This is a genomic window from Streptomyces sp. T028 (assembly GCF_048159505.1).
In the GTDB taxonomy this organism is placed as follows: Bacteria; Actinomycetota; Actinomycetes; order Streptomycetales; family Streptomycetaceae; genus Streptomyces.
In genome coordinates this window covers 231,053-288,351 of sequence record NZ_JBLRVZ010000026.1, presented here as the reverse complement: position 1 = coordinate 288,351, position 57,299 = coordinate 231,053, and the positions used below count along the sequence as shown (strand labels likewise).

General features: G+C 72.4%; 54 protein-coding genes (1 of these 54 cut by a window edge). 41 read left to right on the top strand and 13 right to left on the bottom strand.

The annotated features are described in order from the left end of the window. Positions 1–278: the 5' end (the start) of an acyltransferase family protein gene (locus ACLZN2_RS25230; RefSeq protein WP_416981288.1), read on the bottom strand. 1,834 nt of this gene lie to the left of the window's left edge; 278 of the gene's 2,112 nt are visible here — the first part of the coding sequence; its start codon is at positions 276–278; the stop codon falls past the left edge of the window. Between the two features lie 203 nt (positions 279–481). On the opposite strand from ACLZN2_RS25230, the gene ACLZN2_RS25225 reads away from it, so the two are divergent. The 6 genes from ACLZN2_RS25225 to ACLZN2_RS25200 all read left to right on the top strand — a co-directional run bounded on the left by ACLZN2_RS25225 (position 482) and on the right by ACLZN2_RS25200 (position 6,534). Further along, a complete protein-coding gene (locus ACLZN2_RS25225) occupies positions 482–1,093 on the top strand; it encodes an NIPSNAP family protein (RefSeq protein ID WP_416981287.1) in 612 nt (203 codons plus the stop codon). 55 nt (positions 1,094–1,148) lie between these two features. After that, positions 1,149–1,727 (top strand): maltokinase N-terminal cap-like domain-containing protein, encoded by a 579-nt coding sequence (locus ACLZN2_RS25220; protein ID WP_416981286.1) that lies wholly within the window; start codon positions 1,149–1,151, stop codon positions 1,725–1,727. Between the two features lie 127 nt (positions 1,728–1,854). Next, complete coding sequence (locus ACLZN2_RS25215) at positions 1,855–3,054, top strand: AAA family ATPase (protein ID WP_416981285.1); 1,200 nt, start codon at positions 1,855–1,857, stop codon at positions 3,052–3,054. A 282-nt stretch (positions 3,055–3,336) separates the two neighbouring features. Then, positions 3,337–4,956 (top strand): VWA domain-containing protein, encoded by a 1,620-nt coding sequence (locus ACLZN2_RS25210; RefSeq protein ID WP_416981284.1) that lies wholly within the window; start codon positions 3,337–3,339, stop codon positions 4,954–4,956. A 14-nt stretch (positions 4,957–4,970) separates the two neighbouring features. After that, positions 4,971–5,168 carry a hypothetical protein gene (locus ACLZN2_RS25205; protein WP_416981283.1) on the top strand — a complete coding sequence of 66 codons (198 nt, stop codon included), beginning with the start codon at positions 4,971–4,973 and terminating at the stop codon, positions 5,166–5,168. Between the two features lie 13 nt (positions 5,169–5,181). After that, complete coding sequence (locus tag ACLZN2_RS25200; protein ID WP_416981380.1) at positions 5,182–6,534, top strand: cation:proton antiporter; 1,353 nt, start codon at positions 5,182–5,184, stop codon at positions 6,532–6,534. Between the two features lie 67 nt (positions 6,535–6,601). Here ACLZN2_RS25200 and ACLZN2_RS25195 read toward each other — a convergent pair whose 3' ends face one another. After that, a complete protein-coding gene (locus ACLZN2_RS25195; protein ID WP_416981282.1) occupies positions 6,602–7,060 on the bottom strand; it encodes an SRPBCC family protein in 459 nt (152 codons plus the stop codon). A gap of 317 nt (positions 7,061–7,377) precedes the next feature. Between ACLZN2_RS25195 and ACLZN2_RS25190 the strand changes: the two genes are divergently transcribed. The 18 genes from ACLZN2_RS25190 (at position 7,378) to ACLZN2_RS25105 (ending at position 29,666) form a co-directional block, all read left to right on the top strand. After that, entirely contained in the window at positions 7,378–7,593 is a 216-nt protein-coding gene (locus tag ACLZN2_RS25190) for a DUF4177 domain-containing protein (protein ID WP_416981281.1), read from the top strand. A 188-nt stretch (positions 7,594–7,781) separates the two neighbouring features. Continuing rightward, complete coding sequence (locus ACLZN2_RS25185; RefSeq protein ID WP_416981280.1) at positions 7,782–8,060, top strand: hypothetical protein; 279 nt, start codon at positions 7,782–7,784, stop codon at positions 8,058–8,060. 232 nt (positions 8,061–8,292) lie between these two features. Beyond that, on the top strand, positions 8,293–9,555 hold the full coding sequence (locus ACLZN2_RS25180) for a tryptophan 2,3-dioxygenase (protein WP_416981279.1): 1,263 nt from the start codon (positions 8,293–8,295) through the stop codon (positions 9,553–9,555). A 46-nt stretch (positions 9,556–9,601) separates the two neighbouring features. Further along, entirely contained in the window at positions 9,602–10,474 is an 873-nt protein-coding gene (locus ACLZN2_RS25175; RefSeq protein WP_416981278.1) for a hypothetical protein, read from the top strand. 63 nt (positions 10,475–10,537) lie between these two features. Beyond that, positions 10,538–10,792, top strand: coding sequence for an acyl carrier protein (locus ACLZN2_RS25170; protein ID WP_416981277.1), 255 nt, complete (start codon positions 10,538–10,540; stop codon positions 10,790–10,792). Beyond that, complete coding sequence (locus tag ACLZN2_RS25165; RefSeq protein WP_416981276.1) at positions 10,789–15,303, top strand: amino acid adenylation domain-containing protein; 4,515 nt, start codon at positions 10,789–10,791, stop codon at positions 15,301–15,303. Before ACLZN2_RS25170 ends, ACLZN2_RS25165 begins: the two co-directional genes overlap by 4 nt. Before the next feature lie 54 nt (positions 15,304–15,357). Continuing rightward, on the top strand, positions 15,358–16,686 hold the full coding sequence (locus tag ACLZN2_RS25160; protein ID WP_416981275.1) for a hypothetical protein: 1,329 nt from the start codon (positions 15,358–15,360) through the stop codon (positions 16,684–16,686). Continuing rightward, positions 16,683–17,747 (top strand): methyltransferase, encoded by a 1,065-nt coding sequence (locus ACLZN2_RS25155; protein WP_416981274.1) that lies wholly within the window; start codon positions 16,683–16,685, stop codon positions 17,745–17,747. The genes ACLZN2_RS25160 and ACLZN2_RS25155 overlap by 4 nt, the downstream gene beginning before the upstream one ends. Continuing rightward, positions 17,744–19,063, top strand: a complete 1,320-nt coding sequence (locus ACLZN2_RS25150) for an MFS transporter (RefSeq protein WP_416981273.1) — start codon at positions 17,744–17,746, stop codon at positions 19,061–19,063. The genes ACLZN2_RS25155 and ACLZN2_RS25150 overlap by 4 nt, the downstream gene beginning before the upstream one ends. Before the next feature lie 13 nt (positions 19,064–19,076). Next, on the top strand, positions 19,077–19,802 hold the full coding sequence (locus ACLZN2_RS25145; protein WP_416981272.1) for a GNAT family N-acetyltransferase: 726 nt from the start codon (positions 19,077–19,079) through the stop codon (positions 19,800–19,802). Between the two features lie 11 nt (positions 19,803–19,813). After that, complete coding sequence (locus ACLZN2_RS25140; protein WP_416981271.1) at positions 19,814–21,109, top strand: ATP-grasp domain-containing protein; 1,296 nt, start codon at positions 19,814–19,816, stop codon at positions 21,107–21,109. Positions 21,110–21,120: 11 nt separating this feature from the next. Next, positions 21,121–21,546, top strand: coding sequence for a cupin domain-containing protein (locus tag ACLZN2_RS25135; RefSeq protein WP_416981270.1), 426 nt, complete (start codon positions 21,121–21,123; stop codon positions 21,544–21,546). Next, positions 21,543–22,604: a pyridoxal phosphate-dependent aminotransferase gene (locus ACLZN2_RS25130; RefSeq protein WP_416981269.1), complete on the top strand. Its 1,062-nt coding sequence runs from the start codon at positions 21,543–21,545 to the stop codon at positions 22,602–22,604. The genes ACLZN2_RS25135 and ACLZN2_RS25130 overlap by 4 nt, the downstream gene beginning before the upstream one ends. After that, positions 22,601–23,032, top strand: a complete 432-nt coding sequence (locus ACLZN2_RS25125; RefSeq protein ID WP_416981268.1) for a GNAT family N-acetyltransferase — start codon at positions 22,601–22,603, stop codon at positions 23,030–23,032. The genes ACLZN2_RS25130 and ACLZN2_RS25125 overlap by 4 nt, the downstream gene beginning before the upstream one ends. A gap of 184 nt (positions 23,033–23,216) precedes the next feature. Continuing rightward, complete coding sequence (locus tag ACLZN2_RS25120) at positions 23,217–24,620, top strand: KamA family radical SAM protein (protein WP_416981267.1); 1,404 nt, start codon at positions 23,217–23,219, stop codon at positions 24,618–24,620. Continuing rightward, positions 24,617–27,319 carry a lysine 5,6-aminomutase subunit alpha TIM-barrel domain-containing protein gene (locus ACLZN2_RS25115; RefSeq protein ID WP_416981266.1) on the top strand — a complete coding sequence of 901 codons (2,703 nt, stop codon included), beginning with the start codon at positions 24,617–24,619 and terminating at the stop codon, positions 27,317–27,319. Before ACLZN2_RS25120 ends, ACLZN2_RS25115 begins: the two co-directional genes overlap by 4 nt. Then, entirely contained in the window at positions 27,316–28,098 is a 783-nt protein-coding gene (locus tag ACLZN2_RS25110; protein ID WP_416981265.1) for an OAM dimerization domain-containing protein, read from the top strand. The genes ACLZN2_RS25115 and ACLZN2_RS25110 overlap by 4 nt, the downstream gene beginning before the upstream one ends. After that, a complete protein-coding gene (locus tag ACLZN2_RS25105) occupies positions 28,095–29,666 on the top strand; it encodes an amino acid adenylation domain-containing protein (RefSeq protein WP_416981264.1) in 1,572 nt (523 codons plus the stop codon). Before ACLZN2_RS25110 ends, ACLZN2_RS25105 begins: the two co-directional genes overlap by 4 nt. Positions 29,667–29,743: 77 nt before the next feature. Here ACLZN2_RS25105 and ACLZN2_RS25100 read toward each other — a convergent pair whose 3' ends face one another. Beyond that, on the bottom strand, positions 29,744–29,986 hold the full coding sequence (locus tag ACLZN2_RS25100; protein ID WP_416981263.1) for a response regulator transcription factor: 243 nt from the start codon (positions 29,984–29,986) through the stop codon (positions 29,744–29,746). A 243-nt stretch (positions 29,987–30,229) separates the two neighbouring features. Then, positions 30,230–30,475 (bottom strand): hypothetical protein, encoded by a 246-nt coding sequence (locus tag ACLZN2_RS25095; RefSeq protein ID WP_416981262.1) that lies wholly within the window; start codon positions 30,473–30,475, stop codon positions 30,230–30,232. Positions 30,476–30,705: 230 nt separating this feature from the next. On the opposite strand from ACLZN2_RS25095, the gene ACLZN2_RS25090 reads away from it, so the two are divergent. Together ACLZN2_RS25090 and ACLZN2_RS25085 are read left to right on the top strand one after the other, a co-directional pair. After that, positions 30,706–31,662, top strand: a complete 957-nt coding sequence (locus ACLZN2_RS25090) for a helix-turn-helix transcriptional regulator (protein WP_416981261.1) — start codon at positions 30,706–30,708, stop codon at positions 31,660–31,662. Positions 31,663–31,949: 287 nt separating this feature from the next. Next, complete coding sequence (locus ACLZN2_RS25085) at positions 31,950–32,474, top strand: hypothetical protein (RefSeq protein WP_416981260.1); 525 nt, start codon at positions 31,950–31,952, stop codon at positions 32,472–32,474. 13 nt (positions 32,475–32,487) lie between these two features. On the opposite strand, the gene ACLZN2_RS25080 is transcribed toward ACLZN2_RS25085, so the two are convergent. Continuing rightward, positions 32,488–32,715 carry an MbtH family protein gene (locus ACLZN2_RS25080; protein ID WP_416981259.1) on the bottom strand — a complete coding sequence of 76 codons (228 nt, stop codon included), beginning with the start codon at positions 32,713–32,715 and terminating at the stop codon, positions 32,488–32,490. 202 nt (positions 32,716–32,917) lie between these two features. Between ACLZN2_RS25080 and ACLZN2_RS25075 the strand changes: the two genes are divergently transcribed. Continuing rightward, positions 32,918–33,916 carry an ATP-binding cassette domain-containing protein gene (locus ACLZN2_RS25075; RefSeq protein ID WP_416981258.1) on the top strand — a complete coding sequence of 333 codons (999 nt, stop codon included), beginning with the start codon at positions 32,918–32,920 and terminating at the stop codon, positions 33,914–33,916. Next, complete coding sequence (locus ACLZN2_RS25070) at positions 33,913–34,698, top strand: ABC transporter permease (protein WP_416981257.1); 786 nt, start codon at positions 33,913–33,915, stop codon at positions 34,696–34,698. Before ACLZN2_RS25075 ends, ACLZN2_RS25070 begins: the two co-directional genes overlap by 4 nt. Before the next feature lie 37 nt (positions 34,699–34,735). Here ACLZN2_RS25070 and ACLZN2_RS25065 read toward each other — a convergent pair whose 3' ends face one another. After that, positions 34,736–35,479 carry a TetR/AcrR family transcriptional regulator gene (locus tag ACLZN2_RS25065; protein WP_416981256.1) on the bottom strand — a complete coding sequence of 248 codons (744 nt, stop codon included), beginning with the start codon at positions 35,477–35,479 and terminating at the stop codon, positions 34,736–34,738. Positions 35,480–35,713: 234 nt separating this feature from the next. On the opposite strand from ACLZN2_RS25065, the gene rox reads away from it, so the two are divergent. Beyond that, positions 35,714–37,150: a rifampin monooxygenase gene (gene rox, locus ACLZN2_RS25060; protein ID WP_416981255.1), complete on the top strand. Its 1,437-nt coding sequence runs from the start codon at positions 35,714–35,716 to the stop codon at positions 37,148–37,150. Positions 37,151–37,291: 141 nt separating this feature from the next. Here the strand turns inward: rox and ACLZN2_RS25055 are convergent, their stop codons facing one another. After that, the gene (locus ACLZN2_RS25055; RefSeq protein WP_416981254.1) at positions 37,292–38,002 is read right to left on the bottom strand and encodes a carbon-nitrogen hydrolase family protein; all 711 of its coding nucleotides are present in this window, start codon (positions 38,000–38,002) and stop codon (positions 37,292–37,294) included. 107 nt (positions 38,003–38,109) lie between these two features. Further along, on the bottom strand, positions 38,110–39,339 hold the full coding sequence (locus tag ACLZN2_RS25050) for a GNAT family N-acetyltransferase (RefSeq protein ID WP_416981253.1): 1,230 nt from the start codon (positions 39,337–39,339) through the stop codon (positions 38,110–38,112). Positions 39,340–39,626: 287 nt separating this feature from the next. Between ACLZN2_RS25050 and ACLZN2_RS25045 the strand changes: the two genes are divergently transcribed. The 5 genes from ACLZN2_RS25045 to ACLZN2_RS25025 all read left to right on the top strand — a co-directional run bounded on the left by ACLZN2_RS25045 (position 39,627) and on the right by ACLZN2_RS25025 (position 47,243). Continuing rightward, positions 39,627–40,505 (top strand): ribosome-inactivating family protein, encoded by an 879-nt coding sequence (locus tag ACLZN2_RS25045; protein WP_416981252.1) that lies wholly within the window; start codon positions 39,627–39,629, stop codon positions 40,503–40,505. Between the two features lie 519 nt (positions 40,506–41,024). Further along, positions 41,025–42,599, top strand: a complete 1,575-nt coding sequence (locus tag ACLZN2_RS25040) for a class I adenylate-forming enzyme family protein (RefSeq protein ID WP_416981251.1) — start codon at positions 41,025–41,027, stop codon at positions 42,597–42,599. A 137-nt stretch (positions 42,600–42,736) separates the two neighbouring features. Beyond that, positions 42,737–43,966 (top strand): 5-aminolevulinate synthase, encoded by a 1,230-nt coding sequence (hemA, locus tag ACLZN2_RS25035; RefSeq protein ID WP_416981250.1) that lies wholly within the window; start codon positions 42,737–42,739, stop codon positions 43,964–43,966. Positions 43,967–44,057: 91 nt separating this feature from the next. After that, positions 44,058–45,599: a long-chain-fatty-acid--CoA ligase gene (locus tag ACLZN2_RS25030; protein ID WP_416981249.1), complete on the top strand. Its 1,542-nt coding sequence runs from the start codon at positions 44,058–44,060 to the stop codon at positions 45,597–45,599. 123 nt (positions 45,600–45,722) lie between these two features. Further along, positions 45,723–47,243 carry a DHA2 family efflux MFS transporter permease subunit gene (locus tag ACLZN2_RS25025; RefSeq protein WP_416981248.1) on the top strand — a complete coding sequence of 507 codons (1,521 nt, stop codon included), beginning with the start codon at positions 45,723–45,725 and terminating at the stop codon, positions 47,241–47,243. Positions 47,244–47,296: 53 nt separating this feature from the next. On the opposite strand, the gene ACLZN2_RS25020 is transcribed toward ACLZN2_RS25025, so the two are convergent. The 5 genes from ACLZN2_RS25020 to ACLZN2_RS25000 all read right to left on the bottom strand — a co-directional run bounded on the left by ACLZN2_RS25020 (position 47,297) and on the right by ACLZN2_RS25000 (position 51,098). Next, positions 47,297–47,599, bottom strand: coding sequence for a chorismate mutase (locus tag ACLZN2_RS25020; RefSeq protein ID WP_416981247.1), 303 nt, complete (start codon positions 47,597–47,599; stop codon positions 47,297–47,299). Beyond that, positions 47,596–48,027, bottom strand: a complete 432-nt coding sequence (locus ACLZN2_RS25015) for a MaoC/PaaZ C-terminal domain-containing protein (RefSeq protein WP_416981246.1) — start codon at positions 48,025–48,027, stop codon at positions 47,596–47,598. The genes ACLZN2_RS25020 and ACLZN2_RS25015 overlap by 4 nt, the downstream gene beginning before the upstream one ends. Then, a complete protein-coding gene (locus ACLZN2_RS25010; RefSeq protein WP_416981245.1) occupies positions 48,024–48,482 on the bottom strand; it encodes a MaoC family dehydratase N-terminal domain-containing protein in 459 nt (152 codons plus the stop codon). The genes ACLZN2_RS25015 and ACLZN2_RS25010 overlap by 4 nt, the downstream gene beginning before the upstream one ends. Further along, positions 48,479–49,891 carry a class I adenylate-forming enzyme family protein gene (locus tag ACLZN2_RS25005; protein WP_416981244.1) on the bottom strand — a complete coding sequence of 471 codons (1,413 nt, stop codon included), beginning with the start codon at positions 49,889–49,891 and terminating at the stop codon, positions 48,479–48,481. Before ACLZN2_RS25005 ends, ACLZN2_RS25010 begins: the two co-directional genes overlap by 4 nt. Positions 49,892–49,979: 88 nt before the next feature. Continuing rightward, a complete protein-coding gene (locus ACLZN2_RS25000) occupies positions 49,980–51,098 on the bottom strand; it encodes a 3-dehydroquinate synthase II family protein (protein ID WP_416981243.1) in 1,119 nt (372 codons plus the stop codon). Between the two features lie 261 nt (positions 51,099–51,359). On the opposite strand from ACLZN2_RS25000, the gene ACLZN2_RS24995 reads away from it, so the two are divergent. The 7 genes from ACLZN2_RS24995 to ACLZN2_RS24965 are packed head-to-tail and all read left to right on the top strand — an operon-like array spanning position 51,360 to position 57,256. After that, positions 51,360–52,172, top strand: a complete 813-nt coding sequence (locus tag ACLZN2_RS24995; protein ID WP_416981242.1) for a 2-amino-3,7-dideoxy-D-threo-hept-6-ulosonate synthase — start codon at positions 51,360–51,362, stop codon at positions 52,170–52,172. A 56-nt stretch (positions 52,173–52,228) separates the two neighbouring features. Further along, positions 52,229–52,507: an acyl carrier protein gene (locus ACLZN2_RS24990; RefSeq protein ID WP_416981241.1), complete on the top strand. Its 279-nt coding sequence runs from the start codon at positions 52,229–52,231 to the stop codon at positions 52,505–52,507. Beyond that, complete coding sequence (locus ACLZN2_RS24985) at positions 52,504–52,749, top strand: hypothetical protein (protein ID WP_416981240.1); 246 nt, start codon at positions 52,504–52,506, stop codon at positions 52,747–52,749. Before ACLZN2_RS24990 ends, ACLZN2_RS24985 begins: the two co-directional genes overlap by 4 nt. Then, complete coding sequence (locus tag ACLZN2_RS24980) at positions 52,739–53,932, top strand: beta-ketoacyl-[acyl-carrier-protein] synthase family protein (RefSeq protein ID WP_416981239.1); 1,194 nt, start codon at positions 52,739–52,741, stop codon at positions 53,930–53,932. The genes ACLZN2_RS24985 and ACLZN2_RS24980 overlap by 11 nt, the downstream gene beginning before the upstream one ends. Next, on the top strand, positions 53,929–54,810 hold the full coding sequence (locus ACLZN2_RS24975; protein ID WP_416981238.1) for a beta-ketoacyl synthase chain length factor: 882 nt from the start codon (positions 53,929–53,931) through the stop codon (positions 54,808–54,810). Before ACLZN2_RS24980 ends, ACLZN2_RS24975 begins: the two co-directional genes overlap by 4 nt. A 60-nt stretch (positions 54,811–54,870) precedes the next feature. After that, positions 54,871–56,082: an FAD-dependent oxidoreductase gene (locus ACLZN2_RS24970; RefSeq protein ID WP_416981237.1), complete on the top strand. Its 1,212-nt coding sequence runs from the start codon at positions 54,871–54,873 to the stop codon at positions 56,080–56,082. 22 nt (positions 56,083–56,104) lie between these two features. After that, positions 56,105–57,256 (top strand): LLM class flavin-dependent oxidoreductase, encoded by a 1,152-nt coding sequence (locus ACLZN2_RS24965; protein ID WP_416981236.1) that lies wholly within the window; start codon positions 56,105–56,107, stop codon positions 57,254–57,256. Positions 57,257–57,299 lie beyond the last annotated feature (43 nt).

Sequence of the window (57,299 nt, the reverse complement as noted above, 5' to 3'; positions counted from 1 at the left end):
GCCCGGCGGGCGTAGAAGGAACGGACCGACCCCCGGCCGGTGGTGGCGAGTTCGCGCAGCAGCAGCGAGGTGATGAGGAAGCCGGACATCACGAAGAAGACGTCGACCCCGACGTAACCGCCGCTGACCTCGGACACGCCGGCGTGGGAGAGCACCACCAGCGTGACGGCCACCGCGCGCAGCCCCTGGATGTCGAGCCGCAGAGCGTGGCCTTGGGACGGTGCGGATCCGCCGCTCGCCGGGTCGTCGCGTAGCTCGGTGGACGTGATGCTCGGCATCAGGGGGTGGCTCCTCGGGGCGGCTGACATGCTTCGGCCAGGAAGACCCCTCCGGCCGCCGTACGAGGTTCCGCTGTCGCCGCCCCGACTTCGCCTCGCGGCGAAGGTTCAACCGCGCGAAACCATCGCTTCACCCCCATTCAGCCCGGTGACAAGAATCCACTGACAGGAGATGTCAGGGGACTGTCCCTAGCCTGCGGCGCATGGACGACTTCGACTTCCGGCATGGGCCTACGCACCGAGCGGGTCACCGCATGAGCATCGTCGAACTCCGGCAGTACACCCTGCATCCCGGCGCCAGGGAAACGCTGATCGAGCTGTTCGAGCGGGAGTTCGTCATCGGCCAGCAGGCGGTCGGCATCACCGTCGGCGGCCGATTCCGCGATCTCGACGACCCGGACCGCTTCGTCTGGCTGCGCGCGTTCCCCGACATGGCGCACCGCCGGCGCGCACTGGAGGCGTTCTACACCGGACCGCTGTGGCGGAAGTACCGCGACGCGGCCAACGCCACCATGGTCGACAGCGACGACGTCCTGCTGCTGCGTGGCCCGTGCTTCGTCCCGGCGCGGGGTACCCGCGAGGTGGTCGTGACGATCTGCCGGCCGCCCGACGCCGCTGCCTTCGACGCGTACGCCGCCCGACATCTGGGCTCGGGCCATGCGCTGCACCGCACCGAGCACGCCGAGAACGACTACCCCCTCCTGCCCGTCCGCACCGGGGAGGACGTCCGGGTCTGGTTCGGCCCGTCCGAGCAGCCTCCCTGGCCGGTCCGGCGGCTGCGGCTGGAACCCGTGACGCACGGCCGTGTCCTATAGGTTCGATCACATCCCGTCGGAGGACGGGTTCGAACCTACGCGTGAGGGAGCTCGCATGGCCTCCATCCACCACACGACCATGACACCCACCAAGCTGGAGCTGCTCAGTGAGTGGCTGCCGAAGCAGAGCTGGTACGTGGGGGACGCGGAAACGCCGGAACTGGTCAAGGCCGGGGGGTTCCGTCTGGACGATCCAAAGGGCGAGGTCGGGATCGAGTTCATGGTCGTGGTGGACGCCACCGCGCAGGAGCCGGTGGCGTATCTGGTGCCGATGGGCTACCGCGGTGAAGCGCCGGAGGCAATCCCGGGTGAGGCACTGATCGGCACCTCCGAGCACGGGGTGCTCGGCACCCGGTGGATCTACGACGGCGTCCACGACCCGGTGGTGATGACGCAGTTGCGCGCGCTCCTGCGGGGCGTGGCGACGCCGCAGCACCAGAGCAGGAGCGACACCCCCGACCCGACCGTCACCGTGCACGGCACTGTCCCTGACGACGGGATCGACGTCCACGTCCACCGCGTCCTGCGGTCGGCGGAGGCCGCACGGACGTCGTCCGGGCACCTCGTCGCCGGCTGGACCTGGCCGGACGGAACGGCTGCACGGGGCGTACTCGCGGCCGTGGCGCCACGGTAAGAGATCGCGGAGGGGGACCGCGGCGTTCGGTCGGAGCCCCCGGGGAGCTACCTTGTCACTTCGTCGCAGCCGCGGCGGGAGAGCCGTCCCCTCAGCCCAACAGGGCGTCGTGGGCAAGGAGTTGAACTTGGCGTTACAGGACGCGCAGGACACGGCCAAGAGGCTGCGGGCGATCGGCGACGAGCTGTCGGACCGCTTCTACGAGCGGGCCGACGTGGTGCGGACGCTGGTGGTGACGCTGCTGGCCGGGCAGCATTCGCTGATGCTCGGCCCGCCCGGAACGGCGAAGTCCGAGATGGCCCGGGAGCTCACGGGCCGGATCGAGGGGGCGGCCTACTGGGAGATCCTCCTGTCGAAGTTCACCGCGCCGACGAAGATGTTCGGTCCCATCGACGTCGCCGCGCTGGCCCGGGGTGAGTACCGCCAGGTCTACAACGGCCGCGCCACGACCGCGCACGTCGCGTTCATCGACGAGATCTTCAAGTGCTCCACGGCGGCGCTGAACGAGACGCTGGGCTACCTCAACGAGCGGATCTACCACCCCGAGAGCGGCGGCGAGCCGATCCGCTGCCCCCTGATCGGCGCCATCACGGCGAGCAACGAACTACCCGGCGGGGAGGATTCGGCCGCGATCTACGACCGGCTGCTGGTGCGGATCGAGGTCGGGTACCTCGAAGACCCCTCGAACTTCGCCGCGTTGGTCCGCTCGGCCGTCAGCCGCCCGGCGCCGTCGTCACGGACCACCATCGAACTGGCCGCGTTGCAGTACGCCGTGGCCGAAGCCGTCCCGGCCGTGGACGTCCCCGACGCGATCGTGGACGCGGTGTGCACGCTGCGGGCCGCCCTGCGCCGCAGGGAACTCGTCGCCTCCGACCGCCGCTGGCGGCAGGCCGTGGGCCTGCTCCAGGCGTCCGCGTACCTCGACGGCCGCCCGGCGGTCGCCGAGAGCGACCTGTCGGTGCTGACCCACGTGCTGTGGGACTCGCCCGCCGAACGCCCGACCGTCGAGCGCGAGGTGCTGCACCTGGTCAACCCCGACGCCAAGGAGGCGCTCGACCTGGCCGACGCCATCGAGGAACTGGAGGCCCAGCTCGACGCCATGGCCGGACAGTCCCGCGAGGCGCTCAGCGAGTGGGTCATCAAGAAGGCCCACAACCAGCTCGCCACAGCGGGGAAGCGGCTGGAGAAGCTGCGCCAGGAGGCGGCGAGCGCCGGCCGCTCCACGGCTGCCATCGACCGGGTCACCGGCCGCCAGCGCGCCGTCCGCGCCCGCGTTCTCACCGAGGCCCTCGGCGTCGACGCGAGCATGGTGCAGGCCCAGCTCTGAGAGCCTGTGTCATATTCCCGGTCGGATCAGCGCGCGGCGTCATGGGGGCCCCTCCCGCGCGAGCGAAGCCGAGAGTGGGGGAGCGTGCGATCGCAAGGCGCCGGAGCGCCCTCGATGGGGGAGGAGCCACGTGGGCGTTTCGGCAACGCGGCTGGGGGTCCCCCCTCTGGGGGTGGGGGTGCCCCCTCTGGGGGTGGGGGTCCCCCCTCTGGGGGAGTGCCAGGCGTCGCGCGCCCGGCCGGGGATATGACACAGGCTCTGAACACCCGGGGGACCAGGACCATGGGCAGGACGGACAAGGCACCGCGCAGGCTCGACGAGCCGGCGAGCCGGGCCGGGCAGTGGCCGGACCGGTCCGCCGCCGCTCCCGGGCGGCACACCGCGGTCGTGGTCGCGGACCGGTTCGACCGGATGACATGGCGCGACACCTACGAGCAGTCGGCCGGACTGCGCGATCTGGCCGAGGAGTTCGACAAACGCCACGACGACAGCACCGACCTCCTGACCGACGTGTTCCTCGCCGCCTACAAGGTCGGACCGCGGTTGCGCGAGCGCGAGGAAATGGATCCCTCCCGGCTGGTCAACCACCAGGTCATCACCTCGCTGGTGGAGTCACCGGAGTTCGCCGAGCTGCGCCGGGACACGGCCGGCGACCCCTACGCCGCCGCCATGGCCGTACTCGCCCAGGCTGCCGCGCTGCGCGGGATGCTGGAGCGCTCCCGGGATGCCCGGGAGCGGGCCGAGCAGGCGAAGAAGGCACAGCAGACCGCCGAAGGCGCGGCGAGTGCCGTGAGCGAGGCGCTCCAGCAGGCCGCCGACGCCGCCGACGAGAGCGGCACCGTGCCGGCCCAGGCCGCCGACGCCGTACAACAGGCGATCGAGGCCGCCGAGGCCGCTGCGCGGCAGGCCGCACAGGACGCCGCGCGGGCCCTCGCGGCGGCGGTCCCCGGTGTCCGTGCCGCCGCCCGGAACGCGGCCGCGAAGGCCGCCGAGGCCGTGCGGCAGGAAGCCGCGCTGATGCGGGCGTGGGGCGTCGGTCCCGGCGAGCTGGAGCGGATGCCGTTCGACCAGCGTGCCCGCCTCGCCGAGCGGCTGCGCACCGGCCGTCTCGCACAGTGGGCCGAACTGATCGGCCGCTTCAGGCAGATGGCCGGCGGTGAGCGCGCCCGAAAGGTGGAGAACACCGCCGGGGAACTGGTCGGCGTCACGCTGGGCGACGACCTCTCCCGCGTCATCCCCTCCGAGCTGGCGGGCCTCGGCCTGCCCGAGCTGCGCGCGGTGTTCGCCGTGCGCTACGCCGCCGGGGAGCTGATGCTCTACGACAGCCAGGGCGAGCAGGCCACCGGCCAGGGCGCCGTCATCGCGTGCGTGGACACCTCGCACTCCATGTACGAGGCAGGGCCCGGCGGAGTCACCCGGGAGGCGTGGGCCAAGGCGTGTGCCCTGGCACTGCTGGATCAGGCCCGCCACGCGGGGCGTGACTTCGTCGGCATCCTGTTCTCCGCCGCCGACAAGATCCGGGTCTTCCGCTTCCCGGCCGGCCGGCCCGCCGACCTCGCCCAGGTGCTCGACTTCGCGGAGACCTTCCTCGGCGGCGGAACCAGCTACCAGAGGCCGCTGTCGGCGGCCGGAGAACTGCTGGAGGAGGAGTTCAACGACACCGCCCGCGCGCGCGGCGACATCGTGATGCTCACCGACGACGACTGCGGCGTCACCGAGACATGGATGCGCGGCTGGAACGACGCCAAGCACCGGCTGGGCTTCCGGGTCTTCGGCGTGGCCATCGGCGCCCCGCGCGTCGCCGAGGCCGACTCGGTCCTTCGGGCCCTGTGCGACAACCTCCGCTCCATCGAGGACCTCACCGACGTCCACGCCGCCGCCGACCTCTTCCGCGTGATCTGATCCACGTCCTGAAAGTGATCAAGCGCCGCGGCCAGGACGGCGGCCTGTACCGCTGCGACGCCGTCGTCGACAATGCCACCGTGGCCATCGCCTTCAGCGCCATCGGTTTGCCGCAGCACCCCGCCTTCCCCCCGGCCGTCCGATCGACCCCGGACCGCCCTCACCGCCTGACTGCCCGTCGGGCCGGACCGCGCGTCACCACACAGGAGTGAGCCCGTGGAAAACATGCTCGCGGCAGTACATCCGGCGCAGGCGATCACCGGACAGGTGCTGCTCGCCCTCGCGGTCATCGTCACCGCCGCCGGGCTCGGCGCCCGGTTGGCCGCGAAGGCGCGCCAGCCCGCCGTGGTCGGGGAGATCGTGGCGGGGATCGCCCTCGGGCCGAGCCTGCTCGGGCTTCTGCCCGGACACGTCACGGACCACTTGATACCCGAAGCCACGAGACCCCATCTGCAGGTGCTCGCCCAACTCGGGTTGGCGCTGTTCATGTTCGGCGTCGGCCACCACCTCGACCTGTCCCATCTGCGGGGCGCCGGACGACTGGTCACCTCGGTCTCCCTGGCCTCCGTCGCCGTTCCGTTCGGCCTGGGCGCAGGCCTGGCCGCTGTTCTGTTCCCATGGATGGACCGCACACAGATCGTCGCCGATGGCCGGCTCGGGCCCACGCTCTTCCTGGGGGCGGCGATGTCCATCACCGCGTTCCCCGTCCTGGCACGCATCCTCTACGACAAGGGGCTGCACCACGACCGCATCGGAGCCCTGGCTCTGGCAAGCGCAGCGCTGCAGGACGTCCTTGCCTGGTGCCTTCTTGCCGCGATCACCGTCAGCGTCCATGCCGGCAGCCTGTGGACACTGGCGCGCATGCTGATCGCTCTCACCGCACTGGTCCTGGCCCTGGCCTGCCTCGTACGGCCGGCCCTGGCGCGACTGCTCGTCCCCGGGCGGCGGTGGCTCACCCAGCCCCCGGGGCCCGTGGCCCTGCTGATCGCCGGCACGCTGCTGTGCGCCTGGCTCTCGGACTCCATCGGCCTGCACCCGGTCTTCGGCGCATTCGCCTTCGGGGCCGCTGTCCCACGAAAGCAGCTGGCGGCAACGGCTCCGGAGGCCGGCCGGCAGATCGAGCACATCAGCCTTGTGCTGTTACCGGTGTTCTTCACCGTCACCGGACTGTCCGTGCGGTTCGACGAGTTGGACGGTCGGGGACTCGTGATGGTCGCAGCCGTGCTCGTCGCCGCCTGTGCCGGGAAGTTCGCCGGCGGAGCAGGGGCGGCACGACTGGCCGGCGCCCCCGCCCGGCAGGCGTTGACCCTGGGCGTTCTCCTCAACGCGCGAGGCCTCACCGAGCTGATCATTCTCGATGTCGGGCTCGGCCTGCGGCTCATCGACACCCAGCTGTTCACGGCGATGGTCCTGATGGCGCTCGTGACCACCCTGATGACGGGCCCGCTTCTGGACCGTCTCCACCCGGCCCGTCCCTACGACGCCGCAGTTTCCGCGAGTCGTTCCGCTCCCGGGACCGCTGAATCGCAGACGGCCACGTCGCCGTCCGGCGTCGGGGTGAAACCGCCCCCCGAATGATCGCGGGCCGCACTGTCCCGAGCGGTGTGCGGCCCGCAGGGCGGCGATGCCGGCCTGGGGAGGGACGTCAGCGAGGAGCGATCGCCGCCTCGGCCGCGGCCTTGATCCGCCGGCCGAACGCCTCGGCGTCCCTGCGAGCCGCGGCGAGCGCCAGGCCGACGAGGAGCTTGCCCAGCCCGTGGCCCTCCAGGACGTTGTGGATACGGACCCGCGTCCCGCCGTCGGGCAACGGCTCCAGGTCGTAGCCGCCTTCGCGTGCCGTCACGGTGTTCTTCGAGACCTCGGCCCACCGGAGCCGCACGGGGGCTTCGAGAGAGGTGATGCGGAACTCGCGCGCGGTCTTCATGCCGGCGTCCTTGACCGTGCTCCGGAAGACCGTGCCCACGGAAGTCGGGGCGTCCGGGACGCGCTCGATCCTCAGGACCCGGGGGCTGAACTGGGGGTCGTTGCGGCCGTCGGCCAGGTAGGCGAACACCTCCGCGACGGGCCGGTCCACCTCGACCGTCGCTTCGAACTGTCCTGACATGGGCACTCCTCGTCGCTCGGACACGTGCGAAGGAACGCTGGGGACACACCGCACCGCAGGTCCTGCGCGGCGGCACTGCGACCCTACGGGACCTGAGGCCTTTCCGCGCGGTGTACGCCAGGACGGGCGACTGCTCCCTCGCCGGTGGGCCGTCATCCACCCGAGCAGAGACGGCTTTCCAGCGTCCGTGGCAGCGGACACACGCGCTCTGCGGGGAACAGCCGCGCGTATGCCTGGTGGACCACGATCGTGTCGGCACCGTAGTCTGCGCGAATCTGCTACCGGGGTGCCATGCAGCGCACCAGGAGGACCCAGCCATGAGCGGCGCTCACGTCTACGAATACAAGGTCGTCACGTTCCGGGAATCGCTGATCGGCGACGCCCTGGACAGCGACAAACTGGAGAAAGTCCTGAACAAGCACGCCGAGGACGGCTGGGGCCTCAAGGCCATCACCTCCGCCGACGTCAAGGGCCGCATAGGACCCGGAGCCGTCGAGGGCCTGCTGCTGACCTTCGAGCGCCCGCGCGGCTGACCCGGACCGCACCGGAACGCTCCGCAGCACCTCCCCACGGTCTCAGGCATCCCGCAACCGCCGAGCCGTACCGCCGACGACGAGTGCGCCCGCTGCCCGCAGGGCGAGTACGCAGAGGCCCGTCCATGGTCCGCACGGTGGCGCCGTCCGTGAGGGAGAGTGCGGCGGCCTTGGCGGCCAGGACGGTCGTGCGCCGCAGTACCGCCGCGAGCGCGGTGCGGATCAGGCCGGTGGTCAAGCCCTGCCACGTCCCCGAACTCGTGCTCCGGCTGCGGTCACCCGTGCGCCGACGCCCGTACGACCGCGCCCGCGCCCTCCGCGCCGCGGGTGTCGAAGTCGACCCCGCGCACCGCACGGTCCCCCGTGACGGGCGCCGCCTCGACCTCTCGGGCAAGGAGTTCGAGCTCCCGTCCGCCCTGGCGCCGTGCCCAGGTGTGTCACGTGACCGCGGGACCGCTCGCGCGTGACCGGAGTGGCGTGACCGGAATTCGGTGACTTCAGAGTCCGGGGCGCAGGGCGGAGGATCCTTCCGGAAAGTGATCGCGTCCGGCGCTGAATTCGACGGTCCATTCACCTCGGGGTCTCGCGGTCACCCTTCGTCCCGAGCAAAGGACACCCCTCCATGGTCGCTCGAAAATCCCGCCCCGCAGTGAGGAACGCATTAGGGCGCTGCGGTACGCCGACGCTCCGGAACCACGCATGACGTCCGCGACGTCCGCGGCCGGCATCGTCGAGGAACTGCGAGCCCGGACGGTGAACGGCGGGGCCGAGGAATTCCCCTACACCCTGCTTCTCGGGCATCTGCGGTCGGTGGGCAAGCACTTCCTGGACGCCGGACTTCTCCGCCTGCTCGACGAGATACGCGGTTCGCTGCCCCAGCCCGAGGGCCGCGACGGACCGTCCTTCCTGCACAGGTTCCTCGACGTCGTCCTCGACAAGCACGACGACCGCTACGACTACCCCAGTTACACCGCTCTGTCCCTGCTGACCCGGCCCGTCCCGGCCGACTGGCGCGAGGCGCTGCGGTCGCGCGACGAGACGGTGCTGCTCCTGCTCGCCGATCTCATACGGTTCGAGGAACGGTCGGCGACGGACACCCCGGACGCCCCGCACGGCATGCCCCCCTCGCCCGAACTGGTCGCCAAGCGCGCCCGGTTGGCCGTACGGGTGATGGAGCCCGCGGCCCTGCGCACGCTGCCGCCGGGGGGAGCCGTGGACCCCGTGGCCGTCGCCGCGGTCCCGGGCCGTACCCCGGGTGGCCCGCTGGCCGCGGAGATCCTGCGCACCGCCGGCCCGGAGGAGGACCTGGCGCTGGTCGGCAGCGTGCAGCCGGTGTACGTCCTGCACGACGAATACCTCTTTCTGCGCACCCTTCAGTCGTTCGAGACCACGTTCACCTTCATGTCGTCCGCCCTGGCCACGGCCGTACGACGGCTCGACGGGGACCGGCCGGGGGAGGCCGCCGACCTCGTCGGCACCGTGGCCGACGTCCTCAAGGAGTCCCTGCCCCTGTTCTCGCTGCTGGCGACCATGCGGCCGGAGGCCTTCCAGACCTTCAGGACGTTCACCGAGGGCGCGAGCGCCATCCAATCGGCCGGCTACAAGACCTTCGAGTCCCTGTGCTCCACGCCCAGCCACGGACGGCTCGCCTCCCCGGCCTACACCTCCGTGCCGCAGGTGCACGCCTGGGTGACGAACGGGCAGGCCACCGTCCAGGACACCTGGCACGGCCTGATCGCCGCACACCGGCTGGACCCCGCGGACGACGCGGCGCTCAGGGCGGCCGCCGACCGGCTGGAATCGGTGCACCAGCGGTGGAAGCAGACCCACTACCGCCTGGCCGTACGGATGATCGGCGAACGCTCCGGCACCGGATACACCGAGGGCGTGCCCTACCTCGCGGCGGTCCTCGACAACCGGCTGTTCCCGGCCCGGGACCGGCACGGCGCCCTCGTCGGCTGAGCCCGCCCCCACGCCCACGCACACCCGCCCGGAGGCGTTCGCAGCGATGAGCAGACAAGCACAGCCCGGCAGGCCCGGCACGGCCCGCCGGATCATGAACCCCGCGGAGAGCAACCGCCTCTTCGTGTACGAGTACGACCGGGGCAGCAACTACGAGGAGGACACCCGGCTCACCGCCGCTCTGTCGGCGCTGCTGCCGGAGAACGAACTGGTCCACCCGGACCAGCGGCTGTTCCAGACGGTGCACCTGATCACCGAGTACGCGTGGTGCGAGATGCACTACGAGATGCGCCGTGCGGCGCAGGGCCTGGGGGAGCGCGACTACCTTCTCGCCGCCCGGCTCCTGGAACGCGCCGCCGCGATGGGAGACGTCGCGGTCCGGGCCGTGTGCGCGCTGCTGGACTTCCTCCCGCAGGAGAGCCTGCTGCTGATGCGCGAGACCTTCCCGGAGAACACCACGGGTCTCGACTCGCCCGGCGCCCGCAACCTGCGCCGCGCGGCCGGCGCGCTGTGGCAGGCGACGGAGGCCGCCCTCGTCCGCGAGGGGATCGGTATGCGTGACGTCATCGCCGCGCAGGGCCGTGCCGCAGCGCCGGCCCGCGAGGACCGGGCCCCCGACCTCGCCCTCGTACGGCAGGCGCTGCTCAGGCTCGACGGCGCGGTCGCCGCCTGGAAGCACCACCACCTGCGCCTGGTGTGGTCCCAGCTCGGCGGCCACCCCGAGACCGCTCCGTCCGCCGGCCCGTCCGCCGGCCCGTCCGCCGGCCCGGACACCCGCGACGACCTGCCCAAGAGCCTGCGCGGCCAGTCCACGGCGGGCGTCCGCGCCATGGCCGAGCGGAGCCTCTTCCCCCGGCTGTGGGACTCCGTGGACGACACCTACCGGGCGTTCGTGCCCGACGAGCAGACACCCGCCTGAGCGGACGAGCGCCGATCCCGCACGGGCGGCGGCCGAGACCATGTACGGAAGGACACGACTGCCGTGACGGCGACCGAACCCGAGACCCGCGGCACCGCCGAGCTCACCGAACTGGTGCGCAAGGCCTGGGCCGAGGCGCTCGGGCACGACGAATTTACCGACGAGGACCACTTCTTCCACGTCGGCGGCCACTCCCTGGGCGCGCTGCACGTCGTCAGGGACCTGGGCGCGGAGCTGGGCCGGAAGATCCCGGTGCGGGTCCTCTTCGGCAACCCCACGGTGCGCGGGCTGGCCGAGAAGCTGGCGGCCGACGCGTGAGCGGCCCCACGACCGGGCTGCCGGTCTCGGCCGCCCAGACGGAGATCTGGCTCGCCGACCGCAGCGAGCCGGAGTCGGGCCGCTACAACGTACCGCTGGCCCTGGAGTTCCTCGGCGACCTCGATGTGACGGCCCTGCGGTCGGCCCTCGCCGGCCTGCTCGTCCGCCGGCCCGCGCTGGCCGGCCGCTTCGACACCGACGACGGGGAGCTCCGGTTCCGCCCGGAGCCGACGGCACCGCTTCCCCTGAGTGTCGTACGGCGGTCCGGCTCGTGCCGCTCCGAAGGCGCGCGGGAGGAGGCGGTCCGGGCGGCGCAGCGTCCCCTGGACCTGAGCGGCGCGCCCCTGCTGCGGGCCGAGGCACTGCTCCACGACGACGGCGCCCTGGTAGTCCTGACGGTGCATCACATCGTCGCCGACGGACGCACCTTGGACGTCCTCGCGGCCGACGTGCTCGCCGCCTACCGTGCCCACGCGGGCGGCCCCGGACCCGACACCGCGGACGTCGTCGCGGCCACGGAAGCGGTGGAGCCCGGCCCCACCGAGCACGCGCCCTCCGCCCACTGGCGGGACCTCCTCGCCGACGACCCCGTCACCCTCGGCCCGCTGCCCGACCTGGTCCGGTCCGAGGAGCGGCTGCGGGGCACGGCCGGCTGGGTCAAGCGCACCCTGTCCCCGGCGCGCCTCACCGCCGTACGGGACGTTGCCGTCCGTCACTCCGTGTCCCCGGCCGTCGTGCTGCTGGCCGCGTGGAGCCTGCTGCTGCACGCCTGGTCCGGCGAGGCGGACGGTGTCCTGGGCATGCCCTTCGCGGGCCGTGACGAGCCGGGCACCGAAGACGCGGTGGGGCTGTTCACCCGGGTGCTCCCGGTCCGCAGCCGTATGGCCGCCGACGACGAGTTCGGCGCGTACGCACAGCGGTTGGGCGAACAGGTCCTGGACTCCATGGAGGCGCTCGCCACCGACGGACCCCCGCCCCCGGCGACGACTCCGCCGTACCGCGCGGTGTTCCTGCACCAACCGCACACCGGCGGCACCCACGAAGTGCCCGGAGCCACCGTGCGCGTGGTGCACCTGGACACCGCCTCGGCCAAGTACGACCTCGCCCTGGCCGCCCTGGAACACTCCGACCGGCTGGAACTGCGCATCGACTACGACACCGGCCTGTACACCGGGACCTCCGCCGCGTTGATGGCCGGTCAGCTCGACAGGCTGCTGTCGGCCGCCGAGCACCCGGGCGCTTGCTGCGGGGAACTGCTCGCCGCGCTCGCCGGATCACCGGAAGGCGACGCCCGCGCCCCGCACGCCGACGACCCCGCCCCGCGAACCGGAGTGCCCGAACTGGTCCTGCGGGAGGCCCACCGCGCGCCCGACGCCGTCGCCGTCGTGCACGGCGAGGACACCCTCACCTACCGTGCCCTCACCGAGAACGCGGCCCGCGCCGCGCACTGGCTCCGCTCCGAGGCCGGCGTCCGGGACGGTGACTTCGTCGCGCTGCTGCTGCGGCCCGGTGCGTACACGATCACCGCGATGCTGGCCGTCGCCATGGCCGGGGCCGCGTATCTGCCCCTCGACCCCGACCACCCCGACGCCCGCCTGCGGCTCGTCCTGGACGACGCCCGCCCCCGGCTGCTCATCGCCGAGACCGCCGACACCGGCGGGGCGCCCGACGGCCTGCCCGTCCACACCCCACAGGGCATCGCCCGCGCGGCCGCCGCCCTGCCCAGCACGCCGCCCGACGTCGACATCCGACCCGAGAGCGTGCTCAACGTCCTCTACACCTCCGGCTCCACCGGTCGTCCCAAGGGCGTCCTGCTGCACCACGGCGGTGTGGTGCGCCTGATGCACCGGCCCGGCTTCCTGCCGCTCGGACCCGACGACACCGTCTCCCACCTCTCCCCGCTCAACTTCGACGGCGCGACCTACGAGATCTGGGGTGCCCTCACCCACGGTGCCCGGCTGGCCGTCCTCGACAAGGAACTCGTCCTCGACCCGCCCGCCCTGCGCACCGCCGTCCGCGCCCTGGGCGTGACCACCCTGCTGGTCACCACGCCACTGCTCAACCGCCTCATCGAGGACGCGCCCGACCTGCTCCAGACGCTGCGCCGGGTGTACTTCGGCGGCGAGCTGGTCTCCGTACCGCATCTGCGCAAGGCGCTGCGCTGGGCCCGCCCCGGCACGCTGCTGCACAGCTACGGCCCCACGGAGAACTCCTTCACCTCCACCTGGTGCCCCGTCGACGAGGTGCCCGAGGCGGCCCGCACCCTGTCCATCGGCTCCCCGGTGCCCGGCACCCGCGCCCACGTCGTCTTCGAGGGCACCCTCGTCCCCGCGCCGCCGTACATGCCCGGCGAGCTCGTCCTCGGCGGCGACGGTGTGGCCCTCGGCTACCTCGGCGATCCCGCCCGCACCGCCGAGCGGTTCTGGGCCGACCCGTTCGGCGCCGAGCCGGGCGGCAGGCTCTACCGCACCGGTGACCGGGTGCGGTGGACCGCCGACGGCCGTCTGGAGTTCATCGGGCGGGCCGACAACCAGATCAAGATCAGGAGTCAGCGGGTCGAGCTGGGCGAGGTCGAGTCCGCCCTGCGTGCCCACCCGGACGTCACCGCGGCCTTCGTCACCAGCCGCCGCAACGACCGCGACGAGAAGGAGATCGTCGGCTACGCGGTGCTCGCCCGGCCCGGCGACCGGCCGGAGGTCATGCGACACCTGAGGGCGAGCCTGCCGGCGTTCGCCGTCCCCTCCCACCTGATCGTCCTCGACGAACTCCCGCTCACCCCCAACGGCAAGATCGACCGGCGGCGCCTGCCCCGTCCCGGGGACACCCCGGCGCCGCCGCGGACCGAGACCCGCGCCGCCACCGCCGCCGGTACCGCCATCGCCACCGGTACCGCCCCGGCACCGGGCCTCCGGCAGGCCGTGTACGACGCCTGGCGGGAACTGCTGGGCGGGCGCGACGTCGGCCCCGACGACAACTTCTTCGACGTGGGCGGACACTCGCTCCTCCTGGTCCGGCTCCAGGCGGCCCTCCACCGCGCGAGCGGGACCAGGCCCTCCATCGGCGACCTGCTGCGCCACACCACCGTCCGGTCGCAGACCCGGCTGCTCGGCGGCGACGAGAGCGACACCCCCCGCACGACCGCCGCGCGCTTCACGGGCTTCGCCACGTCCTCCGGGGTCTCCGCGTCCTCCACGTCCTCCGCCTCATCCCGGCCATCCGGCCCCTCCGGCCCCGACGACGCCGTCGCCGTCATCGGCATGGGCGCGCGCTTCGCCGGCGCCGCCGACCTGGCCGCCTTCTGGGACAACCTGCGCACCGGACGGGACTGCTTCACCGAGGGACCCGGACCGCTGATCACCGAACTGCCCGGCGGACAGCGGCGGGTGGCGCGCTGGGGCATGGCCGCAGAGGGCGCACGCTACGACGCCGACCTTCTCGGGTTCGGCGAGGAGGACCTGCGCCACGGCGACCCCCAGCAGGGAGTGCTGCACGAGGTGCTGTGGTCGGCCGTGGAGGACGCCTCCCTGCGCCTGTCGGACATCGCCTCCCGCACCAGCCTCTACGCCGGCTGCCCCAAGGTCCTCGACACCGACCCCGAGGCCCGGGTGGACGACGTCGTCAACGCCGACCCCACCTTCGTCGCCTCACGCTTCGCCTACCTGCACGACCTGTGGGGCGAGGCCCTGCTGCTCGACACCGCCTGCTCCACGGGCCTGTACGCGGTCCACCTCGCCTGCCGCAGCCTGCTCACGGGCAGCAGCGACTACGCCCTCGCCGGAGCGGTCTCCCTCGACCCGGCCTCCGACGGCAGCTACCGCTACCGTCCCGGTTTCCTCTACGCCGACGACGGCATGTGCCGGCCCTTCGACCGGCGCGCGTCCGGAACCGTGGGCGGGTTCGGCGCCGGAGCGGTGCTGCTGCGCCGCCTCGCCGACGCCGAACGCGACGGGGACCCGGTGTACGCGGTGATCCGGGGGAGCGCGGTCAACAACGACGGCAGGGCCCGCATCGGCTACTCCGCACCCGGAGTGGAGGGCCAGTCCCGGGTCATTCGCGACGCCCTGGCCGCCGCCGGGGTCGGCGGCTCGGACATCGGCTACGTCGAGGCCCACGGCACCGGGACCCGCCTCGGCGACGCCATCGAGATCACAGCCCTGGCCGACGCGCTCGGGCGGACGGGCCCGCCGGTCGCCGTCGGCGCCGTCAAGGCCTCGATCGGGCACTGCAACACCGCCGCCGGGATCGCCGGACTCATCAAGACCGTGCTCGCCGTCCACCACGGGCATCTGCCCGCCACTCCCAACGTCGCCGAACCCATCGACGAACTCGCCGCGGGCAGCCGTCTGTCCCTGCTGAGCGAGGGCCGTGCCTGGACCGAGCGGACGGACCGGCCGCGCACGGCGGGCGTCAGCTCCTTCGGCGTGGGCGGCACCAACGCCCATGTGGTGGTGCAGCAGCACCGGACGGCCGCGCCGGGCGCGGCCCTCCTCCCGCAGCCGGAAAGGGTGTGACCCGCCGTGAACCGACCCATGACCCCGGACCGACCCATGACCCCGGACCGACCCATGACCCCGAAGCGACCCATGCCCCCGACGGACGTCCCCCGCGTGCTGGCCGTGTCGGCCCGGGACCCCGAGTCCCTGGCCGCCACATGTGCCCGCCTGGCCGCGTGGCTCAAGGACACACCGGACGCCGACCTCGACGACGTCGCCCTGACCCTCCAGACCGGCCGCGAACGCTTCCCCTGCCGGTACGCCGTCACCGGCGGCTCCGCCGCCGAGGCCGCCGCACTGCTCGCGGCCCCCGGCACCGTCCCCGGCCCCCCGCCCCCGCGGGCACCGGGCGACGGGCCCGTCCTGCGGCTCGACGGCGCCCCGCTCACCACGGCACCCCTGGATCTCCCCGAAGTGGCCGACGCCCTGCGGATCGCCCAGGAGCACGCCGTCGACTGCGCGGCGGCCCGTACCGTCGCCGTCCTCTACGGTCTGGCAGCCTGGCTGCGGGCCCGCCGCGTGATCCCGCGCGCCGTACGCGGAACGGGACTTGGCGCCCTCGCCGCCGCCGCGGCACGCGGCGACCTCCCCCTGGCCGACGCCCTGCTGGCCGCCGCCGAGGGCGCCCCGGCGGACGACGAGACCCTCCCCGAGGAGGACGACGGAACACCCGTCGTCCTGATCGGCGTACCCCGGCCGGACGCGGTCGACGCGGTCGTCCTCGATCCGGCCGACGCCACGTCCCGCGCGCGGCTGCTCGCCGAACTGTGGCGGCTGGGCTACGACGTCGACACCTCACTCGGCCGACCCGGACGCCGGGTCAGGCTGCCCGGCCATCCGTTCCGGCGCCGCGCAGCCGGCGGCCCCGCCACGGACGACACCTCCGCCACCCGCCCCCTCACCCCGTACGAACAGCGCTGGCTCTTCTATGACCTGGTCCGGCACGGCTCCTCCGGCGACCACATCACGGCCGTCGCGACCGTCGTTCCGGGACCTTCCCCCACGCCCGACGCCCTGAGCGCCGCCTTCGCCGAACTCCAGCGCCGGCACCCGGCGCTGCGCACCATCTTCAGTGAACCGGGAGGACGCTGGCGGGCCCGCACCCCGCCCACCCCACAGGCGGAGCCGGTCCACCTCACCCCCGACCCCGACGACGGGCCGGAAGTCCTGCACGTGGCGGTCCTGGACGCGGCACGGCAGCCGCTCCCGCTGCGCGACACACCGCTGGTGCGCTGCTGCCTGCGCGCCGGACCCGCCCACTGGGCGCTGGCGCTCGCCGTCTACGAACCGCTCACCGCCACGCTCGCCCCCCGGCGGCTGCTCGACGAACTCATCGGCCTCGCCACCGCCGACGCCTCGCCGGGACTCCGACTCGTCCGACACGGAACGGAATCACCATGACGCTCCTGCACACCCCGCCGCACACTCTGCCCGCCGACTGGTACGGCGCGGCGCCCGCCCCGATCGGCGTCGACCAGGCCTTCAACGGCTATGTCGCCGCGACCGTGGTGCACACCCTCGACCGGCTCGGCGTCTGGGACCGGCTGGCCGCCGAACCCCGCCTGGACATCCCCGGTTTCGTGCGCTCCGCCGGGCCCGCCGTCCGTGAACGCGTCGTCCGCGAGGTCCTGCGCGCCGCGGCCGTCTGCGGCTGGCTGCGGCTGGAGGACGGCGGCGACACGGCCGTCCTCACCGACGCCGGACACGAGACGCTCCGGATGCGCGGCTACTTCACCTGGGCGGTCGGCGGCTACAGCGACGTGTTCTCCGGGGCGGCCCGACTGGCCACCGGCGAGGCCACCTTCGGCGAGACCCTGCTGCGCGACGAGGCGATGGTCGCCCTCGGCTCCGGCCAGAACGACCGCTCCTTCATGTCCAGCACCCTCGACGAGGTCCTCGACGGCATCGACTTCCGCACCCTCGCCGACCTCGGCAGCGGCATCTCCGCCCGGGTCAGCCGGGTCGTCGGCGCCCGGCCCGGCACCCGCGGCCTGGGCCTCGACATCAGCGGCCCCGCCACCGAACTCGGCCACCGCACCATCGCCGAGGCCGGCCTGGAGGACCGGGTCCGGGCGATCCGTGCCGACGTGCTCGACGTGTGCCACCGCGAGGCCCACCGCGACGCCATCGCCGAGGTGGACACCGTGATGAGCTTCTTCCTGCTGCACGACCTGCTCGCCGACCCCGACACGCGCCCCCACCTGTTCACCCGGCTGCGCGAGGCGTTCCCGGCCGCCCGGACCTTCGTCCTCGCCGACACCACGCTCCGCCCAGACGCCGAGGGCTCCACCACCCTGCCGGTGTTCTCCCTCGGCTACGAACTCGCCCACGCGCTCATGGGCGTACCGCTGCACACCAAGGAGACCTACGAGGAACTGTTCGCGGCCGCCGGTCTGCACCCGGTCCGCACGGTCCCCTTCGGCACCCCGCACTCCTGGCTGTACGTCCTGGAGGCGCGGTGAGCGCCAACCCCCTCGCGGTCTGGCGGGACTTCTCCCCGCGCACCCGGGCCGTGCTGGCCGTCAACGCGGTCAACTCCTTCGGCGGCGGCCTGGTCCTGCCGTTCCTGTGGATCTACCTGGACCAGGTCCGCGGCCTCGCGTCCTGGGTCCCCGCCGCCACCCTCGCCGTACAGGCGGCCACCTCTGTCGTCGGCGGCCTCGCCTGGGGCGCGGTCCTGGACCGCCTCGCGCCGCGCCCCGTCGTCACCCTGGTGATGTGCGTCGCCGGCCTGGGCACCGGCCTGTACGCCTTCGCCACCTCGGCGCCGGCCGCGCTCACCGCCGCCGTCGTGTACGGGCTCGGCATCAGCGGGGTGGGCACGGTCCTGCGCTACCTGTACGCCGGTGCCGCCACGGCCCGGGAGCGCGGGCTCGCGTTCTCCGCCGACTACGCCGTGTTCAACGCGATGACCGGGCTCGGCGTCCTCGTGGGCGGGCTGGTCGCCGCCTCGGGACCGGGGTCCCGCGCGGGCCGCTTCGCGGCGCTCTACGTCGCCGACGGCCTCACCTTCGTGGCCGCCGGCGCCGCCTTCTTCCTGCTGCTGCCGCGCATCGAGCGCGGCGACGGGCGAAAGGCGGAGGCAAAGGCGGAGGCAAGGGGACCGGCCGGCTACCGCGAGGTGCTGGGACAGCGGTCTCTCGCGGTGCTGCTGGCCACGGTCACGCTGTGCTCGCTGGTGTCGTACGGGCAGCTCAGGTCGGGTCTGCCGGGCTATCTCACGGCCGACGGCGCGGTGGGGCCGGAGGGACTGTCCGGCACCTTCGCCGTGAACATCGTCGTCGCCGTGCTCACCCAGGTCGTCCTCGGCGAACGCGTGCAACGGGTGCGCCGCAGCACCGTGCTGTCCGTGACCGGCGTCCTGTGGGCGGCGGCCTGGGCCCTCGTCCTGGTCGCGGGCCGCCAGCACGGCACCCCCGCGACCGCCACGGCCATGGCCGGGGTGCTGCTGCTGTCGGTGGGCGAGGCACTGGTCTTCCCCGTGGTCACCGGCCTGCTCAACGACCTCGCCGGGGAACGCGTCCGGGGCCGGGCCAACGCCATGCTGTCCGTGGCCGTCTCCACCGGCTCGGTGGCCGGACCCCTCCTCGCCGGAGCCACGCTTCCGCTCGCCGACGGCCTGCCCATGGTCGTCGCCCTCATCGCGGTCTGCGCCGCCGTCGCCCTCGTGGGACCGCTGCTGCGCCGCACCCTGCCGGCCGACGCCGACCTGCCCGACCCGGCATCCGACGCCGAGCACACGGCCGCCGCCCCCGCCACCGCCGCCAGCGGCTCCTAGGAGGTACCCCGACATGCAGCACTGGCCGCTGAGCGGCATCACCGTACGCACCCCGCTCGTCGAGCTGCGCTGGCCGACCCCGCGGGACCTCGACGCGCTCGCCGCCCTCGGCGCCGAGGGCGTGCACGCGCCCGGGTTCATGCCCTTCTTCTCCCAGTGGACGGACGGCGATCCGGCCACCGTCGCCCGCCGGGTCCTCCAGCGCCACTGGAAGGCCATGGCGGACTGGAGCGCCGAGGACTGGACCCTGTACCTGGTGGTGGTGCACGACGGCGAGGTGGTGGGCTCCCAGTCGCTCGGCGCGCGCGACTTCGCGGTGACCCGAGAGGTGCTCCTGACGTCCTGGCTGGGCCTGCGCCACCAGGGCCTGGGCCTCGGCGGTCATGCCCGCGCCGCCGTTCTCGAACTGGCCTTCGGCGGACTGGGTGCCGAGGACGCGTTCTCCGTCGTACGGCGGGGGAACACCGCCTCGCAGGCGGTGTGCCGCAAGTTCGGCTTCACCCAGGACGGTACCCAGGTCAACGCCGTACGTGGGGTGCGCGCCGTCAGCGACCGCTACCGGCTGCGCCGCGCGGACTGGGCGGCGTCCCGCGCCGTCCCCGCGGAGATCGACGGCCTGGAGCCCGCGCTCGGCATGTTCGGCGCCGAGCCCACGACGGCCGAGCCCGCGGCGACCGCGCTGGCCGCCACTCTCTCCGGCGTGCGGTACGCGCCCGACCCCGACCACGTCGACGCCTGAGGACACCGGCCATGCCACGCCCCGTCATCGCCGTCGTCTACGACTTCGGCTCCGTCGCCCCCGCGGACATCGTGGACCGCCTCGCACCGCTCGGCGAGGTCGTCCTCGCCGTGTGCCGCTCCGCCCACACCGAGCAACTCGCCCTGCTGCTGGCCGACCTGGCGCCGGTGGTGCCGGTCGACGAGGACCTCGAAGAGGCCGCCGCGCGCCTTCGGGAACACCGCCCCGACGCCCTGCTCACCTTCAGCGAGCGCCGACTCGGGACGACCGCGGAACTGGCCGCGCGGCTCGGGCTGCCGTACCACGACACGGACACCGTACGACTGCTGACGGACAAGTACGAGCAGCGGCGCAGGCTCCGCGAGCGGGGCGTGGACCCGGTGCGGACCTGGCTGCTGCGCACCCCGCACGACTGGGCGCCCGCGCTCGCCGCGGTGGGACTGCCGGCGGTTCTCAAGCCGGCCAGGGGCGAGGGCAGCCGCAGCACCCACCTGGTGCGGGACGCGGACACCGGCGCCGCGCTCACCGCCGACCTGCTGGCCGGCCCGGACGGGGAGCCGGCCCTCGTGCTGGAGGAGTATCTGGCGGGCGTCGACCGCTCCCCGTACGGCGACCACGTCTCCGTGGAGAGCGCGGTGGGGCGCGGCCGGGTCACGCACTGGGCGGTGACCGGCAAGTTCCCGCTGGCCCCGCCGTTCCGCGAGGTCGGCCACTACTGGCCGGCGCCGCTCGCCGACGCCGAACGGGCGGCGGTGCTCGACCTCGCGGGCCGCGCGGTCGAGGCACTCGGACTGCGCACCGGCATCACCCACACCGAGATCAAACTGACCGCCCGGGGCCCCCGGCTGATCGAGGTCAACGGAAGGCTGGGCGGCTTCCAGAGCGGACTGGGCCGCCTCGCGGGCGGACTCGACCCGGTGGCACTGGCGGGGCACCTCGCCCTGGGCGGGCCGGCTCCCGGGATCCGGGCGCCGCAGGAGCGGGTGGTGTACGCCCGCGCCGTGCCGACCCCCGTCGAGGGCGGCCTGCTCACCGGCGTGCACGGGCTCGCGGACGCGCTCGCCCTGCCCGGCGTCGACGGCTACGAGACCCGCGTGCAGCCCGGCACCCAGGTACAACCGGGCGTCGGCACGGGGGAGTTGGCCGTGCTGTGGGGGACCGCCGACGACCACCGCGCGATGGTCGCCGTACTCGACCAGGCCCTCGACATGCTCACCTACACCTTCGCCGACGGCCGTACCCTGCGCGCCCGCGACCTGGCCGCCTCCACTGCCCTCCCCACCGCCCTCACACCTCTCGACCGATGAAAGGCCCCCGCATGCCCACCGAGACGCCGACTCCCGCCCCCAACACGGCGGTTGCGGCCCCCCGTACGGCGAGCGCCGAAGTCCGCACGGACATCCCGCGGTTCCTGCCGGTGGCCGGGCACCACGAACCGGCGCCCTTCTACCTGACCGCCGACATGTTCGGCGGCGTCCCCGTCGAGCTCGCCGGCGGCCCCATCGACCACCTCGTCGGCAGACCGGTGGCCGATCCGCACCGGCACGAGGTCGACGAGATCTACTTCCTGGTCTCGCCCCACCCGGGCGGCGCGCGCATCGAGGTCCTCGTCGACGGCGACCGGCACGAGCTGACCTCGCCCGCCCTGCTGCGGGTCCCCGCCGGGGCCGAGCACCGCTTCCTCACCCTGGAGGCCGAGCCCGGCAGTTACTGCTTCGGCCTCCTGCTCGGCGGTGAGCGGTGAGCGCCCCCGCCGTCCCGCGCACCCCGACGGGGGCGCCCGTGCGCCTGCACCTCAGCGAGAGCCCGTACGGCCCCAGTCCACACGCCCTGCGCGCCGCCCACGAGGCCGTCGACGCCACCGGCACCTATCCCGACCCCGCCCGCACCGCGCCCGCACAGGCCGTCGCCGAGCTGCTGGGCGTGCGCCCGGACCAGGTCGCCGTCGCCAACGGCAGTGACGAACTGGTCCTGCTCACCGCGCTGTGCCTGGGCGACCTGCAGCGCCCCGGGGTCACCACCGCGGGCACCTTCCCCGGGTACCGGATCTGTCTGGAGAACGTCCGGCGCGGCTGCCGAGAAGTACCCGTGGGCGACCTCGCCGCCCTGGCCGACGCCTTCGACGGCGCGGGTGTGGTGTACGTGTGCAACCCGCACAACCCGACCGGGGACGCCCTCGACCGCGCCGGGTTCGACCTCCTCGTCGAGCGGGCGGCCGCCACCGGCACCCCCCTCGTGGTGGACGAGGCCTACCTGGACTTCGCCCCGCCCGGCACCCCCCAGGTCCTCGACCACCTCGGCACCGGCGCCCCGGTGCTGGCCCTGCGCACCTTCTCCAAGGCGCACGGGCTGGCCGGGCTGCGCATCGGCTACGCCGTGGGCAGCGCCGGCCTCGTGGGAAGGCTGCGCGAGGTGCAGGGCAGCATGCCGTTCAGCGTCAACCGGGCCGCCCAGGCCGCCGCCGTGGCCGCGCTCGCCGACCGCGGCCATGTGGAGCGGGTACGGCGCGACAACGCCGTGGCCCGTGAGCGGTTCCGGGCCGACCTGGCCGCCCGGGGGCGCCGGGCGCTGCCGTCGGTGACCAACTTCCTCGCCGTACCGGTGCCCGACTCCGCACGCACCGAACGGCTGCTGGAGCGCGACCACGGCATCCTCGTCCGCGACGCGGGGCGCTTCGGACTCGAGGGGCACCTGCGGATCTCCGTCGGCGGGGCCGCGGACCTCGCACGCCTACTCGACGCCCTCGACATCGTCGCCCCCGCCACCGACCCCGCCCTCACGCCCGCACGGGAGGACCGGTGACCCGGGCGACCACCCCCGACACCGACCGCCTCCGGCTGCGCCAGGTGCCGTCGGGGGAGGGCTCGCGGGAGGCGGCGAGGACGCTCACCGGCGCCCACCCGACCGGAACGCACCGGCCGGGCCGGGACACGCACGTGCTCGTCCGCGACGAGGGTGCCCTCGTCCTCGACGGCACGGGATTCCACCGTCCGCCCACGGGCGGGGCCGTCGAGACCGGCTTCGACCCGCACCCGGACTCCCGGGGCCGGGGCCGCGCCACCGAGGCTCCGGCCGCGCTCGCCCACCGGGCGCCGGCCGACCCCGGCGTCGACACGGTCGTCGCCACGACCACGCACGACCACACCCCTTCCCCACGCGCCCTGGAGCGCATCGGCTTCGCCCGCCGCCCCGACCGCGGCGGCCCCTTCGTCCACGCGCTCATCCGCTGACCGGGCACCGGCCCGCACCCGATCCGGATCGGCCCGCACCCGACCCGGGTCGCCCGGACCGTCCCAGACCTGGCGCGCCCCCGATGCACCTGCGGTGCACGGCCGTGACCCCGACCCCTACCCCGTGCCGCCCCGCTCCGAGACCCCACCCGCCGCCCACGGCCGGGAGAAACCGAGGCACCCCGTGAGAACCGCACCGCCGCCGGCCGCGCCGCCCACCCGGGAGGCGGCCGACGCGCCCGGCCAGCCGTACGGCTACCGACGCCACGAGCCCGTCGAGCCCGACTGGCGGCGCTTCCCGGCCTGGCGGCACGTCACCCCCGCCGAGTGGCGCGACCCGCAGTGGCAGCGCGCCCACTGCGTCAAGGGTGTCCGACACCTGCGCGAGGTGGCCGGAACCGGCCTCGACGAGGCGTTCTACGACGACCTCGCGGCCGACCAACGGCAGTTCGCGACCATGCCGATCCTGCTCACGCCGCACGTCCTCAACACCATCGCCCCCCTGTCCGCCCCCGACACCACCGCCTGGTACGCCGACCCCGTCCGCCGCTACATGCTGCCCGTCGCCAGCGACCGCCACCCCAGGTGGCCCAGTCACCCGCTCGCCTCCCGGGACTCCCTGCACGAGGCCGAGATGTGGGTGGTCGAGGGCCTCACCCACCGCTATCCGACCAAGGTGCTCGCCGAACTCGTCACCACCTGCCCGCAGTACTGCGGCCACTGCACCCGCATGGACCTGGTCGGCACCTCCACCCCGCAGATCGACAAGTACCGGTTCGTGCTGCGCCCGGCGGACCGCCTCGACCGGATGATCGCCTATCTGCGCGCCACACCCACCGTGCGCGACGTCGTGGTCTCCGGGGGCGACGTCGCCAACGTGCCCTGGCCCAGGCTGCGTTCCTTCGTGGACCGGCTCCTCGACCTGGACAACATCCGGGACATCCGGCTCGCCAGCAAGGGCCTGGTCGGACTGCCCCAGCACTGGCTCGCCCCCGACGTGCTCGACGGCATGGCCCACCTCGCCGCCAAGGCCTCCGCGCGCGGCGTCGGTCTGGCGATGCACACCCACGCCAACGCCGTCCAGCAGATCACCCCGCTGGTCGCCGAGGCGTCCCGCGCGCTGCTCGCCGCCGGTCTGCGCGACGTACGCAACCAGGGCGTGCTCCTGCACGGCGTCAACCACACGCCCGAGGCCCTGCTCGACCTGTGCTTCGCCCTGCTCGACAGCGCGCAGATCATGCCGTACTACTTCTACCTCTGCGACATCGTGCCCGGCGCCGAGCACTGGCGGATCCCGCTGTCCGAGGCCCAAAGCCTCCAGCACGCCGTCATGGGCTACCTGCCCGGCTTCGCCACCCCCCGGCTGGTGTGCGACGTGCCCTACGTCGGCAAGCGCTGGGTGCACCAGGCCGACGCCTACGACCGCGAACTGGGCGTCTCCGACTGGTCCAAGAACTACCTGACCTCCGTGGAGCACGACGATCCCGAGGCGCTGCGCCGCACCCACCACTACTACGACCCCCTGCACACCCTGCCCGACGCCGGGCAGGCACACTGGGCGCGGCGGCGGCCGGCGGAGTCCCGGTGAACGGCGGTGCGGAGAAGCGGAGTTCACCGCTCGGACTGCACCGGGTGCTCGCCCCGGCCGGGGTGCTGCCGCAGGCCGCCGACCGGCTCGACCCCGACTCCCCGCTCCACGACGACGAGGTGCGCATCGACGTGGAGTACCTCAACCTCGACGCGGCGTCCTACCGGCAGCTCCACGAGGAGCACGGCGGGGACGGCGACGCGATACGGGACGCGGTGTGCCGGATCGTGCGCGAGCGAGGCAAGATGCACAACCCGGTCACCGGTTCCGGGGGCATGCTGATCGGCACGGTCGCCGAGGCCGGGCCGCGCACCCCGCTCGGGCTCAAGCCCGGCGACCGGGTGGCCAGCCTGGTCTCCCTCACGCTGACGCCCCTGACCCTGACCGACGGGCTGCGCGACTGGGACGGGCTGGGGGAGCGCGTACCGGCCCGCGGGCACGCCGTCCTCTTCGGCCGGTCCGTCGCCGCGGCCCTGCCCGCCGACCTGCCCGACGAACTGTCCCTCGCCGTCCTGGACGTGTGCGGCGCGCCCGCGCTGACGGCCCGTACCGTCGCCGAGTACGCCACCCGCTCCGGCGCCGCGCCCTCGGTGGCCGTCCTGGGCGCGGCCGGCAAGTCGGGCAGCCTCGCGCTGGCCGCCGCCCGCCGCGCCGGCGCGGGCCGGCTGGTGGGCATCGTGCCCGACCGTGCCGAGGAGGCCGCGCTCACCGCGTCCGGGCTGGCCGGCACGGTGCTGCGGGCCGACGCCCGCGACGCGGTCGCGCTGAGCGAGCGGCTCGACGGGTGCGGCGGTCCCGTCGACATCACCGTGGTCTGCACCGACGTACCCGGCTGCGAGCACGCGGCGGTGCTGGCGACACGCGACGGCGGCACCGTCGTCTTCTTCTCGATGGCCACCTCGTTCCCCGCGGCGGCGCTCGGCGCCGAAGGGCTGCGCGCCGACGTCACCATGCTGATCGGCAACGGCTACCAGCCCGGCCACGCCGACCAGGCCCTGGACCTGGTGCGCACCGAGCCGGGAGTACGGGACCTGTTCGCCCGCAGACTCGCACCGTCGCACGCCGACACCGCCGTCCGCCCCGCAGCCACCGCCGTCCGCCGGCCCGCGGCCACCGCAGGCAAGCTCGGCCTCGACCCTCACCTGGTGGAACGGGCGAGGAAGCTGGCCGTGCGCGCCGGGCGCCCGGTGGTGGACCTGGCCCGGTCCCACACCACCGTGGCCGTGGAGCGGGCCGCGCTGCGGCTGGCAGGGCTGTCCGGTGCCGACGCCGAGGGCATCCCCTGGGTCAACCGGCTGGTGGACGCGGTGCGGGACCAGGTCGGTCTGGAACACGGGGTGGCGCTGCCGGTCTGGCACGCGCTGCGCGACGGGCCGAGCCGCGACCTCACCGAGCTCGCCGCCCGCGCCACGGCCCGGGACGTGTCCTTCCGGCTGCCCGAGGGCGCCGCCGCCGAACACGCCGTACGCGACGCCCGCCGGGCCATGGCCAAGGGCCTCGCGGTCATCGACGGACGCCGCCGGGAACGCGAGCGCCTGATCCAGGAGTGGGGCGAGCCGCGCGGACCGCTCGTCTATCTGATCGTGGCCACCGGCGACATCCACGAGGACGTCCGGCAGGCCGTGGCGGCGGCCCGCGGCGGGGCCGACGTCATCGCCGTCATCCGCTCCACCGGCCAGTCGCTGCTCGACTACGTGCCCCACGGCGCCACCCGCGAGGGCTACGCCGGCACCTACGCCACCCAGGAGAACTTCCGCCTGATGCGCGCCGCCCTCGACGAGGTCTCGGCGCGGCTCGGCCGCTACGTCCGCCTGACCAACTACGCCTCCGGACTGTGCATGCCGGAGATCGCCGTACTGGCGGGCCTGGAACGGCTCGACATGATGCTCAACGACTCGATGTACGGCATCCTCTTCCGCGACATCAACCCGCTGCGCACCTTCGTCGACCAGCGGTTCTCCCGCCAGCTGCACGCCCGCGCCGGCATCGTGATCAACACGGGCGAGGACAACTACCTCACCACCGCCGACGCGATGCGGGCGGCCCACACGGTCACCGCCAGCCAGCTGCTGAACGAGTACTTCGGCAAGGAGGCCGGACTCACCGACGCCCAGCTCGGCCTGGGGCACGCCTTCGAGATCGACCCGGACCTGCCCGACTCCTTCCGCATGGAACTCGCCCACGCGCTGCTCGCCCGCGAACTGTTCCCCGACGCCCCGCTCAAGTGGATGCCGCCGACCCGACACATGACCGGTGACGTCTTCCGCGGGTATCTGCTCAACGGGTTCTTCAACCTGGCCGGGGCGCTGACCCGGCAGAACATCCTGCTCGTCGGCATGATGACCGAGGCCGTCGTCACCCCCTTCCTCTCCGACCGCGACCTGGCGCTGCAGAACGTCCGGTACGTGCTGGACGCCGCCGGCTCCCTGGAGGAGGACTTCCGGCCGGCCCCCGGCGGTGTCATCGCCCGCCGCGCGGACACGGTGCTGCGCGAGGCCGTCGACCTGCTGGAGGGGCTGTGCGACCGCGGCCTGCCGGCCGCCATCGCCGAGGGCACGTTCGGCGGCATGCGCCGTCCCGCCGACGGCGGCCGCGGCCGGGACGGGCTGGCCGAACGCGCCCCCGGCTACCGCAATCCCGCCATCGAACTGCTGGAGGGGTCCCGGGACCCCGAACCGGAAGGAGAAGACCGGCGATGAACACCCCCGCAGGGCCGCCGCCCGCGGTCCGTCCCTACGGCGACACCACCGACGACGGCATGGTGCAGCTGTCGTTCACCCTCCCCCTGCCGCACGGCCCCCTCGCCGAGGCCGCCGCCCTCCGACTGGCCCGTCTGATGGGCATGGAGCGCCCGCTCCTGGTCCACGCCCGGCCGGTGGGGGAGGAGTTCGCCTTCTTCGTCGTCTACGGCGCGGTCGTCCACCGGGTGGACCTGGACACCGTCGACGTCGTGGAACGGGAGTACCCGCTGCTGTCGGCCCAGGAGGTCGACGAGACCGTCCACCAGGGCCTGGGCCGCGAGCTGGTCGTGGTCGGCGCGTGCATCGGGACGGACGCGCACACCGTCGGCATCGACGCCATCCTCAACATCAAGGGCTTCGCCGGGCAGAAGGGCCTCGAGTACTACCACTCGATGCGCGTGGTCAACCTCGGCGCCCAGGTCGCGGTCGCCGACCTGGTCCACCGGGCGGTGAGCGAGCGCGCCGACGCCGTCCTCGTCTCCCAGGCCGTCACCCAGCGCGACGCGCACCTGACCAACGTACGCGAACTCAGCGCCGAACTGGACGCGGCGTTCGCCGGGAGGCGCCGGCCCCTGCTGGTGGTGGGCGGACCGCGCTTCGACCCGGCCATGGCCGCCGAACTGGGCGCCGACCGCGTCTTCGGACGCGGCACCACCCCCGACGACGTGGCCAGCTATCTCGCCCACGCCTCGACCGCCGAACGGGCCGCCCCGGCGGACGACAGGAGCGCCGTATGAGGCCACCGGAAGCGAGCGGTACCGCGGACCGGCTCGACGCCCGGTTCCGTACGGTCGCCGCCCGTGAGCCCGGCCGTACGGCCGTCACCGACGCCCGCGGTCCGGTCACCTACGGCCGACTCGCCGAGCAGGCCGACGCCGTCACCCGCGCCCTGCGCGGCCGGGTCACCCCCGGACAGCCCGTCGCGTTGCGGGCCGGGCGCTCGTGGTCCGCACTGGCCGGACTCCTGGGCATCCTGGGCGCCGGAGCCTCCTACCTGCCGGTCGACCCCGGGTATCCGCGGGACCGGCAGCGCCATCTGCTCGACGACTCGGGCGCCCGGCTGGTCCTCGCCGAAGGGCCTCCGGCACCGGGGGAGTCCCCGCTCGCCGAGGCGGGACCGCTGGTCCTCACCTCGCGGCCGCCGGCCCCCGGCGCCGCCGACCCGCCCGTCCTCCCCCCGGACACCGCCTACACCATCTACACCTCCGGCTCCACGGGCGCGCCCAAGGGCTGTGTCGTCGGGCACGCGCAGGTGCTGGCCCTGCTGGACGCCGCCGTGCCCCTGTTCGACGTCGGAGCCGACGACGTGTGGACGCTGTTCCATTCCTGGAGCTTCGACTTCAGTGTCTGGGAGATCTGGGGCGCCCTGCTGTACGGCGGCCGGGCGGTGGTCGTCGACCGGGACACCGCCGCCGACCCCGAGGCCTTCGCGGAGCTGCTGGCGGCCGAAGGGGTCACCGTGCTCAACCAGGTGCCCTCCGCCTTCGGCCAGCTCGTCACCGAGGCGGCGGCCGGCGGGGTGCGGCTGCCGGCCCTGCGCCATGTCGTCCTCGGCGGCGAGGCACTCGTGCCCGACGACGTACGCCGCTGGTGGGACGCGGGCACGGCACCCGCCGCGGCCGTCACCAACATGTACGGCATCACGGAGACCACCGTGCATGTCACCCACTGCACCCTCACGCCCGACATCCTGCGCGAGGCCGGTCCCGGACGGACCCCGATCGGACGGCCGCTGGACCACCTGACCGTCGAACTCCGCGATGAACAAGGGCAGTTGGTGGATCCGGGGCAGCCCGGTGAACTGTGGGTCGGCGGGGTGGGGGTCAGTCACGGCTACCTCGGCCGCAGCGCCCTCACCGCCGAACGATTCCCTCCGGCACCGGACGGCACGGGCCGCCGCTACCGCAGCGGTGACTGGGCCGTCGCCGACGCCGACGGTCGGCTCTTCTACGCGGGCCGGATGGACGGCCAGGTCAAGCTGCGCGGGTTCCGCATCGAACTCGGCGAGATCGAGACGGAGTTGCGCGCCATGCCCGGCGTCGACGGTGCCGCCTGCCTCGTCGACGACAGCGGCCGTACACCGGTGCTCGCCGCCTACCTGGTCGCCGACCGGGACGAACTGCCCCCGCACCAGGTGCGCGAGCACCTCGCCCGGCGACTCCCCGCGCACATGCTTCCGCAGCGACTGCGCTACCTCGACCGGCTGCCGCTCACCCCGCACGGCAAGCTGGACCGTACGGCGCTGGTGGCCGTCTCCGGCGCCCGCCCGTCCCCGGGGCCGGTCCGCACGACAGAGACCCCCTGACCCACCCACCCATGACGGCGGAGGGCGCCGACGGGAGTTCCCCGTCGGNCCCTCCGCCGTCATGGGCCGGAGCGGATCTACGCCTGCGCCAGGCCGGGGTCGCTGTGCCAGGAGACCTGAAGGGCCAGCAGCATGAGGTGCGCCCGGTTGCTGACCCCCGCCTTTCCCCGGATTCTGCGCAGATAGGTGTCCACGGTGTGCGGACTCAGATTCATTCTGCGCGCGATGGAGGCATACGTGTGTCCCTCGGCGAGATGGCCGAGTACTTCGAGCTCACGGTCGCTGAGCTGTTTCAGTGTTTCGACGGCGAACGGACGCACAGGTGTGCCTTTCTCAGTGAGGACGAGAGCCTCGGGGCCGAGCCTTCGCCGGCGGGACGGTCAGGACTGCCCGGCGCGTCTCGCGCGCGTCGCCGCGCCGGACCGCGGTGAGGCGGGTTAAGGTGCGCCGTGATCGGGGGACGACACGGTGGGGGTGCGAGCCGAGTGCTGACCGTCTGCCCGATTCCGGGGCGGTGCGCCGACCTGGGCTCGCCGGGCTCGTCGAGCCGCGTGCGGACCGGTTCAGCCGCCCACCCTGCCCCATCCGCTGTCGCCGTCCGTGGAGATGCCGCCCGCTGCGGTGACCACGACGTCGGTGGAGCGACGGCCCCATCCGCTGTCGTCGTCCGTGTCCTCCGTGCCGGCGAGCACGGAATGCGTGGCCGCTTCGGGTGTGGGCGCCGACACGGTGTGGACCGCTCCCATGAAGCCGGCGAACGCGATGCACGCGAGGGCGGACGCTGCGGCGGTGGCACGGAAGGACTTCATGGGGGCACTCCTGGTTCTGATTTCTTGAACGGAACCGGTAGTTCCGTGTATTCGATCTCCGGTGCCCTCAAGACTTCAGTGCCGACGGTCGTCATGACCAGCGGCCGAGGTGCTCACCAAGCTGTCCCGCAGCAAAGGGAACAGGGGATGTAATGTTCATATCAGATAGTAACCGGGCAATCGACCCACCTGTACGACTCAGTGACAGGGAGTCCGCCCTCTACCGATGGGTGGCGGCGAACGAACGCATGGACGCGGAGTGCGCGGCCCGGGAACTGGGCCTCACCCGCGACGAGGTGGTGCGCGGCGTCGGCTCCCTGACCGAACTCGGGCTGCTCAAAGCCGACTTGGACGACCCGGCGCGGCTGCGCCCGGTCGATCCGGACCTGGTGGCCGCGGCGGTGACCATCTCCATGGAGGCCGCGATCCGCACCCAGCAGGCCGAACTGCATCGCATCCGGGACCAGTTCGCCGATCTGCGCGGCCACTACCGGGACAGCCTCAGCCGGGAGTCCGTCGATCTGGAGGTGATCCCCGGACTGGGGGAGGTACGGGCCGCCCTCAACCGGGCCGCCGAGGAGTGCACCGAGGAGATGCTCACCAGTCAGCCCGGCGGGAACAGGCTTCCCGAAGTCCTCCAGGAGGCACTGGCCCGTGACACCGCGATACTGTCCCGCGGGGTGCGGATGCGCACGCTCTACCACCACACCGCACGCTTCAACGGACCCAGCCAGGCCTATGTCGCCATGGTGTCCGCCCTCGGTGCCGAGTACCGCACCGCGCACGAGCTGTTCGGCCGGCTGATCGTCTTCGACCGCAAGGTGGCCTTCATCCCCGAACGCGGCGGCACCTGGGGCGCGGTGGTGATCCGGGAACCCTCCGTCGTCCACTACCTGTGCGAGATGTTCGAGCAGGCGTGGACGCAGGCCGCGCCGTTCTCCGACGCCGCCGCCGACGGCCTGGAACTCGTCGCCAAGGACATCCACCGGACGATCGTGCGGCTGCTCGCGGCCGGCCTGAAGGACGAGAGCATCGCGCGCCGGATCGGCATGTCCCTGCGCACCGCCAGGAAACACATCGCCGACATCATGGAGACCCTCGGGGCCGAGAGCCGCTTTCAGGCCGGGGTCCTCGCGGCGCAGCAAGGACTCCTCGACGACGCCCCGGAGGCCGGTTCCACGGACTGAGGCCGAGCACACCCCGCCGGAACGTCCGGGGACACCGCCCGCGGGGCGACGGGCCGCCACCGCTTCGGTACCGTGAGTCCGGGACTCCCGCAACTCGCGTCGTGTGCAGCAGAGTTCCTGCAAACCGCAGGCGCGAGCCGGGGCCACGGCACCGCCCGCCCTCGCGGTCATGTGGCGCGACGGCAGACCTGCCCCTCCCGGGATGTCCCGTGTACCACGTACGGGCCGTCCGCGCGTGAACTACGGCACGCGGGACGCTGCGGGTGCGATGCGGAGCGGAGCGGGACGTGGACTACGAGGGAGACCGCGGCAAGGGCAAGGCCGGTCTGGAGCTCCTGGTCAGGGATCTGGCCCTGTGCCTGTCGGTCCACCGCGACAGGGGACCGGCCATGGTGTGGCCGGACGGTGTCGACGCCGTGCTGTCGGGGGACGGCGGCGTACGGCGCGGGCGCGAGGGCCCGCGACGGGAGCCGGACGGCGTGGCCGCCGGGACGGCGAAGCTGACCTCGAGCCTCGGTGAACTGCTGGGCTGCCGGGTCGGGAGTTCGTATCTGACCCTGCCCACCGGCACGCGGAACGCCGGCAACACGGCCGCGACCGACCTTGTGTTCCTGCCGGTGCGCGGCAGCTGCGGAGGCCGCGTCGAACCGGCACCTCCCGGACGGGCCCGTGCCGTACTGGACCGCCCCCTGGAACTGCGTCTGAGGGTGGGTGAAGCCCTCTACGTGCCGTACGGCTTGGGCTACGAGCTCAACCAGGCGCATGCGCCCTGCACACTCCTCGTCCTCGCACTGCACCCGCCGGTCTGGTGACCCGGCACACCGGTCACCGGTCCGGTACGGCGTCGGCGGCCATGGCCCGCAGCAGGCTCGCGGGACGGATGTCGGTCCAGTGCTCGCCTATGTAGGCCAGGCAGTCCTGGCGCGAGCCCTCCGGCCGGGCCACGGTCCAGCCCGCCGGCACCTCGGCGGACGCAGGCCACAGGGAGTGCTGGTTCTCCTCGTTGACGAGGACGAGGAAGGCGCCGTCCGGGTTGTCGAAGGGGCCGCTCACGATGGTGTTCCTCCTCGTGCCGGGACTGGGTGCGGTGAGCTCACCCACCCGCCGCAGATGATTTCCCCTGCGGGCTTTCCGCTCAAGTCACGGGATGACGCGACAAGGCGCACAGGGTGTTCCCGAGTTGCGTACGGCGTACTCACTTACGTACAGTAATACAGCGTACGAGGTACTCACTTATTGGCGAACTGGAGGAGACGTGGATTCACCCATCGTGTCGGCCCGGGGCCTGCGGAAACGCTTCGGTGACGTCGAGGCGCTGGCCGGCCTGGACCTGGCCGTGCCGCCCGGCACCGTCTACGGACTGCTCGGACCGAACGGCGCGGGCAAGAGCACCGCCGTCCGGATCCTCAGCACGCTGACCCTCCCCACGGCCGGGCGCGCCACCGTCGCCGGCTTCGACGTGGCAGAACACCCCGGCAAGGTCCGCGAAGCCATCGGGCTGGCCGGGCAGTACGCGGCCATGGACGAGAAGCTGACGGGCCGCGAGAACCTGCGGGTCTTCGGCAGGCTGGCCCGGCTGGGCCGACGCGGCGCCCGGCGGCGCGCCGACGAGCTGCTGGAGCGGTTCGAGCTCACCGAGGCAGCCGACCGGCAGGTCGGCACCTACTCCGGCGGCATGCGGCGACGCGTCGACCTGATGGCCAGCCTGCTGCGCGCGCCGTCCGTCCTCTTCCTGGACGAGCCCACCACCGGACTCGACCCGCGCAGCCGCCTGGAGATCTGGGCCGTCGTGCGCGAACTGGTCGCGGCCGGCACGACCGTGCTGCTCACCACCCAGTACCTCGAGGAGGCCGACCGACTCGCCTCGGCCGTGGCCGTGATCGACCGCGGGCAGGTGATCGCCGAGGGCACCCCGGCACAGCTCAAGACCCGGATCGGCAGTCACATCGACGTCGAGGTGAGCAGCGAGGACGACGTCGCGGAGGCCATGGCCGTCCTCGAGCGGATGACCGGAGGACAGCCGTGGGCCCAGGACCTGAGCATCGTCACGGGCGTGCACGGCAAGGCGCCGTCGGTGCCGCGGATCGTGCGCGAACTCGACGCGGCGGGGGTGGCCATTCAGGACGTCGGAGTCCGCAGGCCCAGCCTCGACGACGTCTTCCTCACTCTCACCGGCCGCCCCGTGGAGGAGTCCGCGGAGCGGCGGACCGACGAACACCCCGAGCAGCGGAAGAAGCAGGAGGCGGCAGCGTGATCGTCCTGGCGGACAGTCTCACCCTGGTCGAGCGCAAACTCCTCCAACTGCGGCATCAGCCCGGCACCCTTGTCGCGATGCTGGTGATGCCCGCGGTCATGGTCGTCCTCTTCGGCTATGTCTTCGGCAGTGCCATCCGGGTTCCGGGCGACGGGAACTACCGCGAGTACCTCATGCCCGGCCTGTTCGTGATGACCGGCATGTTCGCGCTGTCCTCGGCGATGGTGGACGTCGCCGCCGACCAGAGCCGCGGGGTGACGGACAGGCTGCGCTCGATGCCCACCTCCCGCATGGCGGTGCCTGTCGGCCAGACGGGCGCGGACGCCGTCACGGGACTGTTCGGGCTGGTCATCCTGCTGGCCTGCGGGCTGGCCGTCGGCTGGCGCGTGCACGACGGCCTCGGCCGCGCCGCGGCCGCGGTCGGTGTCCTGCTCCTCTTCCGCTACACCATGTCCTGGGTCGGTACGTACCTGGGGCTGCTGCTGCCGTCGGAGCGGACGGCCGACTCGCTGTCGCCCCTCACCCTGCCCCTCAGCATGCTGTCCAACGCGTTCGTGCCGACGGACGGCATGCCGGCCTGGCTGCGGGCGATCTGCGAATGGAACCCGGTCAGCGCCGCGGTCGCCGCGTGCCGGAAGCTGTTCGGCAACCCCGGGGCACCCGCCGCGGACGGCTCGTGGCCGCTCACCCACCCGCTGACCGCGACCCTGCTGTGGACCGCGGTGCTCCTGGTGGTCTTCGTCCCGCTCTCGGTACGGCGCTTCGCCCGCGCCGGCCTGTGAACCCGCGCCCCGGAGCGGTTCAGCAACACGTGCGTTCTCAGGAGCGCTCCGGCGGCTCGTTCCCCGGGGGGCCGGACAGGGTCGGGAAACGGGCCTCGACGCCGTCCAGCAGGATGGCGAGGCCGGCCTCGAACTTCTCGTCGTGGCCGCCGTGCCGTGCCTCGTGGACCAACCGCTCCAGGTACGGAAAGCGGCCGGTGGCCAGCAGTTCGGTCATGTACGGCCCCATCCGCTTCTGCCAGGCCGCGCGATCCTCCCCGGAGCGCAGGGCCGCTTCCCGCTCCGCGGTCTCGGCCTGGCTGGCACCCGTGACCCAGTGCCGGATCAGGTTCACGACGTGGACCATGTCGTCGATGCTCAGTCCACGGCCGTCGACGAGGGCGAGGTCGCGCTCGTTGGCACTGAGCAGGTTGGGGCCCATGATCGGCCTGCCGGCCATGGCGTGCGCCAGCCAGGGGTGCCGGAGCAACGTCTCCCGGTACCGGCGGGCGAACGTGGCCAGATCCGCACGGACGTCCCCGGTCGGCTCCTGCTCCTCGAAGCCGAGGGCCTGGTCGATCACCACGGCGTACAGGTCTTCCTTGTTCGGCAGATACCGGTAGAGCGTCATCGCGCCGGTGCCTAGTTCCTTGGCGATGCGCCGCATCGTCACCGCCTCGATGCCCTCGCCGTCCGCCAGCGCGATCGCCACCTCGGCGATGCGCTCACGGCTGTACGCCGGAGCCGGTCCCCTCGCCCCTCTTTCCCGCCGCAACCAGATGATCGGATTCGGATCGCTCATGCGCCGATGGTAATCGCGTACAGCGTCCTCGATTACAGCTGGAAGCCGGAAAAGGGTTGGACGGGGTGGTGCGCGGGCTTGTAGCTTGCGGTGGACCGTGACACCGCCCGAGGAGGTGAGACCCATGAACGCTGTATCGATGTGGGTGCTCCGCCTTCCCGTCACGATCGGGCGATCGACGTAGGTGTCGCCGGGAGCGCCTCGCCAACAAGGCACTCCCGAAAGGCAACACCCATGCACTCTCCCATGTTCGACGTGATCATTGCCGGGTGCGGGCCGGCCGGCGCGATGCTGGCCGCCGAGCTCAGGCTGCACGATGTGCGGGTACTCGTTCTGGAGAAGGAAACCGAGCCCGTGTCGTTCGCCCGCATCGTCGGTCTGCACATTCGCAGTATCGAACTGATGGCGATGCGCGGACTGCTGGATCGCATTCGCGCACACGGACGACAGCGTCCGGCCGGCGGATTCTTCGCCGCCATCGACAAACCCGCACCCCAGGGCCTGGATTCCGCGCACGCCTATCTGCTGGGCATGCCGCAGCCGGTCATCGTTCGCCTGCTCGAAGAACACGCGACCCAACTGGGTGCGCAGGTCCGCCGAGGTTGTGCGGTGGCCGATGTCGAGCAGGACGACGAGGGGGTGACCGTCGAGCTGGCCGACGGCGAACAGCTGCGTTCGCGCTATCTCGTCGGCTGTGACGGCGGGCGCAGTACGGTGCGCAAACTGCTCGGCGTCGGCTTCCCCGGCGAGCCCTCGCGGACCGAGACGCTGATGGGCGAGATGGAAGTGGGTGTGCCGCAGGAGGAGATCGCCGCCAAGGTGACCGAAATCGGCGAGACCGACAAGCGATTCTGGCTCAGGCCCATGGGCGAAGGGACGTACAGCGTCGTGGTTCCCGCCGCGGGAGTCAGCGATCGCGCGCAACCACCCACCCTCGAGGATTTCAGACAGCAGCTGCGCACCGTCGCCGGAACCGATTTCGGCGTGCACTCCCCGCGTTGGTTGTCCCGCTTCGGGGATGCCACCCGGCTGGCCGAACGCTATCGGGTCGGGCGGGTGCTGCTGGCCGGCGACGCGGCCCACATCCACCCGCCCACCGGCGGACAGGGCCTCAACCTGGGCGTTCAGGACGCGTTCAACCTCGGCTGGAAACTGGCCGCACACATCCGCGGCTGGGCGCCGGAAACACTGCTGGACACCTACCAGGCCGAACGCCGTCCGGTCGCCGAGGACGTGCTGGACAACACCCGCGCCCAGATGGAACTGCACTCCACCGAACCGGGCCCGCAGGCCGTGCGCAGGCTGCTCACCGAACTGATGGACTTCGACGAGGTGAACCGCCATCTCATCGAGAAGATCACCGCGATCGGCATCCGCTACGACTTCGGCGAAGGCCCCGACCTGCTCGGCCGCCGCCTGCGCGACATCGACGTGAACCAGGGCCACCTCTACGGTCTGCTGCATCGTGGCCGCGGGCTGCTGCTGGACCGCACCGAACGCCTGACCGCCGGCGGCTGGTCGGACCGGGTCGACCACCTCGCGGATCCCACCGCGGCACTGGATGTTCCGTGCGTCCTGCTACGCCCCGACGGCCACGTCGCCTGGATCGGCGACGATCAGCAGGACCTGGACGCCCACCTCTCCCGCTGGTTCGGCAAGCCCGCCAACTGATATCGCCCGAACACCCGAAAGGCCCGTGTTCAGACAGTCTTGATCGTGCCGCCGTCGATGACGTAGGTGACGCCGGTGATGTTTCCGGCCACGTCGGACAGGAGGAACGCGGGCCGCCACCTCTTCGGGTTGAGCGCCGCCTCAGGGTCCGGACGGTGGTGAGTCGATGAAAACCGCCCGCGCGCTCTCATCGGGGGCGACACTCGCCTCCGCGACCAGTTCCCCGTCGGCGGACCAGATGCCCGAACGGCCGGACGTGCGGTCGAACCCGCCGCCGGTCGGACCCGCGAAGGCCGCTGTGACGACCCACACACCGTGGTCGGCTGCGACCCGGCGGGCGCGCTCGCCGTGGACCTCAGCCTCGTGATCCGCGTGGACAACCCCGGCCGCATACCCGTCGATCCCCAGCGCGGCCGTCTTCGCGGCATGCTCAGGGATACCCGTGTCGCGGCAGACGGCGAGCCCCAGCCGCCACCCGTCCACTTCGATCACGGCGGGCTCCCCCGGCACAAAGCGGGCGGCCTCGCTGCCGTGCAGATACACCTTCCCGTAAGCCACCCGCGCGCCCTCGCCGTCCACAGCCAGGATGCCGATACGAGGACCCGGCACAGGCGCGCCGACCAAGGCAAGCGTCCCCGTCTCCGCGCAGGCGGCGACGATCGGAGCCAGCCGTTCATCGTCCGGAACGACCGGCACCGCGTCCAGCTCGTATCCCGTCAGCGACATCTCGGGGAAGACCACCACCCGCGCGTCCGCCGCCCGAACGGCCTCCGCATGAGCCACCGCGTTGGCCGTCACGTCGTAGGCCGTGCACCTCGGCTGCGCCACCGCGATGCTCAACGGCTGCTTCACCCCGAACTCCCCTCGTCGCATCCCACGAGCACCCTACAGAGCGGCCACACAGCGCTCCCCGGCGTCGTCACCCGGAGTCGACTGTGGTGCGGGGTCTGCGAGCGCGGTCAGAACCAGTGCAGGCAGTGCGGGGAGCGCTCGGCGCGGAAGAGCGCGTCAGCGAGAGCGGCAGCTCCTGGGCGGTGGGCCCGGATGTGTCCGGCACGTACGAGCGTGCTCGGGGCGGTGCCGCCGAGGTAGACGGAACCCAGGTCGCCGATGTCCAGGGACAGGTCGGGTTCCCGGTCCGTCGGGACGCAGTCGGCCTTGCCGTCCCGGATGGTCAGCAGGTAACGGTCGTGTTCGCCGAGGAACGGGTCGTCGATGTCGAGGACGAGCTCGCCGTCCATGAACCAGCCGCGCGCGGCCAGCGCACGCGGGACGTCCAGCAGCCGTACCCAGAGCCAGTCCATGGCGCCGCTCACCTCGCCGGCGCGGAAGTCCGCGAACTGCCAGCGCAGCGGGTGGTCGGGCGGGACGTGCCGGAAGACGACCCGAGAGACCAGGTCGTGTCCGAGTACGAACCGGGCCAGGGCCGTGAAGACGGCGTCGTCGGTGGCGATGGTCTCGTCGACCGTCAGGGCGCCGGACTCGATCGAGTAGCTGGCGTACCCGTCCGGGACGCCGGCTGCGTCACGGTGGACAGCGACGTAGCGCGGAGCCGGCGAGATCGGGGGCTGCCCCGCGCGCAGGGCCCACCAGCGGTGCGGCCGGGACAGCGCGCCGGGCTGGGCGCGGCGATAGCGGTCGTAGACCTCTTCCAGAATCTCTCCGCACTCGGCCCGACGCAGGACCTCGACCGAGCCGTTGTCCGAGCCGGTCGCTGGTGCGCCGGCCACTGCGCGCGCCCGGGGAACGGCGAGGGCGGCCTCGTGGCGCGGTACCGTCAGCCGCGCCGTGTACGTCGCCGGTCCGTAGCCGAACCTGCCGTAGATCGTGGCCTGAGAGGACAGCAGCACGGAAAGGAACTCCCCGCGGGCCCGCAGCTCGGTGAGCTGATGCCGCATCATCGCGCGGAGCACGCCCTGGCGCCGGTGCGAGGGCAGGACGCCGACGGCGGTCACCCCGGCGGCCGGGACGAGGGTCTCTCCGGGCAGGGTGAGCTCGAAGGAGTGCGTGGCGGCGGTGCCGACGGGCCGCCCGTCGGCCGTCAGGGCGAGCAGGCAGCGGTCCGTTTCGAGCGCCGACCACCAGAGCCCGCCGCCCTCGATCGGGGTTTCCGGGAAGCGCCCGAACGCGGCATGGACGGTGTCGACGAAGACGTCGAGATCCTTGTCGGTCGTGGGACGGATCTCCATCGCTGCCGCTGCCTCCTCGGGACACCGCACCACGACTCGTGGTGTCTGGCCACAGTGCAGCGTCAACGCGTGGCCGGGGCAAGCGAATTACGGCAGGGCCCGCAGCCGCGTCGACGGCCGCCGCTTGAACACGGGCGCACGTCCCCCCGTACTCGACTGCGACGAGCCCATGGGCAATCGGGCCGCCACGCTCTTGGACAAAGGAGGCACCCTTCGTGCACAGAGTCCCTGCCGCCGCCAGTACGACGACCGACCGTGTCGCCACGCACAGGCGTGGATCGCGGTGGTTGAGCAGGAAGTTCCTTGCCCTCTTCCTGGGCATCGCGACGGTGCTGGGCGGCGCCGCCCTCGTGGTTCCGCAGTTCCAACGGCAGGCCGAGGCCGTCGACGAGGTCACCGACGTGCGCTGGGATCTGGCCGACGGCGTCGCCGGCTACAACAACATGATCAACGCGGTGCGTCAGCGGGCCACCGGGGGACAGGTGCTGCGTGAGGGCGTGCTCGAGGTCGACCCCAACAGCAGCGACACCTTCACCGTCAACATCCGTGACAGCCGCGCCGCCGGACCGTCGACGGGCGGCGACAGCCTGGTCCGGCTGATCGTCCGGGCACGGGACCTCTTCGTCGTCGGGTGGCTGTCGGGCACCGATCCCAAGCTGCCCGTCTTCTACTTCAAAGGGGATGACGTCGGCTACCGGGGGCCCGGCGACAACCAGCCCGTCACCAACCTGTCCTACAACGGCAGTTACACCGACCTTGAGCGCGAGGCCGGACGAGCCCGCGACGGCATCACACTCAACTCCGCAGCCTGGGCGAACGCATGGACCACGCTCCGCGACGCGGCGACCACTTCGCAGCGGGACCAGGCCCGGTCGATGATGCTGTTCATCATGGCGGTCGCGGAGGGCGCGAGGTTCGACCCCGTCCAGACCGCTTTCGCGCAGTCCTTCGGGGACGCCGGCTCGCACACGGTCACCCCTGCCGAGGCATCCCTCATGCTGAACTGGGGCAAGGCGTCACAGCAACTGGTCGACAGTCTCAACAACGCCACACCGATCAACTTCACCATCGACGACCCGGCGACCCCGGAGGTCGACTTCGAGGCGACTACGATCAGCACCATGGCCGCGATCCTCGCGATCGCCCTGCTGCAGAACAGTCAGTGAACCCCTCGATTCGGGGCGCGATGCCTACGCCACCGCCGTCACCCGGGTGACGGCGGTCGGGAGTACCGGGTCGGCGTAGTAGGTGATCAGGCGGTGGGCGGCGTCCCCGTGGCAGGCAGACACGCCACCACCGTCGCGGCCTGCGCGACCGCGGCACCGTCCTGCGTCATCCTCAGGAATCAGCCACCTTCGCCGGACTCTCCCCGGACGCGCCTCGCCACGGCTGCTCGCAAAGACCGTTCTTCGGCTCCACGGGGCGCGTGCGCCTCGCACCGGCCCACGCATCCGTGGGCGAAGCGCGTGCCGGACTGCCGCCGAGGGCCGTCGTGGTCCGTTCGGAGTGGCCGGCCTGCGCCCCTCGTGCGCTGCTTGGCCGGTCACGGGGGCGGCGCCCATCGCTCGTTCAGGCAGGCCGTTTGCTCATTGTCGCCGTGCTCGGCCACCGGAAGGCTGACGTGCGTCGGTGAAGGACAGCGGCGGCCCGTCCGGCGGGACGTCGCGCGCTGAAACGAGGTGAGCATGGGTGTTGTGCAGGGCCGGCGCGCCGGTCCGGCAGGCTATGCCCGGCGGATCATGTCGCAACTGGCCGCCGCCCCGGACCGCCCTGCCGTGCACTGGCGTGGCGGGGCCGTCTCGGCAGGGGAGTTCGCTGCGGCCGTGACCGGCGCGGCACGCACCCTGCGTGGACTCGGCGTGGGTGGCGGCAGCATCGTCGCGATCCTGGTCGCGCCCAACAGCCCCGACATGCTCATCGCGCGCTACGCGGCCCACCTCCTGGGCGCCGCCGTCTGCCACCTGCGGTCCGCCAACCCCGGCTCGGCGGTTCCCGTGCTGTCCCCCGATGCGCAGCTGCGGATCCTGCGGGACAGTTCGGCCGACGTGCTGTTCACCGACGCCGGGAATGCCGGACGCGCACGGGCGCTGTCCGGGCGGGTGGAGCGCCGCCTGCTGGTCACGGGTTTCGGTGCCGGGGCGCTCGGATGCGTACCCGCCGACCCCGAGCCCGCGGATGCAGTGGACCTCGACGCGCTCACGCCGGCGGATCCCCGGGCGCTCGCCGCGATCGTGTTCACGAGCGGAAGCACCGGTCGCCCCAAGGGAATCCGCCTGTCGATGCGCGCCTGGGACAGTGCCGTCGAGGCTACGGCGGCGTCGGTGAGCGAGCCCGACCCGCGGATTCTCGTCGTCACCCCGCTGAGTCATACGGCCGGCCCGATGGCCGACGCGGTCCTCTCCGTCGGCGGAACCGTCTTCCTGCATGAGGAGTTCGATCCCGCGAGGGCCCTGCGCGCCGTTGCGGAGCACGGGATCACCCGCACGTTCATGGCCACGGCCCACCTGTACCGGGCGGTGGACCACGCCCGGGCCGAGCCGGCCGATCTGTCCTGCCTGCGACAGTTGATCTACAGCGGCAGCGCCGCCGCGCCCGCGAGGATCGAGGAGGCGGTGAGGGTCTTCGGGCCTGTGCTGGTGCAGGGCTACGGGACCACCGAGGCCGGCCGGATCACCATGCTCGACCCCGGCGGGCACCAGGATCCGTACCTGCGTTCGACGGTGGGCCGTCCCTTCCCGGAGACCGAGGTCAAGGTGTGTGATCCCCGCTCCGGCGACGAGCTGGCCGTCGGCCGGATCGGTGAGGTGTGGGCGCACTCACCGCATGTGATGGACGGGTACCTGGCAGATCCCGCGCTGACCGCGGGGACCCTGCGCGACGGGTGGTGTCGCACGGGCGACATCGGACACCTCGACGAACGAGGCTGTCTCCACCTCCTGGACCGGGTCGCCGACATGGTCAAGACAGCGGGCGTCAAGGTCTATCCGGCCGTCGTGGAGCGGGAGATCGCCGCTCTCCCGGGCGTCGCGCACGTCGCCGTCTACGGCGTCCGCGACGCGGACCACGTCGAGCATGTGCACGCCGCGATCGTGCCGGAGACGGGGGCGCGGATCAGCCCCGACGCCGTCCGGGCCCACATCAGCACGGTCTTCACCACCACGCACGCCCCTGAGGAGATCAGGTTCCTCGAGGAGCTGCCGCTCAATGAATCGGGCAAGCCGGACAAACGGCGCCTGCGTCTGCTCGGATCCCCCGGCTGAGACACCGCACGGACCCTCTGGCCACTCTTCCGTCGGCCGCCGACGAAGGCTCGACGCCTTTCACCCGATGACTCACCCGATGCCCTTCACCCGACGCCGTTCACTCGACGCCTTTCAGCAGAAAGCGAGTTGGCACGATGACCCAGCATCTGGACTTTTTCACGAGCGAGATGAAGGAGTTCGCCGATCACAAGCGGTCCTTCCTGGAGATCGGCCGCCGCGCCGGACGTTTCCCCAGCGCGATCGCGCGGACCGGAACCGACGCGACGGACCTGGAGGTCAGCGTCTGGTGCAGCAACGACTACCTCGGCATGGGGCAGAACCCCGCGGTGCTGGAAGCGATGAAGACGGCACTCGAAGCGTTCGGCGCGGGCTCGGGCGGCTCGCGCAACATCGGCGGCACCAACCACTACCACGTACTGCTGGAGAAGGAACTCGCGGCCCTGCACGGCAAGGAAGCGGCCCTGATCTTCAGCTCCGGCTACACCGCGAACGACGGCGCCCTGACCGTCCTGGCCGGGCGCATGCCCGGCACGCTGGTCTTCTCGGACGAGCTGAACCACGCCTCGATCATCGACGGCCTGCGCCACAGCCGCGCCGAGAAGCGCATCTTCCGCCACAACGACGTGGCGCATCTCGAGGAGCTGCTCGCCGCCGCCGACCCGGCCCGCCCCAAGATGATCGTCCTGGAGTCGGTCTACTCCATGTCCGGCGACATCGCGCCGCTGCATGACGTCATCGCCGTCGCCGAACGCCACGGCGCGACGACGTTCATCGACGAGGTGCACGCGGTCGGCATGTACGGGCCGGAGGGGGCCGGCATCGCCGCCCGCGAGGGAATCGCCGACGACTTCACCGTCATCATGGGAACGCTGGCCAAGGGATTCGGCACCGCCGGCGGCTATATCGCCGGGCCCGCCCCGCTGATCGAAGCGGTCCGCAGCTTCTCGCGCTCCTTCATCTTCACCACCTCCCTGCCGCCGGCGCTCGCCGCGGGGGCGCTTGCCGCGGTCCGCCACCTGCGTTCCTCGGACGACGAGCGGATCCGGCTCCAGGACAACGCGCGGTTGTTGCACCGCCTGCTCGACGAGCAGGGCATCCCGTACGTCTCACCGATGTCCCACATCGTCTCCGTCTTCGTCGGCGACGACGTGCTCTGCCGGCAGGCCTCCGCCCTTCTGCTCGAGCGCCACGGCATCTACGTCCAGGCGATCAACGCGCCCAGCGTCCGGGCCGGCGAGGAGATCCTGCGGGTCGCCCCCTCGGCCACGCACACCCCGAGCGACGTCGAGAAGTTCGCCGAGGCGCTGGGCGGCATCTGGCAGGAGCTGGACATCCCCCGGACGCGGGCCGCGCACGCACGGTGACCCGTACACCCCTGGAGCACCCCGGACCACGTGTCCGGGGTGCTCCGTACAACGGCGAACGACGCGACGAGCACTGATGAGCGGAGGCCACATGTCCCTGTCGGTAGCGGCCATACTCGCCGAGTCGGCGGCCCGGCGCCCGGACCATCCGGCGGTCGTCTTCGGCGCGGAGGAAGTGACGTACGGGCAACTCTGGCTGAACGCCAGGAAGTACGCCTCGGCACTGGCCGGTCTGGGTGTCGGCCCCGGCGACCGGGTGGCGCTGCTGCTCGGCAACACACCCGAGTTCCCCATGGCCTACTTCGGCGTGCTGGCGCTCGGCGCGGTGGTGGTGCCCGTCCACGCGCTGCTCAAGGCGTCCGAGGTCGACTACGTCCTGCGTGACAGCGGTGCCACGGCCTTGGTCTGTGCCGGATCGCTGCTGTCGGAGGGGGAGCCGGGCGCCGAGGCTGCCGGGGTGCCGCTGGTCACGGTCGGGGCGGACGACGGCGCGGGCGCACCACGTCTCGACGTCCTTGCCGGGCAGGCGGCCCCGGTCGACGGCTGCGCGCCCCGCGAGCCGGGCGACCTCGCGGTGGTCCTCTACACATCCGGGACCACCGGCCGCCCCAAGGGCGCGATGCTGACGCACCGCAACATCACGATGAACGTCGACACCGCTCTGGTCTCCCCGTTCGACTTCCGGGCCGAGGACGTCCTGCTGGGCGCTCTGCCGCTGTTCCACACCTTCGGGCAGATCTGCGGGATGAACACCTGCTTCCGGGCCGGCGCCACCCTGGTGCTGATGGAGCGGTTCGACGCACAGCGCGCTCTCGAACTCATGACCGACAAGCGCTGCTCGGTTTTCATGGGCGTCCCCACGATGTACATCGCGCTCCTCGAAGCGGCCACGCGGGATTCCCGCCGGCCGCCGCTCGACCGCGCCTTCTCCGGCGGCTCGGCGCTTGCGGTCAAGGTGCTCGACGAGTTCCAGCGGGTGTTCGGCTGCCCCGTCTACGAGGGGTACGGCCTGACGGAGACGTCCCCGGTGGTCGCGTACAACCAGAAGGCCTGGCCGCGCAGGCCGGGCACGGTGGGGCTGCCGATCCGGGGCGTCGACGTCGAGATCGCCAGGGCCGATCTGGAGGGCCGGATCGAGCTGGTGCCGGCGGGCACGGTGGGCGAGATCGTCATCCGCGGCCACAACGTGATGGCCGGATACCTCAACCGGCCGGAGGCGACCGCCGAGGTGCTGGTGGACGGCTGGTTCCGGTCGGGCGATCTCGGCGTGAAGGACCAGGACGGCTATCTGTCCGTGGTGGACCGCAAGAAGGACATGGTGGTGAGGGGCGGGTACAACGTGTACCCCCGCGAGATCGAGGAAGTGCTCGCGCACCACCCGGCCGTCGCGCAGGTCGCCGTCGTCGGCGTGCCGCACGACGTCCACGGCGAGGAGGTGTGCGCCGTGGTGGTGGTGCGGCCGGGCACCCGGCCGGAGTCGTCGCTCGGCGCGCAGATCGTGGCCTGGAGCAAGGAACGGCTCGCCGCGTACAAGTACCCCCGCCGGGTCGAATTCGTCGATGCCTTCCCGCTCGGTCCCAGCGGGAAGGTCCTCAAGCGGGAGCTGACGGCCTTTCTCGGCACCCGGTCCTGATCCTCACCCCCGTCCTGATCCTCCCGCCGGCTGCCCGGTCCCGCTGTCCACAACACCTGTTGCACAGACAACACGTGTCGTGGAAAGATCGGTGCCGGACTCCTCGGAAGGGAACAGACACCCATGAGCAAGGACAATGCGGCGCCGCCGGTGGCCGCGGGCGACACCGATCGCATCGGCCCGGATCTCTGGTGGCTCACCGGCATCCTGGTGCTGGGAGGCTTCGCCACCCTGCTGGACAGCACGATCGTCAATGTCGCGGTCGGCACGCTCGCCAAGGAGTTCGAAGCCGGGCTGTCCGCCGTCCAGTGGTCCGTGACCGGCTATCTGCTGGCCCTGTGCATGACCATCCCGCTCAGCGGATGGGCGGTCGAGCGCTTCGGCGCCAAGCAGACCTGGCTGTTCTCGCAGGTGGTGTTCCTCGCCGGCTCGTTACTCGCCGGCCTGTCGTGGTCGGTCGAGAGCCTGATCGTCTTCCGCGTGCTCCAGGGCGTCGGCGGCGGCCTGGTGATGCCGGTCGGCCAGTCGCTGCTGGCCCAGGCGGCGGGGACCAAGCGGCTCGGCCGGCTGATGGGCATCGTCTCGATCCCCGCCATGTTCGCCCCGGTCGTCGGACCGACGCTCGGCGGAGTCGTCATCGACCACATCGGCTGGCGGTGGATCTTCTACCTCAACCTGCCCCTCGGCCTCGCGACCATCCTGCTGTCCCTCCTGAAGATCGACAACGTGGTCGCCCCGGGCGCGTCCCGGCTCGACGTCCTGGGTCTCGTGCTGCTCGCGCCCGGCCTGGGCGCCTTCCTGTACGGCCTGTCCGAGGTGGGCGAGAAGGGCGGCTTCGGCAACGACGCGACGATCGCCGGACTCGGCGTCGGGGCGGTACTGATCCTTGCCTTCTGCGGACACGCGCTGCGCACCCGCTTCGCGCCCCTGATGGATCTGCGGCTGTTCAGGGAGCGCAACTTCAGAAGCGGTACGTCGGCGACGTTCTTCCTGAGCATGGCGATGTTCGGCGCGATGATCCCACTGCCCCTGTACTTCCAGCTCGTGCGCGGAGCGGACGTCATGGAGTCCGGCCTCCTGCTGATGCCGCAGAGCCTCGGCTACTTCCTCGCCATCGTGGTGGTCGGAAAGCTCACGGCCGTTCTCGGGGCCCGCTCGGTCACGATCGCGGGCGTCTTCCTGGCAGTGGCCGGCACCATTCCGTTCGGGCTGATCACGGCCGACAGCAGCAAGGTCATGCTCTGCTCCGCCATGGTCGTACGCGGCTTCGGGTTCGGCGCGGCCATGCTGCCGTGCATGACCACGGCCTATTCGGGTCTGCGGTCCGCCTCGGTGCCGCACGCGACCAGCGCCTTCAACATCTTCCAGCGGATCGGCGCGTCCGTGGGCACGGCCGCGCTCGCCGTGGTGCTCCAGCAGCGGGCGACCAACGAACTGGACGGCCGGGCCGCGGGGTTGACCCAGGTCGTACCAGGCAGCGACATCGCCCACTCGCTGGCTGGCGCCTTCTCGGTCACCTTCTGGTGGGCCCTCGGGCTGACCGTGCTCGCGCTCCTGCCGTGCCTCGCTCTGCCCGGCAGGATGCCCCGCGGCGTGCCGTCGCCCGCCCCCCAGAGCCTGCAGACGAGCGAACCCGCGGTCTGACCCGGTGCACGGCTTGGGCCCGGCCCGCGTACGCGTGCNNNNCCCAAGCCGGTTCATTCGTCCGCCGGGCCGGCCGCCGGGTCCCTGGCAGCGGCCCGCTTGCGGGTTTCGCCCAGCCCGAGGAGCAGCAGCGCCAGCGAGGTGCCGGACCGGCCGAGCGCCGAGTGGTAGAGCCGCAGCACGGCGTTCTCCCGGGAGAGGTCGACGCCGGGCGCGCCGAGGTCCCGGCACAGGGAAGCGAGTTCCGCCGCCGCCTCGGTCCGCCGGAGGATCAGATCGATCAGCGACCGGTCCATCTCCTCGATGTGCGCGTGCTGCTTCACGATGCGCTCGTCGCCTGCCCGGACCCCGTTCACGTTCCCGCTCCGGGCAGCCGGACGAAGGCCTCTCCGCGCACGGTGACGGGACCGTTCTCGATCCGGACCGCGACGGCCAGACGGGCCCGGCGCACCGCCCCGTCCTCGTCGATCGCCGTGACACGAGCCGTGCAGCGAAGACGGGCATGGACCGGGGTGACCGCCGAGAAGCGGACCCGGAAGGACAGCAGGTCCTCGATCGGCACCCAGGTGGTGAGCAGCCGCCCGAGCAGTGCCATGGACAGCATGCCGTGAGCGATCACGTCGTCCAGGCCGGCCGCGCGGGCCGCGTCCGAGTCGATGTGGATCGGGTTGTGGTCGCCGGAGGCGCCCGCGAAGAGCGCCAACAGCGCTCGGCTGATGTGCCGCTCCGGCAGTTCGGGCAGTTCGGTGCCGACTTCGGCGGCCGCCAGGGAGAAGACGGTCATGGCCGCTCCTTCCCGGAGTCCGGGGAACGTACGGCTATCACCTGGTGGAGGTCCGCCACGGGCCCGCCGTCGGCGCCGGTCACCGCCGTGTCGCGTACGACGAACTCCAGCGCCCCGCCCTGGCGGGAGTAGACATCTGTGATCACCGGAGAGAAGGTGAGCGTCTCTCCCGCGTACGCCGTCCGGTGGTAGACGAATCCCTGTTCCACATGGAGCACCAGGGGCAGGTCCACGCCCATCTCGGCCAGCAGGTCCGACGGGTCCGCCAGATCGAGGCCGAAGAGGAAGGTCGCGGGCACCGGCAGGTCCGGATACCCGGCCCGCCGGGCGGCCGCCGGGTCGGTGAACACCGGCCCGGACGCCTCCACCACCTGGTTGAACATCCGCAGCCTGCCCCGCTCCACGTCCATCGTGAACGGTTCGGACCTGGTTCCCACGAAGCTCGGATCGATCACCGGATCACCGCCGGACGGCCCTTCTCCCGTGCCGCGTGCAGCAGTTCACGGTTGCGGATCAGCTTGCCGTTGCTGGTGCGCGGCAGCGCCGCGGCACTGAAGTGGAAAGCCTTGGGGATCTTGTGCGGGCTCAGCCTGCTCCGGCACCAGTCCAGCAACTCCCGCTTGGGCAGGTTGCCCTCGGCGACCAGGTGGGCCTCGATCGCCTCGCCGAAGACCACGACCGCCTCGCTGACGGCCGGGTGCCCCAGCAGCGCGGCCTCGACCTCCGTGAGGTCGACCTTGAGCCCGCCGATGGCCACCACGGAGTCGGCCCGCCCGTTGATCTCCAGCACTCCGGAGCCGGGCCGCAGCGAGCAGCGGTCGTACGTGTTCAGCCAGCCGTCCGTGTACCGCTCGGCACGGTCGGTGTGCAGGTACGGGTTCTCGGGCAGCCGCACCCGCAGCGTCCCGTCCTCGACGGCGGTCTCGACGCCCGGCGCGGGCAGCCCCACCGCCGGCGAGCCGTACTGCCCCGTCAGATCGGTCGCGATGATGCCGACCTCGGTCATGCCGTACGCCTGTCCCACCCGGACGCCGTACCGCTCCTCGAAGCGGACGAACACCTCGGACGACAGCGCCTCGCCGCCGGAGACGGCCAGTCGCAGGGCCGGTAACGGCGGCACCGCGGCGGGCCGGCTGAGCAGGTCGAAATGGACCGGCACCCCGAACACCGCGTCCACCGGGCGCTCGACCATCAGCTTCAGCAGTTCGTACGGCTGCGGTCGCGTGGCGAAGTGCAGCGTGACCCCGGTGAACAGCGCGTGCAGCACGCCGCCGATCAGGCCGAAGGAATGCGTCAGCGAGCTGAGCAGAAGCAGGCTCTCGCCACGCTTGGGCATGTCGGGGAGGCCCGCGAAGCGTTCCACCTCCGCGAGCAGCGACCGACCCGTGCGGCCGACCACCTTGGGCAGTCCGGTGGAGCCCGAGCTGAACTGGAGCAGACTGTGGTCGCTCTGCGCGGCCCGGCCCGTCGGGCGGCGCTCCACCACCACCTCGCACTCGTCCCGGAACACGGCCGTCGACCGACCGGCGGCGGGGGACGTCAGGTGGAACTGCGGCTCGCACAGCTCCAGCAGCCTGGTGGTCTCGGCGGCGGTCAGCCGCGGGTCGAGGAGCATGACCTGCGCGCCCGCGGACCACAGCGCGAACACCGACCAGAGCAGGGTGAAACCCGGCTGCACCTGGACGGCGACCGTGCTGCCGCCCCTGACCCCGTGCGCCCGGAGGGTGCCGAGTGCGCGCTCGGTCTCGGCCTGCAGCCTTTCGCGGGTGACCACGGTCTCACCGTGGGCCCACACCTCGTCGAAACGTTCCTTGTCCGACAGGAGAGCGGCGAGCCAGGCGCTGAAGTCCGTGGCGGCAGCCATCACGTCATCCTTCCCTCAGGATCCAGAGCGTGGTGTCGGGGACCGGCATCCCCGTGGGGGCGGATGCCGGCAGTTGCTCGCGCGTCGGTCACTTCTCGATGCAGAACTCGCCCACCGGCCAGCCGACATGACGTTTGTCGGTGGCGAGGTAGCCGAGCAGCTTGTCACCGGCCTTGAGTTCGGTGACGTTGAGCACCGCCGCGCCGGGACCCAGCACCCGGACGTGCCAGTCGTCCTGCAGCGTCAGGCTGACCTCGACACCGCTCTCCGACGTCGCCCGGATCGTCAGCAGCGGACGCGACTCGAGCTTCACCCGGCCCACCACGATCCGCCGGGTCCGCCCGTCGGCCGTGACACCGAGCACCGTGCCGCCGGCCTTGAGCTCGCTGAGGTAGTTCGTGCGGTTGTCCGCCCCGAGGACGTAGGAGTGCAGGGCACCGGCGTTCACCCGGAACGGCCGGGTCGGCATGTACGGAAGCGGGTGGGTCTCGCTCACGCACAGCACGAAGCCGTGCGCGTACGAGCCCACGAGGATGCCCTCGTCCTTCTCGAAGTGCGTGCAGGTGTCGACGCACACCCGGTCGCCGAGGCCGTTGTGCTCGATGGACTCCACGGTCAGGGTGGTCAGTTCGAGGTCCGGGGTGGTGCTCGCCAGCAGCGAGGTGAGGCCGAACACGTCGCCCGCGTCCTTGGGGGTAAGCAGCAAACCGTCCGAGCCCTTCTCCAGGACGTCCACGATGATGCCGGCCTCCTCGAGGTCGGCGGCCTCGCAGATGAGCCGCCCGGGGGACTTGTCGGCGGCCGCGATCACGATCTCCAGCGGGATCTTGGTCGGATCGCGGAACTTCACCACCGTGTACTCCAGCGCCTGCGCCGCGGCACAGGCCACCTTGAGGGTGGGGTCGTCGACGACCTCCACGAAGGCGCCGGACCGGTCGGGCCGGTCGGCCGCGGCCAGTTTGAGCTTCTCCAGCTCCGCCGTGGACCCGACCCGGGTGAGGACCACGTCGGCGAGGTCGTCCGCCTCCGGGGCGAGCACCGCCCCGGGCTCGGTGACCAGAAGCTTCTGCACCGTCGGCGGCAGGGTCGCGAGCGTGTCGAGCCGGTCGTCCAGAACGCCGGCCAGTCGGGCGTGAACCGTGGCGTCCACGATCGACTCACGCTGGTCGGCGGCGACGGAGCGGAGATCAACCCATGCGAATTTCACAACTACCATCCCTGTGATCGGCACGCTTGGCTGGCAGAACCCTCGCACCGGGCACCAGCGGCCGACATGCTCGATAGGACTGCTCAACCGGGTCCGGCCGCCGCGGGCCCCACCTGCCTGTCCGGCTACCTCCATCGCGCCGCCCGCGACTCCCTTACTGACGCTCCATTCGGGGGCTGCCCCGCCACCGCGTCCGCGCCAGACTCCAGATGCCTGCCGAGGTGGGGCGACATCCCCATGGAAACCAGGAGTTGATGGAGTATGACTGCACGGTCCGACGGCCTCGCCGTTCGGCTGGCCCGGCTCTCCCGGCACCGGGACGGGCGCTTCCTCTTCGTACCGATGGACCACTCGGTGGCCGACGGCCCGATCGTCGACGCCGCCCGCTTCAACGCTCTGGTGGGCGACGTGGTGGCGGGCGGAGCCGATGCGATCGTCGTGCACAAGGGACGGGCCAGGACGGTCGATCCGAGGCTGCTGCGCGAGTGCGCCCTGATCGTCCACCTCAGCGCGAGCACCCCGCATGCGCGCGACGGCGATGCCAAGGTCCTGGTCGGCGATGTCGAAGAGGCGGTACGGCTCGGCGCGGACGCGGTGAGCGTGCACGTCAACATCGGATCCGACACGGAGGCCGCGCAGCTCTCGGACCTCGGTTCGGTCGCCGACGCCTGCCAGCGGTGGAACGTTCCCCTGCTGGCCATGGTCTACCCGCGCGGTCCGCGGATCGCCGACCCGCACGATCCCGCGCTGCTCGCCCATGTGGTGAATGTGGCCGCAGACCTCGGCGCCACCCTGGTGAAGACCGCGTGGCCGGAGCCGCTCGACCGGATGACCGAGATCGTCGAGAGCTGCCCGATCCCGGTGCTGCTCGCCGGCGGGCCGGCGCGAGGAGCCGCCCTCAACGATTTCGCGGCCTCCGTCATGGCGGCCGGGGGCAGCGGCCTCGCGGTCGGCCGCGGCGTCTTCCAGCACCCCGAGCCCGTCAAGGCGGTCCGGGAACTCGCCTCGGTGATCCACGGGTCGTCCGGCTCCTCGGACCCGCTGACCGGCCGGATCCCGGCCGTCGTGCGGTGAGCGGGAACCCGGCCCCGCTCCCGTCCCTCCTCAACCGACTGCCGAAGGAACGACCCATGCATGACGAGACCCGCGCGTTCGTGCTCACCGTGGTGCGCGACGTGATCAACCTGCCGCTTCCGGACCGGATCGACGACCGGACACCGCTGGGTGACGACGGCCTGGGCCTGGAGTCCCTGGCCACGATCGAGCTGATGCTGCAACTCGAGGGCGAGTACGGCATCGAGCTCCCGGAATCGGAACTGGACCCGGAGGTGGTCTCCACCCTCGGTGAGCTCGTGACGGTGGTGGTGGAGCGGCGTTCCCGCGTGGCCGCGGGCGGGGCGGCTCAGTGATCTCCACCCAGGACGTCGTACGGATGCTCCGCGACTGCGGCGTACTCACCGAGGAATCCCAGGACGACGAGATCGTTCTCGACTCGATGACCCTGGTCTGGCTGGTGCACCTCCTCCAGGAGGAGCACGGCATCACGATCCAGCCGGACGACGAGGAGGAACTGGCCTCCTGCACCTCGGTGGGCGAACTCCACCGTCGCCTCACCCGCACCACGTCCAAGGAGGTCGTCCATGACGCATGAGGTGGCGATCACCGGGTTCGGAGTCCTCACCGCCTTCGGCTTCGGCGCCGAGGCCCTGCGCGACGGCGTGTTCGCGGGACGGACCGGATTCACACCGGTCACCCGGTTCGACCCGGCCCCCTACCGGGCGAAGCGCGCCGCCACGTACGAAGGTGACGGGCCCTCCATACCGGAGGTGCCGGTGAAACCCGGCTACACCCCCGCCCAGGCGGAGGTGCTGCAGGCGTGCGCCGTGGAGGCGCTGCGGATGGCGGGGACCGACGGAGCCGGCGCCCCGGTGCTGCTCGGCACGAACGGCGACTACTCGGCGGCCCGCTCCTTCTGGCAGGACCAGGCGGCCGGCCAGGATCCGGCGGACCGGCGCATGCTGGACAGCCTGCCGGCCCGGCTCGCGCACCGCCTGGGTGAGCAACTCGGCCTGGGCCGGCCCAGGCTGGCGTTCGTGAACGCGTGCGTCGCCTCCACCAACGCGATCGCGCACGGGGCGGAGCTGATCAGGAGCGGCGCCGCGCACACCGTCGTCTGCGGCGGTGCGTATCTGGTCACGGAAGACGTCTTCGCCAAGTTCGACTCGGGCAAGGCACTCAGCCGGCGGGGCACCGTCCGGCCCTTCTCGGCCGACCGCGACGGTCTGCTGCAGGGCGACGGGGCTGCGGTGCTGGTCCTGGAGGACGCCGCCCGCGCCCGTGCCCGCGGCAGCGAGGTGCTGGCCCGCGTCACCGGGTGGGGCATGGCCGCCGACGCCCACCACGTCATCCAGCCGCACCCGCGGGGCCTGGGCCTCGCGGCTGCCGCCGGCGCCGCACTGCGCCGGGCCGGAGTCGCACCGGAGCGACTCGGCTACATCAACGCGCACGGCACGGGAACGCCGCTGAACGACGTGGCGGAAACCGCCGCACTGCACCGGATCCTGGGCCCGTACGCGGCCGACGTGCCGGTCAGCTCCACCAAGAGCAGCACAGGCCACATGCTGGAGGCCACCGGGGCCGTCGAGACCGTGATCACGCTGCTCGCCCTGCGCGACGGCCTACTGCCACCCACCGCAGGCCTGACCGAACCGGATCCCGCCTGCGACCTGCACCACATCCCCGGTTCGGCCCGCCCGGCGCGCATCGAGAGCGCGCTTTCCCTGAACGCCGCCTTCGGCGGGGTCAACGCGGCTCTGCTGCTGGAGCGCGCGTGACGGCCCTCGACACGTACGGCGACGCCGGCCCCGGACATCATCCCCGGATCCGAGAGGACGCCCGTATGCCCACCGTGCTCACCAAGCCCCGTGCGATCGCGAGCGCGGCCTGCCTCACCCCGTGGGGTGAGGAGGCGGCAGGCCTCCCAGGAGCCGCCGAGGCCGAACTGCCCAAGGTGACCGGCTTCGTGGTCTCCCGGTTCAGCCCGCTGGTCCACGAGGTGGTGACCGCCTGCCTCGGAGCGCCGGGCACGGCGGACGACCTGGTCGGCGCCGCCGGCCCCCGCACCGCGGTCGTGCTGGCCACCCTCTTCGGCGACACCACGACCACGGACACCGCCACCCAGCGCCTCGTCGCCGACCGGGTGCACAGTCCGCTGCTGTTCTTCCAGTCCGTCACCACATCGATCCTCGGCCACCTGACCAAGCGGTACGGCATCACCGGACAGCTCACCTGTCTCTCGGCCGGCGGCGACCTGGCCGCCGAGGCCCTCCGCGCGGCGGACCTGCTGCTCGACCAGGACGACGTGGAACAGGTCCTGGTGATCGGGGTGGAGACCGAGCCCCGGGAACGGGCCACCTGGGTGCACGGCCTGGCCGCCGACGAGGACGGCCTCGACGCGCTGCCGGCCGGTGACGCCGCCGTGGCCCTGCTCCTGCGCCGCAGGGCCACCGGCCTGCCCGAGCTGCGCGGCATGCCCGAAGAACCGGACCGGGCGGCCGATTCGGCCGCGCCGTGGACGGCGCCGTTCGGCTGGCTGAGGGCCCTCGTCGAGACGGCGCAGGCCGCCGACAGGGTCAAGCGCGGCCGTGTGACGCGAGCGGTGATCCACGGCACCGGTCCGAACCGCTTCTGCGTGGGGCCCGTCGCCCCCTGACGTCTCCCAGGAGCTGTCTCCCGACTGCCCCGACATCCCCCGAGAGGAAGAGGATCCACCTTGTCAGAGGAAAACGAGTTCGCGCCCGACTGCTGCGTGGTCGGCGCGGGGCCGGCCGGGCTGCTGGCTGCGCTGCTGCTCGGCCGCCGGGGCCGCCGGGTCACCGTGCTGGAGCGCCGCCCGGATCCGGGCGGCGCCGCGCCCGCGGCCGGCGGATCCGTCATCGTCCAGCCGGTCACCCTGGGGCTGCTCGACCAGGTCGGCCTGCTCGGCCCGGCGTCGGTCGGCGCCGGCCGACTGCTGGGCGCCGAGGCCTACTTCGCGGGCAGCCTCGCGGGCCGGTACCGCTACGAGGAACTGGCCGACTGCCCCGTCCCGTACGCGCTGTCGCTGCGGCCCGGCGTACTGCTCGACGCCATGCTGACCGAGCTGGCCGAACTGCCCGACGTCCGGCTGGTCTGGGGCGCCGAGGTCGAGCAACTGAGCGGCACCGGCGCGCTGACGGTGCGTACGGCTGCCGGAAGCCAGGAGTACCTGCCGACGTACCTGCTGGCCGCCGACGGCCGTCATTCCGTGGTCCGCGAGCTGGCCGGGATCGCCGCAGAGGTCACGGCGTCGGACGGCGCCTACCTGGACGCGGGTGTGCCGATCCCGCCGGACTGGGACGAGCTGACCCGGGCGCACTTCGGCTCGCACGGCTATCTGCTGGAGACCCGCCGGGGCGAGGACGGACTGGTGATCGTCTGGATCACCGACGCCGGTACGGCGGCCAGCGTGCTCGACGGCCCGGTCGAGGGTCTGCTGAAGGTGTGGTCCGACGTGGTGCCCCGGCTGGCGCCCTGGCTGACCCGGCACATCACGGACTGGGACCAGGTACGCCGAGTGCAGCACTTCGCCGTCCGGGCCGAGGCCTGGACGGCGGGGAACGTGGTGCTGCTCGGCGACAGCGCGCACGGCATGCACGCCTTCGCGGGCCAGGGCATGAACACCTCGCTGCAGGACGCGGTCTGTCTGACGGAAGCCGTCGACCGGGCCCTGAGCGGTCACGGCACCCGGGGGCTCGACGAGTTCGAGCGGCTGCGCCGGCCGTACATCGAGGGACTCCAGGCGCTCCAGGCCACCAACACCCCCGCCAGTGCGGCCCAAGCGGCGCCGGAGCGCGAGCGGGCTCCCGAATTCGAACTGCTCGCACTGGGCCAGCCCGAGATCAGGCCGCTGCTGGCGCGCGCCATGGCGAACCAGGCGCGCTCCGGCGCCGCCGCGAACCACTGACACATCACAGAAGGAGTCCCAGATGGACCGGATCGGCTTCGGCGCCTTCCTCTCGCCGCTCCACCCGCTCGGCGAGGACCCGACCCTGAGCATGTGGCGGGACATGGAGCTGATCGAATGGCTCGACCAGCTCGGCTTCGACGAGTTCTGGGTGGGCGAACACCACTCGGCCGGCTGGGGGACGATCAGCTCGCCCGAGCTCTTCATCGCCGCGGCGGCCGAGCGCACCCGGCACATCAGGCTGGGCACCGGGGTCACCAGCCTCCCGTACCACCACCCCTTCATGGTCGCCTCGCGTGCCGTCCAGCTCGACCACATGACGCGGGGCCGCTTCATGCTCGGGGTCGGAGCCGGGTCGCTCCCCTCCGACATGCACATCCTCGGCATCGACCCGGGGGACACCCGTCCGCGCACCGCCGAGTCGCTGGAGGTGATCCTCCAGCTGCTCAACAGCGAGGAGCCGCTGACCCGTCGTACCGACTGGTTCGAACTGCGCGACGCCAGGCTCCAGGTGCGCCCGTACTCCCGTACCGGCCTGCCGGTGGCGGTCTCCAGCGCCTCCTCGCCGAGCGGGATGCGGCTGGCGGGGCAGCACGGCATCAGTCCGCTCTCCCTGGGCACTCCGCGCCCGGGCACCTCGCCGAGCGACCTGCGGGCGCAGTGGCAGCACGCCGAGGAGGCCGCCGCCGAGCACGGCCGTACCGCGAACCGCGCCGACTGGCGGATCACCCTCCCGGTGCACATCGCCGAGACGAGGGAGGAAGCCTTCACCGACGTGGTCGAGGGGTGGCTCCGGTACCGCAACGAGTACTGGGCGCAGACCCTCGGCCTGCCGATCGCGCTGTCGCGGGCCGACGCCCGCAAGGCGCTGGAGGCCGCGGTCGACAACCATGGCGCGATCATCGGCTCGGTCGACGACGCCATCCTCGCGGTGGAGCGAGTCCAGGAGGCCACCGGCGGCTTCGGCCGACTTCTGGTCACGGTCCAGGACTGGGCGCCCCGGGAGCGGATGAAGAACAGCTTCGAACTCCTCGCCCGGTTCGTCGCGCCCCGCTTCAACGGCTCGCTGCGCGGTCTGACGGCCTCCCAGCAGTGGACCTCGCAGCAGACCCGCGCCTGGGCCGAGCAGCACGGCGCCACGCTGCTCGGCCGCCCTGTGGCGGCGCAGAAGTAGCCGCAGGCCGGCGAAGAAGCCGGCGAAGAAGCCCGGTGGCGGG

Bases quoted from the DNA above. Each gene is read 5' to 3' on its own strand.
- ACLZN2_RS25225 (WP_416981287.1), top strand. From the start codon at position 482: ATGGACGACTTCGACTTCCGGCATGGGCCTACGCACCGAGCGGGTCAC.
- ACLZN2_RS25220 (WP_416981286.1), top strand. From the start codon at position 1,149: ATGGCCTCCATCCACCACACGACCATGACACCCACCAAGCTGGAGCTG.
- ACLZN2_RS25210 (WP_416981284.1), top strand. From the start codon at position 3,337: ATGGGCAGGACGGACAAGGCACCGCGCAGGCTCGACGAGCCGGCGAGC.
- ACLZN2_RS25200 (WP_416981380.1), top strand. From the start codon at position 5,182: ATGCTCGCGGCAGTACATCCGGCGCAGGCGATCACCGGACAGGTGCTG.
- ACLZN2_RS25195 (WP_416981282.1), bottom strand. From the start codon at position 7,060: ATGTCAGGACAGTTCGAAGCGACGGTCGAGGTGGACCGGCCCGTCGCG.
- ACLZN2_RS25190 (WP_416981281.1), top strand. From the start codon at position 7,378: ATGAGCGGCGCTCACGTCTACGAATACAAGGTCGTCACGTTCCGGGAA.
- ACLZN2_RS25180 (WP_416981279.1), top strand. From the start codon at position 8,293: ATGACGTCCGCGACGTCCGCGGCCGGCATCGTCGAGGAACTGCGAGCC.
- ACLZN2_RS25175 (WP_416981278.1), top strand. From the start codon at position 9,602: ATGAGCAGACAAGCACAGCCCGGCAGGCCCGGCACGGCCCGCCGGATC.
- ACLZN2_RS25160 (WP_416981275.1), top strand. From the start codon at position 15,358: ATGACCCCGAAGCGACCCATGCCCCCGACGGACGTCCCCCGCGTGCTG.
- ACLZN2_RS25155 (WP_416981274.1), top strand. From the start codon at position 16,683: ATGACGCTCCTGCACACCCCGCCGCACACTCTGCCCGCCGACTGGTAC.
- ACLZN2_RS25145 (WP_416981272.1), top strand. From the start codon at position 19,077: ATGCAGCACTGGCCGCTGAGCGGCATCACCGTACGCACCCCGCTCGTC.
- ACLZN2_RS25140 (WP_416981271.1), top strand. From the start codon at position 19,814: ATGCCACGCCCCGTCATCGCCGTCGTCTACGACTTCGGCTCCGTCGCC.
- ACLZN2_RS25135 (WP_416981270.1), top strand. From the start codon at position 21,121: ATGCCCACCGAGACGCCGACTCCCGCCCCCAACACGGCGGTTGCGGCC.
- ACLZN2_RS25110 (WP_416981265.1), top strand. From the start codon at position 27,316: ATGAACACCCCCGCAGGGCCGCCGCCCGCGGTCCGTCCCTACGGCGAC.
- ACLZN2_RS25105 (WP_416981264.1), top strand. From the start codon at position 28,095: ATGAGGCCACCGGAAGCGAGCGGTACCGCGGACCGGCTCGACGCCCGG.
- ACLZN2_RS25095 (WP_416981262.1), bottom strand. From the start codon at position 30,475: ATGAAGTCCTTCCGTGCCACCGCCGCAGCGTCCGCCCTCGCGTGCATC.
- ACLZN2_RS25065 (WP_416981256.1), bottom strand. From the start codon at position 35,479: ATGAGCGATCCGAATCCGATCATCTGGTTGCGGCGGGAAAGAGGGGCG.
- rox (WP_416981255.1), top strand. From the start codon at position 35,714: ATGCACTCTCCCATGTTCGACGTGATCATTGCCGGGTGCGGGCCGGCC.
- ACLZN2_RS25050 (WP_416981253.1), bottom strand. From the start codon at position 39,339: ATGGAGATCCGTCCCACGACCGACAAGGATCTCGACGTCTTCGTCGAC.
- ACLZN2_RS25040 (WP_416981251.1), top strand. From the start codon at position 41,025: ATGGGTGTTGTGCAGGGCCGGCGCGCCGGTCCGGCAGGCTATGCCCGG.
- hemA (WP_416981250.1), top strand. From the start codon at position 42,737: ATGACCCAGCATCTGGACTTTTTCACGAGCGAGATGAAGGAGTTCGCC.
- ACLZN2_RS25030 (WP_416981249.1), top strand. From the start codon at position 44,058: ATGTCCCTGTCGGTAGCGGCCATACTCGCCGAGTCGGCGGCCCGGCGC.
- ACLZN2_RS25025 (WP_416981248.1), top strand. From the start codon at position 45,723: ATGAGCAAGGACAATGCGGCGCCGCCGGTGGCCGCGGGCGACACCGAT.
- ACLZN2_RS25015 (WP_416981246.1), bottom strand. From the start codon at position 48,027: ATGACCGTCTTCTCCCTGGCGGCCGCCGAAGTCGGCACCGAACTGCCC.
- ACLZN2_RS25005 (WP_416981244.1), bottom strand. From the start codon at position 49,891: ATGGCTGCCGCCACGGACTTCAGCGCCTGGCTCGCCGCTCTCCTGTCG.
- ACLZN2_RS24995 (WP_416981242.1), top strand. From the start codon at position 51,360: ATGACTGCACGGTCCGACGGCCTCGCCGTTCGGCTGGCCCGGCTCTCC.
- ACLZN2_RS24990 (WP_416981241.1), top strand. From the start codon at position 52,229: ATGCATGACGAGACCCGCGCGTTCGTGCTCACCGTGGTGCGCGACGTG.
- ACLZN2_RS24980 (WP_416981239.1), top strand. From the start codon at position 52,739: ATGACGCATGAGGTGGCGATCACCGGGTTCGGAGTCCTCACCGCCTTC.
- ACLZN2_RS24965 (WP_416981236.1), top strand. From the start codon at position 56,105: ATGGACCGGATCGGCTTCGGCGCCTTCCTCTCGCCGCTCCACCCGCTC.